55 protein-coding genes and 2 tRNA genes (2 of these 57 running past the window's edge) are annotated in these 56645 nt (G+C 67.3%); 29 read left to right on the top strand and 28 right to left on the bottom strand.

Annotation, left to right across the window (positions count from 1 at the left end; genetic code table 11):
- Together LC452_RS10510 and LC452_RS10505 are read left to right on the top strand one after the other, a co-directional pair.
- On the top strand, positions 1-23 hold the final stretch of the coding sequence (locus LC452_RS10510; RefSeq protein ID WP_223624940.1) for a DEAD/DEAH box helicase. It extends 1720 nt beyond the left edge of the window; 23 of the gene's 1743 nt are visible here — the last part of the coding sequence; its start codon lies off the left edge, out of view; it ends in the stop codon at positions 21-23.
- Positions 24-181: 158 nt separating this feature from the next.
- Complete coding sequence (locus LC452_RS10505) at positions 182-1276, top strand: VIT1/CCC1 family protein (RefSeq protein ID WP_223624938.1); 1095 nt, start codon at positions 182-184, stop codon at positions 1274-1276.
- Positions 1277-1348: 72 nt separating this feature from the next.
- Here the strand turns inward: LC452_RS10505 and LC452_RS10500 are convergent.
- Positions 1349-1431: transfer RNA gene (locus tag LC452_RS10500), tRNA-Leu, on the bottom strand.
- Between the two features lie 111 nt (positions 1432-1542).
- Between LC452_RS10500 and LC452_RS10495 the strand changes: the two genes are divergently transcribed.
- Positions 1543-2838, top strand: coding sequence for a M20/M25/M40 family metallo-hydrolase (locus tag LC452_RS10495; RefSeq protein ID WP_223624937.1), 1296 nt, complete (start codon positions 1543-1545; stop codon positions 2836-2838).
- Positions 2839-2885: 47 nt separating this feature from the next.
- Positions 2886-3710 carry an undecaprenyl-diphosphate phosphatase gene (locus LC452_RS10490; protein ID WP_223624935.1) on the top strand — a complete coding sequence of 275 codons (825 nt, stop codon included), beginning with the start codon at positions 2886-2888 and terminating at the stop codon, positions 3708-3710.
- A gap of 6 nt (positions 3711-3716) precedes the next feature.
- On the opposite strand, the gene LC452_RS10485 is transcribed toward LC452_RS10490, so the two are convergent.
- Positions 3717-4565 carry a PAC2 family protein gene (locus LC452_RS10485; RefSeq protein WP_223627625.1) on the bottom strand — a complete coding sequence of 283 codons (849 nt, stop codon included), beginning with the start codon at positions 4563-4565 and terminating at the stop codon, positions 3717-3719.
- Between the two features lie 80 nt (positions 4566-4645).
- Here LC452_RS10485 and LC452_RS10480 point away from each other — a divergent pair, with 80 nt between their 5' ends.
- The 11 genes from LC452_RS10480 (at position 4646) to LC452_RS10430 (ending at position 15885) form a co-directional block, all read left to right on the top strand.
- Positions 4646-5338: an HAD family hydrolase gene (locus LC452_RS10480; protein ID WP_374197769.1), complete on the top strand. Its 693-nt coding sequence runs from the start codon at positions 4646-4648 to the stop codon at positions 5336-5338.
- Positions 5335-6354, top strand: coding sequence for a tRNA (adenine-N1)-methyltransferase (locus LC452_RS10475; RefSeq protein ID WP_223624931.1), 1020 nt, complete (start codon positions 5335-5337; stop codon positions 6352-6354). Before LC452_RS10480 ends, LC452_RS10475 begins: the two co-directional genes overlap by 4 nt.
- Positions 6355-6364: 10 nt before the next feature.
- Positions 6365-7297 (top strand): FKBP-type peptidyl-prolyl cis-trans isomerase, encoded by a 933-nt coding sequence (locus tag LC452_RS10470; RefSeq protein ID WP_223624929.1) that lies wholly within the window; start codon positions 6365-6367, stop codon positions 7295-7297.
- Positions 7297-8289, top strand: a complete 993-nt coding sequence (locus tag LC452_RS10465) for a YafY family protein (protein ID WP_223624926.1) — start codon at positions 7297-7299, stop codon at positions 8287-8289. The genes LC452_RS10470 and LC452_RS10465 overlap by 1 nt, the downstream gene beginning before the upstream one ends.
- Positions 8286-9269, top strand: coding sequence for a YafY family protein (locus LC452_RS10460; RefSeq protein ID WP_223624924.1), 984 nt, complete (start codon positions 8286-8288; stop codon positions 9267-9269). Before LC452_RS10465 ends, LC452_RS10460 begins: the two co-directional genes overlap by 4 nt.
- Before the next feature lie 40 nt (positions 9270-9309).
- Positions 9310-9561 (top strand): Sec-independent protein translocase subunit TatA, encoded by a 252-nt coding sequence (tatA, locus tag LC452_RS10455; protein ID WP_223627623.1) that lies wholly within the window; start codon positions 9310-9312, stop codon positions 9559-9561.
- 57 nt (positions 9562-9618) lie between these two features.
- Positions 9619-10377, top strand: coding sequence for a twin-arginine translocase subunit TatC (gene tatC, locus LC452_RS10450; protein WP_223627621.1), 759 nt, complete (start codon positions 9619-9621; stop codon positions 10375-10377).
- Positions 10374-12848 carry an RNA helicase gene (locus LC452_RS10445; RefSeq protein ID WP_223624922.1) on the top strand — a complete coding sequence of 825 codons (2475 nt, stop codon included), beginning with the start codon at positions 10374-10376 and terminating at the stop codon, positions 12846-12848. Before tatC ends, LC452_RS10445 begins: the two co-directional genes overlap by 4 nt.
- A gap of 11 nt (positions 12849-12859) precedes the next feature.
- Positions 12860-14398, top strand: coding sequence for an apolipoprotein N-acyltransferase (lnt, locus tag LC452_RS10440; protein WP_223624920.1), 1539 nt, complete (start codon positions 12860-12862; stop codon positions 14396-14398).
- A gap of 72 nt (positions 14399-14470) precedes the next feature.
- A complete protein-coding gene (locus LC452_RS10435; RefSeq protein WP_223624918.1) occupies positions 14471-15088 on the top strand; it encodes a TetR/AcrR family transcriptional regulator in 618 nt (205 codons plus the stop codon).
- Complete coding sequence (locus LC452_RS10430; RefSeq protein WP_223624916.1) at positions 15085-15885, top strand: NAD(P)H-dependent oxidoreductase; 801 nt, start codon at positions 15085-15087, stop codon at positions 15883-15885. Before LC452_RS10435 ends, LC452_RS10430 begins: the two co-directional genes overlap by 4 nt.
- Before the next feature lie 73 nt (positions 15886-15958).
- On the opposite strand, the gene LC452_RS10425 is transcribed toward LC452_RS10430, so the two are convergent.
- The 4 genes from LC452_RS10425 to LC452_RS10410 form a co-directional block, all read right to left on the bottom strand.
- Positions 15959-16342: an RNA polymerase-binding protein RbpA gene (locus LC452_RS10425; protein WP_223624915.1), complete on the bottom strand. Its 384-nt coding sequence runs from the start codon at positions 16340-16342 to the stop codon at positions 15959-15961.
- A 127-nt stretch (positions 16343-16469) separates the two neighbouring features.
- A complete protein-coding gene (locus LC452_RS10420) occupies positions 16470-17246 on the bottom strand; it encodes a glycerophosphodiester phosphodiesterase family protein (RefSeq protein WP_223624914.1) in 777 nt (258 codons plus the stop codon).
- On the bottom strand, positions 17243-18172 hold the full coding sequence (locus LC452_RS10415; RefSeq protein ID WP_136055813.1) for an SPFH domain-containing protein: 930 nt from the start codon (positions 18170-18172) through the stop codon (positions 17243-17245). Before LC452_RS10415 ends, LC452_RS10420 begins: the two co-directional genes overlap by 4 nt.
- A gap of 25 nt (positions 18173-18197) precedes the next feature.
- Positions 18198-18671 (bottom strand): NfeD family protein, encoded by a 474-nt coding sequence (locus LC452_RS10410; RefSeq protein WP_223624912.1) that lies wholly within the window; start codon positions 18669-18671, stop codon positions 18198-18200.
- Between the two features lie 120 nt (positions 18672-18791).
- Between LC452_RS10410 and LC452_RS10405 the strand changes: the two genes are divergently transcribed.
- Positions 18792-19556 carry an SDR family oxidoreductase gene (locus tag LC452_RS10405; RefSeq protein WP_223624910.1) on the top strand — a complete coding sequence of 255 codons (765 nt, stop codon included), beginning with the start codon at positions 18792-18794 and terminating at the stop codon, positions 19554-19556.
- 76 nt (positions 19557-19632) lie between these two features.
- On the opposite strand, the gene LC452_RS10400 is transcribed toward LC452_RS10405, so the two are convergent.
- Positions 19633-20226 (bottom strand): HdeD family acid-resistance protein, encoded by a 594-nt coding sequence (locus tag LC452_RS10400; protein ID WP_223624907.1) that lies wholly within the window; start codon positions 20224-20226, stop codon positions 19633-19635.
- A gap of 179 nt (positions 20227-20405) precedes the next feature.
- On the opposite strand from LC452_RS10400, the gene LC452_RS10395 reads away from it, so the two are divergent.
- Genes LC452_RS10395 through LC452_RS10385 form a run of 3 tightly spaced genes read left to right on the top strand, consistent with a single transcriptional unit; the run spans position 20406 to position 23607 of the window.
- Positions 20406-20804, top strand: a complete 399-nt coding sequence (locus LC452_RS10395) for a helix-turn-helix transcriptional regulator (protein WP_223627619.1) — start codon at positions 20406-20408, stop codon at positions 20802-20804.
- 5 nt (positions 20805-20809) lie between these two features.
- On the top strand, positions 20810-21220 hold the full coding sequence (locus LC452_RS10390) for a VOC family protein (protein ID WP_223624905.1): 411 nt from the start codon (positions 20810-20812) through the stop codon (positions 21218-21220).
- Between the two features lie 29 nt (positions 21221-21249).
- Positions 21250-23607, top strand: coding sequence for an excinuclease ABC subunit UvrA (locus tag LC452_RS10385; RefSeq protein ID WP_223624903.1), 2358 nt, complete (start codon positions 21250-21252; stop codon positions 23605-23607).
- A gap of 23 nt (positions 23608-23630) precedes the next feature.
- On the opposite strand, the gene LC452_RS10380 is transcribed toward LC452_RS10385, so the two are convergent.
- Entirely contained in the window at positions 23631-24476 is an 846-nt protein-coding gene (locus LC452_RS10380; RefSeq protein WP_223624901.1) for a bifunctional 2-polyprenyl-6-hydroxyphenol methylase/3-demethylubiquinol 3-O-methyltransferase UbiG, read from the bottom strand.
- 85 nt (positions 24477-24561) lie between these two features.
- Here LC452_RS10380 and LC452_RS10375 point away from each other — a divergent pair, with 85 nt between their 5' ends.
- Positions 24562-24780, top strand: a complete 219-nt coding sequence (locus LC452_RS10375; RefSeq protein WP_223624899.1) for a hypothetical protein — start codon at positions 24562-24564, stop codon at positions 24778-24780.
- 50 nt (positions 24781-24830) lie between these two features.
- Here the strand turns inward: LC452_RS10375 and LC452_RS10370 are convergent, their stop codons facing one another.
- Both LC452_RS10370 and LC452_RS10365 read right to left on the bottom strand, forming a co-directional pair.
- Positions 24831-25598 carry a peptidoglycan recognition family protein gene (locus LC452_RS10370; protein WP_223624897.1) on the bottom strand — a complete coding sequence of 256 codons (768 nt, stop codon included), beginning with the start codon at positions 25596-25598 and terminating at the stop codon, positions 24831-24833.
- Positions 25599-25650: 52 nt separating this feature from the next.
- Positions 25651-26268 carry a TetR/AcrR family transcriptional regulator gene (locus tag LC452_RS10365; protein ID WP_223624895.1) on the bottom strand — a complete coding sequence of 206 codons (618 nt, stop codon included), beginning with the start codon at positions 26266-26268 and terminating at the stop codon, positions 25651-25653.
- Between the two features lie 74 nt (positions 26269-26342).
- On the opposite strand from LC452_RS10365, the gene LC452_RS10360 reads away from it, so the two are divergent.
- Positions 26343-26723 (top strand): DUF1761 domain-containing protein, encoded by a 381-nt coding sequence (locus LC452_RS10360; RefSeq protein ID WP_223624893.1) that lies wholly within the window; start codon positions 26343-26345, stop codon positions 26721-26723.
- A gap of 31 nt (positions 26724-26754) precedes the next feature.
- Positions 26755-27039 (top strand): DUF1905 domain-containing protein, encoded by a 285-nt coding sequence (locus LC452_RS10355; protein ID WP_223624891.1) that lies wholly within the window; start codon positions 26755-26757, stop codon positions 27037-27039.
- Between the two features lie 15 nt (positions 27040-27054).
- Here LC452_RS10355 and LC452_RS10350 read toward each other — a convergent pair whose 3' ends face one another.
- The 3 genes from LC452_RS10350 to LC452_RS10340 form a co-directional block, all read right to left on the bottom strand.
- Positions 27055-27600, bottom strand: a complete 546-nt coding sequence (locus LC452_RS10350) for a GNAT family N-acetyltransferase (RefSeq protein WP_223624889.1) — start codon at positions 27598-27600, stop codon at positions 27055-27057.
- Between the two features lie 158 nt (positions 27601-27758).
- On the bottom strand, positions 27759-28355 hold the full coding sequence (locus tag LC452_RS10345) for an AAA family ATPase (RefSeq protein ID WP_223624886.1): 597 nt from the start codon (positions 28353-28355) through the stop codon (positions 27759-27761).
- A 9-nt stretch (positions 28356-28364) separates the two neighbouring features.
- On the bottom strand, positions 28365-28730 hold the full coding sequence (locus tag LC452_RS10340) for a VOC family protein (RefSeq protein ID WP_223624884.1): 366 nt from the start codon (positions 28728-28730) through the stop codon (positions 28365-28367).
- A gap of 54 nt (positions 28731-28784) precedes the next feature.
- Between LC452_RS10340 and LC452_RS10335 the strand changes: the two genes are divergently transcribed.
- From LC452_RS10335 to LC452_RS10325, 3 genes are all read left to right on the top strand, one after another.
- Positions 28785-30110: a nitrate/nitrite transporter gene (locus tag LC452_RS10335; protein WP_223624882.1), complete on the top strand. Its 1326-nt coding sequence runs from the start codon at positions 28785-28787 to the stop codon at positions 30108-30110.
- Between the two features lie 18 nt (positions 30111-30128).
- Positions 30129-30572, top strand: coding sequence for a GNAT family N-acetyltransferase (locus LC452_RS10330; RefSeq protein ID WP_223624880.1), 444 nt, complete (start codon positions 30129-30131; stop codon positions 30570-30572).
- 182 nt (positions 30573-30754) lie between these two features.
- Positions 30755-31831 carry a phosphotransferase enzyme family protein gene (locus LC452_RS10325; protein WP_223624878.1) on the top strand — a complete coding sequence of 359 codons (1077 nt, stop codon included), beginning with the start codon at positions 30755-30757 and terminating at the stop codon, positions 31829-31831.
- 17 nt (positions 31832-31848) lie between these two features.
- Here the strand turns inward: LC452_RS10325 and LC452_RS10320 are convergent, their stop codons facing one another.
- From LC452_RS10320 to polA, 7 genes are all read right to left on the bottom strand, one after another.
- Entirely contained in the window at positions 31849-32595 is a 747-nt protein-coding gene (locus LC452_RS10320) for a formylglycine-generating enzyme family protein (protein ID WP_223624876.1), read from the bottom strand.
- A 4-nt stretch (positions 32596-32599) separates the two neighbouring features.
- Positions 32600-33259 carry a hypothetical protein gene (locus LC452_RS10315; protein WP_308116474.1) on the bottom strand — a complete coding sequence of 220 codons (660 nt, stop codon included), beginning with the start codon at positions 33257-33259 and terminating at the stop codon, positions 32600-32602.
- Positions 33256-34002, bottom strand: coding sequence for an SGNH/GDSL hydrolase family protein (locus tag LC452_RS10310; protein WP_223627615.1), 747 nt, complete (start codon positions 34000-34002; stop codon positions 33256-33258). Before LC452_RS10310 ends, LC452_RS10315 begins: the two co-directional genes overlap by 4 nt.
- Positions 34003-34051: 49 nt before the next feature.
- Positions 34052-35404 carry an MFS transporter gene (locus LC452_RS10305; RefSeq protein WP_223624874.1) on the bottom strand — a complete coding sequence of 451 codons (1353 nt, stop codon included), beginning with the start codon at positions 35402-35404 and terminating at the stop codon, positions 34052-34054.
- 48 nt (positions 35405-35452) lie between these two features.
- Positions 35453-36487: an LLM class flavin-dependent oxidoreductase gene (locus tag LC452_RS10300; protein ID WP_223624872.1), complete on the bottom strand. Its 1035-nt coding sequence runs from the start codon at positions 36485-36487 to the stop codon at positions 35453-35455.
- A 54-nt stretch (positions 36488-36541) separates the two neighbouring features.
- Complete coding sequence (locus tag LC452_RS10295) at positions 36542-38218, bottom strand: DUF885 domain-containing protein (protein ID WP_223624870.1); 1677 nt, start codon at positions 38216-38218, stop codon at positions 36542-36544.
- Between the two features lie 73 nt (positions 38219-38291).
- Positions 38292-40925, bottom strand: a complete 2634-nt coding sequence (gene polA, locus LC452_RS10290; protein WP_223624868.1) for a DNA polymerase I — start codon at positions 40923-40925, stop codon at positions 38292-38294.
- 45 nt (positions 40926-40970) lie between these two features.
- Between polA and LC452_RS10285 the strand changes: the two genes are divergently transcribed.
- The gene (locus tag LC452_RS10285; RefSeq protein WP_223624866.1) at positions 40971-41399 is read left to right on the top strand and encodes a hotdog fold thioesterase; all 429 of its coding nucleotides are present in this window, start codon (positions 40971-40973) and stop codon (positions 41397-41399) included.
- On the opposite strand, the gene LC452_RS10280 is transcribed toward LC452_RS10285, so the two are convergent.
- Entirely contained in the window at positions 41374-41955 is a 582-nt protein-coding gene (locus tag LC452_RS10280; RefSeq protein WP_223624864.1) for a GNAT family N-acetyltransferase, read from the bottom strand. The genes LC452_RS10285 and LC452_RS10280 overlap by 26 nt on opposite strands.
- Before the next feature lie 16 nt (positions 41956-41971).
- Positions 41972-42589: an ANTAR domain-containing response regulator gene (locus LC452_RS10275; RefSeq protein ID WP_136055793.1), complete on the bottom strand. Its 618-nt coding sequence runs from the start codon at positions 42587-42589 to the stop codon at positions 41972-41974.
- 92 nt (positions 42590-42681) lie between these two features.
- Between LC452_RS10275 and LC452_RS10270 the strand changes: the two genes are divergently transcribed.
- A tRNA-Leu gene (locus LC452_RS10270) sits at positions 42682-42764 on the top strand.
- A 109-nt stretch (positions 42765-42873) separates the two neighbouring features.
- Here the strand turns inward: LC452_RS10270 and LC452_RS10265 are convergent.
- Positions 42874-45531, bottom strand: coding sequence for a hypothetical protein (locus LC452_RS10265; RefSeq protein WP_223624863.1), 2658 nt, complete (start codon positions 45529-45531; stop codon positions 42874-42876).
- A gap of 335 nt (positions 45532-45866) precedes the next feature.
- Between LC452_RS10265 and LC452_RS10260 the strand changes: the two genes are divergently transcribed.
- Both LC452_RS10260 and LC452_RS10255 read left to right on the top strand, forming a co-directional pair.
- Positions 45867-47120: an alpha/beta fold hydrolase gene (locus LC452_RS10260; RefSeq protein ID WP_223624861.1), complete on the top strand. Its 1254-nt coding sequence runs from the start codon at positions 45867-45869 to the stop codon at positions 47118-47120.
- 63 nt (positions 47121-47183) lie between these two features.
- Entirely contained in the window at positions 47184-47396 is a 213-nt protein-coding gene (locus tag LC452_RS10255) for a DUF2945 domain-containing protein (protein WP_223624859.1), read from the top strand.
- A 12-nt stretch (positions 47397-47408) separates the two neighbouring features.
- On the opposite strand, the gene LC452_RS10250 is transcribed toward LC452_RS10255, so the two are convergent.
- The 5 genes from LC452_RS10250 to lgt all read right to left on the bottom strand — a co-directional run.
- Positions 47409-48062 (bottom strand): triacylglycerol lipase, encoded by a 654-nt coding sequence (locus LC452_RS10250; RefSeq protein ID WP_223624857.1) that lies wholly within the window; start codon positions 48060-48062, stop codon positions 47409-47411.
- Positions 48063-48195: 133 nt separating this feature from the next.
- A complete protein-coding gene (gene pyk, locus LC452_RS10245) occupies positions 48196-49647 on the bottom strand; it encodes a pyruvate kinase (protein WP_223624855.1) in 1452 nt (483 codons plus the stop codon).
- Positions 49648-49707: 60 nt separating this feature from the next.
- Positions 49708-51174, bottom strand: coding sequence for a glutamate synthase subunit beta (locus LC452_RS10240; RefSeq protein ID WP_223624853.1), 1467 nt, complete (start codon positions 51172-51174; stop codon positions 49708-49710).
- Positions 51167-55747 (bottom strand): glutamate synthase large subunit, encoded by a 4581-nt coding sequence (gene gltB, locus LC452_RS10235; RefSeq protein ID WP_223624850.1) that lies wholly within the window; start codon positions 55745-55747, stop codon positions 51167-51169. Before gltB ends, LC452_RS10240 begins: the two co-directional genes overlap by 8 nt.
- 83 nt (positions 55748-55830) lie before the next feature.
- Positions 55831-56645, bottom strand: the 3' portion of a protein-coding gene (gene lgt, locus LC452_RS10230) for a prolipoprotein diacylglyceryl transferase (protein WP_223624848.1). The gene runs 211 nt beyond the window's last position; the window shows 815 of its 1026 coding nt (coding positions 212-1026); its start codon lies off the right edge, out of view; its stop codon occupies positions 55831-55833.

The raw sequence follows: 56645 nt of genomic DNA, 5'->3' as shown, positions 1-56645 counted from the left end.
TGCGCAAGCGCGTCCGCTCCTGATCACCGGTCCCTGAGCACGTCGAACGGTCCCGTCCCGACCGCGGCGTTCGGATCCCCGAAATGCTGGCAATCGTCGCCTGAGCGCGGTTCTCGTGCGGCTCCGCGGCTAGCGTGGAACGGTTGCCCGCGGACCGGGCTCCGCGACATCTGGAGGATCCATGACAGCGCCTGCCGCCACCGAACCGACACCCGCTGACCGCCGCCGCTGGGCGCGCTATCTCGTGGAGGAGCGCGCCGAGGGGATGGTTTACCAGAAGCTCGCCGCTCGACGTGGGGGAGAAGAGCAGGAGATCCTGTTGCGCCTCGCGGACGCGGAGCGGCGCCACGAGCAGCACTGGCTCGACCTGCTGGGCGGTGAGCCCAAGCGCCTGCCGCGTGCCGGCATCCGCTCCCGCCTGCTCGGCTGGATGGCCGGGCGCTTCGGCTCGATCTTCGTGCTCGCGCTCGCGCAGAGCGCGGAGGCGCGCTCGCCCTACGATTCCGAGCAGTACGCCACTCCCGCGATGCGCGCCGACGAGAAGATCCACTACGAGGTGGTGCGCGGGCTCGCCGCCCGAGGCCGGCGACGACTGTCGGGGTCGTTCCGCGCCGCCGTCTTCGGCGCCAATGACGGCCTGGTGAGCAACCTGGCCCTCGTGCTGGGCATCGGCGCGACCGGAGTGAGCTCCGGGTTCGTGCTGTTCAGCGGCATCGCCGGTCTGCTCGCCGGCGCTCTCTCGATGGGCGCGGGGGAGTTCGTCTCGGTGCGCTCCCAGCGCGAGCTGCTGGCGGCGACCGAGGCGAATGAGGATGCGGCGGATGCGGCAGGCGACCTCGACATCGATGAGAACGAGCTCGCCCTCGTCTACCGCGCGCGTGGCATGGCGCAGGAAGAGGCCCTCACGCGCGCCCACCGCATCGTCGAGGCCGCCAAGGCCGGTGCGCGTCGTGCCGCGACCGGACCCGTGAACGTGCAGGGCGGCGACCACGACATCGTCGGCAGCGACTGGACGGCCGCGATCTCGAGCTTCCTCCTCTTCGCCTCCGGCGCGATCGTGCCGGTTCTCCCGTGGATCTTCGGACTCCAGGGCATCGCCGCCGTGGTGCTCGCTCTCGTGCTGGTCGGCATCGCCCTGCTGAGCACGGGCGCGATGGTCGGCGTGCTCTCCGGTGGCCCGCCGCTCCGCCGCGCACTGCGCCAGCTGGCGATCGGCTTCGGCGCGGCCGCGGTGACATACGTGCTCGGGCTCCTGTTCGGTGTCGGCGTGGCCTGATGCCCTGCGGGCACGCGCTCGAACGACGAAGAAGGCCCCTGATCCGGAGATCAGGGGCCTTCTTGTTTCCTGTGCGCGGAGGGGGACTTGAACCCCCACGCCCTTACGGGCACTACGACCTCAACGTAGCGCGTCTACCATTCCGCCACCCGCGCAGGTGTTGGATGATCGTTGCCGACCGAAGAATGAGATTAGCACGTAATCCAGCGCGCTTCGAACCGAGCGCGACGCCCGGGCGTGGCTCGCCGCTTCGGTAGCCTGGAGGCATGACCGATCCCTCCCTGCCCGAGGTCGTCCGCATCGCGAGCGACCTGATCCGGTTCGACACGTCGAACTTCGGCGGCGGCAACGCCAAGGGCGAGCGGGAGGCTGCGGAGTACGTCGGCGCCTACCTCGAGGGCCTCGGACTCGAGGTCGAGTACTACGAGCCGATCCCACGTCGCACGAACGTGATGGCGCGAGTGCGGGGTCGTGACAGCAGCAAGCCCGCCGTCGTCGTGCACGGCCATCTGGACGTCGTCCCGGCCATGGCGGAGGACTGGAGCGTCGACCCGTTCGCCGGCCTCGTGCAGGACGGCATGCTGTGGGGCCGCGGTGCCGTCGACATGAAGAACATGAACGCGATGATCCTGACGGCCGTCGCCGACATCCTGCGCGCGGGGGAGCAACCCGAGCGCGACCTGGTCCTGGCGTTCTTCGCCGACGAGGAGAACGGTGGCGTGGAGGGTTCCGCGCTGGTCGTGCAGAACCACCCGGAGTGGTTCGAGGGCGCCACGGCCGCCATCAGCGAGGTCGGCGGCTACTCCATCACCGTCGACGACCGGCGCGCGTACCTGCTGCAGGTGGGCGAGAAGGCCCTGATCTGGATCCGCCTGGTGGCGAAGGGGCGCGCGGGTCACGGCAGCCGTCTGCACGACGACAACGCCGTGACGAAGCTCGCCGAGGCGGTCGCCGCCATCGGACGCACGCGTTGGCCGATCCGGCTGACGCCCACCACCGAGGCTCTCCTCGAAGGTCTCAGCAGCCTGACCGGCCGGAGCGCGGACGACCCCGATGCTCTCGCCGCCGCCGCGGGGCCGGCCGAGGCGTTCCTGCGTTCCTCGTTCCGCACCACGACCAACCCGACCGCGCTGGCCGCCGGCTACAAGCACAACGTCATCCCGGAGCGCGCCGAAGCACTGATCGATGTGCGCGTCATCCCGGGCACCGAGGACGACGTGCTCGCCGAACTCCAGCAGATCGTCGGCGACGACATCGCGATCGAGACGGTCGTGCGCGACATCGGCATGGAGACGCCGTTCGAAGGAGAGCTCGTCGAGGCCATGGTCGCGAGCATCGGCCGCCATGACCCGGGCGTCCCTGTCATCCCGTACCTGCTGGGCGCCGGCACCGATAACAAGGCGCTCGCCTTCCTCGGTATCACCGGCTACGGCTTCGCACCTCTGAAGCTGCCTGCCGACCTCGACTTCACAGGCATGTTCCACGGAGTCGACGAGCGCGTGCCCGTAGAATCGCTTGTCTTCGGCCAGCGGGTGCTGGCCGATCTGCTGCGCACCTACTGACCGCAGCCCGCCCGCCTCCGTGCCCTCATCTCACCAGAAGGCCCTCCATGCACCTGCTCGAAGCCCTCATCCTCGGCATCGTCCAGGGACTCACCGAGTTCCTGCCCATCTCCTCGAGCGCACACCTGCGCATCATCGGCACGTTCCTCCCGTCGGGCGAGGATCCGGGAGCGGCCTTCACGGCGATCACGCAGATCGGTACCGAGGCCGCTGTGGTGGTCTTCTTCTGGCGTGACATCGTGCGCATCATCTCGCAGTGGTTCCGGTCGCTCGCCGGCCGTGTGCCGCGCAGCGATCCGGACGCCCGGATGGGCTGGATGATCATCATCGGCAGCGTCCCGATCGTGCTGCTCGGGCTGTTCTTCCAGGACCAGATCGAGACCGTGTTCCGGTCGCTCTGGATCGTCGCGGTGATGCTCATCGTCTTCGGCATCCTGCTCGGCATCGCCGACCACGTGGGTGCGAAGCGCCGCAAGCTCGGCGACCTCACCTACCCGCACGGCATCGCGTTCGGTTTCGCCCAGGCGCTCGCGCTCATCCCCGGCGTGTCCCGCTCCGGCGGCACCATCACGATGGGGCTCTTCCTCGGCTACGAGCGCGCCGCCGCAGCCCGCTACGCCTTCCTGCTGGCCATCCCCGCGGTCTTCGGCAGCGGCTTCTACCAGGTGTTCAAGAGCTGGGGAGAGCCCTCGTTCTTCTCCTTCGGCGACACACTGGCGGCGACGGGCATCGCGTTCGTCGTGGCGCTCGGAGTCATCGCGTTCTTCATGAACTTCATCTCGAAGCGCAGCTTCCTGCCGTTCGTGATCTACCGGATCCTGCTCGGCACGGCGCTGCTGATCCTGCTCGGCACGGGCGTCATCGCCGCCTGAGCCGCGTCAGCGCTTGTGGTCGCCGGGTGCGTCGCCCCGGCGTCGCAGGTAGCGTTCGAACGCCTGCGCGATCGCGTCTCCTGACGCCTCGGGGGAGTCCCACGTGTCGCGGGTGCGCTCGAGCTGGCGGATGTACTCCGCCATGTCCTCGTCTTCGGATGCCGCGGCGTCGATCGACGCCTCCCATGCGGCCGCCTCGGTGCGCAGGTGGCTGCGGTCGACATCCACACCGGTGAGCTCCTCGAGGCGATCGAGGAGAGCGAGCGTGACCTTGGGGGAGGGCGTCGCGGAAGCGACGTAGTGCGGCACGCTCGCCCAGAGACCGGCGGTCGGGATGCCGGCGCTCTCGGCGAAGTGCTCGAACACGCTGAGGATGCCGACCGGCCCCTCGTACAGCGACCGTTCCAGTCCGTGCGCCTCGCGCACCTGCTCGTTCTGACTCGACGCGAAGATCGAGATGGGTCGGGTGTGCGGCACATCGGCCAGCATGGCGCCCATCGTGACGAGCCCGGTGATGTCATCGCGCAGCGCGATGTCGATGAACTCCGAGGCGAACGACTGCCAGGTGCGGGCGGGCTCCACGCCGGTGAGCAGCCAGAACTCCGGGCCGGGACCGGGATCGCGCGGACGCCAGAGGCCTGCCTCCGGCCACTTGAGCTGACGCCGGCCCTCGGCGTCCATCTGCGTCGACGGGCGCGTGTACTGGTAGTCGAAGTACAGCTCGGGATCGACGGAGTGCACGAGGTCGTACTCGGACGATGAACGCAGCGCCTCGACGGCGCCACTGGCTGCTTCGCCTGCGTCGTTCCAGCCGTCGAAGGCGGCGATGACGATGCGTGAACCGAGAACATCCATCATGGGCTCCCTTCGAGATCGAGGACGTGTCCCTCCAGGCTAGTCCGCGGCGGAGGGATGTGGGCGGCACCCCGGCTAGCATGGGTTCAGTGAGCAGAAAGCCCCGCGCAGTCCTCTGGGACATGGATGGAACACTCGTCGACACCGAGCCGTATTGGATGGCGGCCGAGACGTCGCTGGTCGAATCCTTCGGCGGCACCTGGACTCATGAGGATGCGCTGCAGCTGGTCGGGAGCGGTCTGATCGACAGCGCGATCATCCTGCAGAACGCCGGCGTCGCCATGGAGCCGGAGGCGATCGTGTCGCATCTGACCGATGTCGTGCAGGAGGCGCTGCGCACCCAGGGCGTGCCGTTCCGTCCCGGTGCGAGGGAGCTTCTCGCGGCGCTTCGAGAGGCGGAGATCCCCACCGGTCTCGTCACCATGTCGCTGCGCCGGATGGCGCTGAACGTCGTGGATCTCATCGATTTCGAGGCGTTCGACATCGTCGTCGCGGGCGATGACGTCGACAACCCGAAACCCCACCCGGAGCCTTATCTGCAGGCGGCGGCCCTTCTCGACGTCGACATCGCCGACGTCGTGGTGATCGAGGATTCGCCCACCGGCGTGCGGGCCGGTCTCGCATCGGGTGCACTGACCATCGGCGTGCCGCACATCGTCTCTCTGGAGGGACTCGGTGCGCATGAGCTGTGGCCGACGCTCGCCGGGCGTGGAGTCTCCGATCTGGCGGACCTGTTCGACACCGAGGACGCCGTGACGGAGGCGATCCGATGACGGTCGCCGGTGCCCCGCGCCCGAGCGGACCGTTCCGCGTCGGCGATCGCGTGCAGTTGACGGGACCCAAAGGCCGTCTGAGCACCGTGACGCTCCGCGAGGACGGCGAGCTCCACACGCACCAGGGCGTCCTCCGCCATCGCGATCTGATCGGTCTTCCCGACGGCTCGGTGGTCGCCAACAGCTCCGGGCACGAGTACCTGGCGCTGCGCCCGCTGCTGCGGGACTTCGCCATGTCGATGCCGCGCGGTGCGGCGATCGTGTACCCGAAGGATGCGGCGCAGATCGTCATGCAGGCCGACATCTTCCCCGGCGCCACGGTGGTCGAGGCGGGCGTCGGCTCCGGCGCGCTCTCGCTGGCGCTGCTGCGGGCCGTCGGGCACGCCGGGCAGCTGATCTCCTTCGAGCGGCGCGAAGACTTCGCGGACGTGGCACGAGGGAACGTGGAGACCTTCTTCGGAGGACATCCCGACACCTGGCGCGTCGTGGTCGGCGATCTCGTCGAATCCCTCCCCGCGGAGGCGGCAGCGGGCTCTGTGGACCGCGTCGTGCTCGACATGCTCGCGCCCTGGGAGTGCATCGATGCGGTCGCCGAGGCGCTCACGCCGGGCGGCGTGGTGCTCTGCTACGTGGCGACCGCGACCCAGCTCTCGCGCGTGGCGGAGTACATCCGCGGAACCGGGCTCTTCACCGACCCCGACGCGTCGGAGACCATGGTGCGCGGCTGGCACGTCGAGGGTCTCGCCGTGCGTCCCGATCACCGGATGGTCGCGCACACCGGGTTCCTGCTGACCGCGCGGCGGCTCGCTCCCGGTGCGGTGGCACCGTCGGTGAAGCGCCGGGCCTCGAAGAGCAGCTACGGCGATGACGACGTCGAGCAGTGGACTCCGGGTGCCGTCGGCGACCGCGAGATCAACGACAAGAACCTCCGCAAGCGCGCCAGGGAGGCGGGCAAGGCCGCCGAGGGGGCGCGCGCGGCCGCCGCTTCGCGCGAATCGGAGCACTCGACGGAATAGACTGGAGCGCGTGCGTAAAACGTCCGCCGTTCTGGCCTCCCTCAGCCTCGCCGTCCTCGCCCTGACGGGCTGCTCCGTCGCGGGTTCGTCCGACGGCGCCGCCTGCGAACGCCCGGCTGATTCCACCGGCGTCGCAGACGCGGTTACCGTCGACGGCGACCTGGGCAGCAAGCCCGACGTGAGCATCTTCGCTCCCGTGAAGATCACGAAGTCGGCGTCCAGCACGGTGATCGAGGGCGACGGTCGTCCGGTCGAGAACGGACAGCAGCTCGTCGTGCTCGAGCTCACGCTGTTCAACGGGCAGACGGGCGAGGAGGTCGCGTCGACGGCCTATGACCCCGACAAGGGCGCCCTGACGAACCTCGACAACCAGGCCGAGCGTTTTCCCGCGCTGGCATCCGCGATGAAATGCGTCACCGAGGGCTCCCGCGTCGTCGTGGCGGTATCGCCCGAGGACGCCGGGGCCGAGGCGCTGTCCGGCTTCGGTCTGGGCCCGAAAGACACGATGGTCTTCGTCGCCGATGCCCTCGACGTCTACCTCCCTCGTGCTGAGGGAGAACTGCAGTTCAACGACGCGAGCGGCATGCCGACGGTCGTGCGAGCGCCCGATGGAACCCCTGGCGTGATCATCCCGGATTCTGCGGCACCGAAGTCGCAGGTCGTCCAGACGCTGATCAAGGGTGAGGGCGAGAAGCTCGGCGCCGACCAGATCCCGCTCGTGAACTACACGGCCGTCAACTGGGACACCAAGGACTTGGTCGACACCACCTGGGGCAAGTCCGTGTCGCTCGATTTCGCACAGACCGCTCCTGCCGTGGCGGAGACGCTCGTCGGCAAGCCCGTGGGCTCGCAGGTGCTGGTTGTCACCCCCGCGACCGGTGACGTTCCCGCCACGGCGTACGTCGTCGACATCCTGGGCGCAGTGACGGCGCCCACGCAGTGATGGCCGCCCGGATTCCCGCGGAGGAGCGCCTGACGAATCTCGTCGTGGCGCTGATGGCCACGGAGATCGGGCTCACCAAGCAGCAGATCCTCGACAACGTCTCGGGCTATCGTCAGCGAGCGGATGCCGGCACCCGCTCGGATGCGCTGGAGAAGATGTTCGAGCGCGACAAGGAGGAGCTGCGGTCCCTCGGCGTCCCGATCGAGACGATCGGCGACGCGGCCGACCCCAACGACCTCCGCGAGGCGCGCTATCGCATTCCGCAGGCGGAATACGACCTGCCGGCGGACATCGAGTTCACCCCGGCCGAACTCGCGGTGCTGCGTCTCGCCGGAAGCGTCTGGAGCGCGGAATCCGCGTCCGGCGACGCGCAGTCCGGTGTCCGGAAGATCCGCGCCCTGGGCATCGACGGCGACGAGCCGATCATCGGCTTCGCCCCGCGCATCACGGCGAGGGACGCGGCTTTCGCTCCGCTGCAGGATGCGATCGAGAAGAGCAGGGTCGTCGTCTTCGAGTACCTGAAGCCGGGCGAGGCCGTGCCGCGACGGCGCAGCATCCGTCCGCTCGCTCTCGTCGACTACGAGGCGAGGTGGCACGTGTTCGGGGTCGACGTCGACATCGACGAGGACCGGATGTTCCTGCTCAGCCGCATCGTCGGCGATGTGAAGCTCACGACGACGACGTTCGATCCGTCGCTGCGAGACGGCGCGGGGGAGCGTGCACTCGCAGGTCTCGAGCGTGTCGCAGCGGAGAACTCGGCACTGCTGGAGGTCACGCCCGGCACGGAGGCGGCACTGCGTCTCGGCCGCCGCGCCACACCGGCGGCCCAGGGCATCACCGTGCCTTTCGTCGACCTGCACATCCTCGCCGACGAGCTCGCGTCCTACGGTCCGGAGGTGCGCGTCGTGGAGCCTGCCGAGCTCCGCGACGCCGTCATCGCCCGACTGCAGGCCGTCGTGGACGCCCACGCCGAGCGGGAGGAGGCACGATGAGCGCCCAGGCCAAGCCCCTGCTCGCCGCCGAACGCGTGCGGCTGTATCTCACCCTCGTGCCGTATCTGCTCGAGCACGGTCAGGTCTCGCTCGCCGAGGCATCGGCGGAGTTCGGCGTGACGCCGCAGGAGATGCGCGGCATGGTCGAGAAGCTGACCGTGATCGGGCTCCCCGGCGAGTCCGGATACTGGCAGCAGCCGCAGGAGATGTTCGACATCAACTGGGATCTGCTCGATCTCGAGGACGTCATCGAGATCACGAACGACGTCGCCCTGCGCCGCGTTCCCCGTTTCACCGCCCGCGAGGCAGCCGCGCTGCTCGCCGGTCTCCAGATGGTCGCCGCTGTCCCCGCCGTGTCGGACTCGGGCCTCGTCGCAGGGCTGATCTCCAAGCTGTCCCGCGGTGCGGCCGATGCCCCCGCCGACGTCGTCGTCGCGCCCGGCGCGGTCGACGAGGTGCGGGAGGCCGTGGCGCGCGGTCTGCAGGACGGGGTCGCGATCTCGTTCACGTATCAGGCTCCGGATGCCGCGCCGACGACGCGCACCGTCGACCCGGTGCAGATCCTCATCACGAACGCGCAGTGGTACCTCCAGGGATGGTGCCACCTGCGGCAGGCGATGCGCACGTTCCACCTCGACCGGGTGAGCGAGCCGAAGCTGACCGACATCCCGATCACGCACGGCGGGGATCAGGTGCCGGAGCCGTTCGCCGGCCTCGACGACGAGCGCGAGGTCACCGTACGAGTCTCCGAGCGATACGTGCCGCTGCTGACAGGCTTCCTGCCGGCGACCACGCTCGAAGCCGTCGACGGTTCGACGACAGCGCACTTCCATCTGGCCGACCCGCGGGGCATCAAGCGGCTCGCCGCGCGCTTCGGCGGAGCTATGGAAGTCCTCGAACCCGGCGTCGCACGGTCGTCGACCCGTGAATGGGCGGCATCCGGACTCGCGCTCTATCACCACCCCGATCCTCGGGATTGATCTGTAGACTGGGTCGCACGCTTACCGAAGACGGGAATTCATTATGGCTGGACTGCAAGGCTGGCACCTGCTCATCGTGCTCGCCGTCATCCTTCTTCTGTTCGGCGCTGCGAAGCTGCCGGCGCTCGCGAAGAGCGTGGGTCAGTCGGCTCGCGTCTTCAAGGGCGAGATGAAGGCCATGAAGGATGAGGACGAGCCGCGCACCGAGGCTGTCGTCGCAGAGCCCACCACGGTGAAGGACTCCGTCGCCAAGGACTCCGGCGTCAACCCTGAGACTCCGCCTCGTACCTGATCGACCGTGGCAACCATCGAACCGCCCGTGAAGCCGAAGGCGGATCGGGATAGGCGGATGTCGCTCGGCGCGCATCTGGTCGAACTGCGGAAGCGGCTGATGTGGGCAGCGCTCGCGCTGGTCGTCGGCATGGTCATCGCCTTCCTCATCGCCGATCCGGTGATCCACCTGATCACCGAGCCCATCCGGGTCATCATCGAGAAGCGCGGCGACAGCTTCAGCGCACTGAACTTCGGCACCGTGACGGCCGCCTTCGACATGAGGATGCGGATCGCCTTCTCGATCGGGTTGTTCCTCTCGGCGCCCGTCTGGCTCTGGCAGATCTGGGCCTTCATCATGCCCGGCCTGACGCGCAAGGAGATCCGCTACACGATCTCCTTCGTCGCCGCCGCGGTGCCGCTCTTCTTCGCCGGCTGCTACCTCGGCATCCTCGTCATGCCGCACGTCATCGAACTGATGTGGGGCTTCACACCCGAGGGCGGCACGAACTTCTACCAGGCGCAGGAGTACTACGACTTCATCTTCAAGCTGATGATCGTCATCGGCATCTCCTTCGTGCTCCCCGTCTTCCTCGTCGCGCTGAACGTCGCCGGCATTATGTCCGGGCGCGCGATCCTGAAGGGATGGCGTATCGCGATCCTCATCGCGACGGTCTTCGCCGCCCTCGCGACGCCCGCCGCCGATGTCATCAGCATGCTGATGCTCGCCGGCATCCTGATCGTGCTGTTCTTCGCGGCGGCCGGTCTCTCGATGCTGTTCGATCGACGCAAACGCAAACGTGATGCCGCAGCCGGGCTTCTGCCGGACGCGGTATGAGTTCGCCCTCCGAGAGATACGCCGCGGCCCGAGAGGCCGCTGAGCACCCGGCGACGAATGCCTTCGCCGCACGACAGAAGTTCGAGCTCGACCCCTTCCAGGTCGCCGGATGCCACGCACTCGAGTCCGGGCGCAGCGTGCTCGTCGCGGCGCCCACCGGAGCGGGCAAGACGATCGTCGGCGAGTTCGCGATCCACCTCGCGATGCAGACCCCGAGTGACAAGGCGTTCTACACGACGCCGATGAAGGCGCTGTCGAACCAGAAGTTCCGCGAGCTCGTCGAGGTCTACGGACCCGACGAGGTCGGCCTCCTCACCGGTGACACGAACATCAACGGCAACGCCCGCATCGTGGTGATGACCACCGAGGTGCTCCGCAACATGATCTACGCCGACTCCGCGGCGCTCCGCGATCTGCGGTACGTGATCATGGACGAGGTTCACTACCTCGCCGACCGGTTCCGCGGTGCGGTGTGGGAAGAGGTCATCATCCACCTGCCGCAGCACGTGCGGCTCGTGTCGCTGAGCGCCACCGTCTCGAACGCCGAGGAGTTCGGCGACTGGCTCGACACCGTGCGCGGCGACACCGAGGTCATCGTGTCGGAGATCCGCCCCGTTCCGCTCGAGCAGCACGTGCTCGTCCGGGATGACCTGCTCCCGCTCTTCGACGACCGAGCGGGTATCGCCACCGCGCAGGTGAATCAGGAGCTGATGCGGATCCGCTCCTTCACGGGGTCGCACTACGAGAACAACCGGCGGGCCCAGTCGTACAGCAGCGCCCGGCATGCGGGCAGGCAGGCGAAGCGGCCACCGCGCGGCGGACAACGCCCGGTGCGCCCGTCGAATGTCCGTCGTATCGAGCGCATGGACCGGCCTGATGTGATCAAGCTCCTCGAGCGCGCCAACCTGCTGCCGGCGATCTTCTTCATCTTCAGCCGCGTGGGCTGCGATGCCGCGGTGCAGCAGGTGCGTCGCTCCGGGATCAGGCTGACGTCGCCGGAGGAGAAGGCGGAGATCCGCGCGATCGTCGAGGAACGTACCCGCTCGTTGCAGGACGAAGACCTCGGTGTGCTCGGGTACTGGGATTGGCTGGAGAACCTCGAACGCGGTGTCGCCGCCCACCATGCCGGCCTCCTGCCCGCCTTCAAGGAGGTCGTGGAAGAGCTCTACCGCCTCAAGCTGGTCAAGGTCGTGTTCGCCACCGAGACTCTGGCACTCGGCATCAACATGCCTGCCCGCACCGTCGTGCTCGAGAAGATGGAGAAGTTCAACGGCGAGGCCCGTGTGGCCATCACCTCGGGGGAGTACACGCAACTCACCGGGCGAGCCGGCCGCCGCGGCATCGACGTCGAAGGTCATGCGGTCGTGCAGTGGACCGAGGGCATGGATCCGCAGGCCGTCGCCGCGCTCGCGTCCCGCCGCACGTATCCGTTGAACTCGAGCTTCCGCCCCACGTACAACATGGCGGTCAACCTGATCGATCTGTTCGGCAAGCAGCGCGCGCGGCAGATCCTCGAGTCTTCGTTCGCGCAGTTCCAGGCCGACCGTGCGGTCGTCGGGCTCGCACGGCAAGTGCGGGAAGCCGAGGAGTCGCTCGCCGGCTACGAGAAGTCGATGGCCTGCGAGCACGGGGACTTCCCCGAGTACGCGGCCATCAGGCGCGAGCTGAGCGACCTCGAGAAGAAGAACCGACAGGACTCCGCGGCGCCGCGCGCCGCCCGCGACAAGCGGATGAAGCGCATCCAGTCGCTGCGCACCAGCATGCAGCGGCATCCGTGCCATCGCTGCCCCGATCGAGAGGCTCACGCCCGCTGGGCGGAGCGCTACTGGAAGCTCAAGCGGCAGACCGACCGCATCCGCCGCCAGATCGAGACGCGCACCGGCACGGTCGCACGTGTCTTCGACCGCGTCGTCGAGGTGCTCGAGACACTGGACTACCTCTCCCAGGACTCGGGGGAGACCGCGCTGACCGAAGCCGGACGCACGATGCGCCGCATCTACGGGGAACGCGACCTGCTCGTCGCGGAGTCCCTCCGTCAGGGGCTGTGGAACGGACTCGATGCGCCGTCGCTCGCTGCGATGGCCTGCTGCCTCGTGTACGAACCGCGACGCGACGAGGCGAACTCGGGGGAGCGGGGTCTCCCGCGTGGCGCATTCCGCACCGCGTATGAGAAGACGACCACCTTGTGGGCCGAGCTCGACGATCTCGAGAAGGACCACCACCTCCCGGGATCCGAGCCGCTGGCCGCCGGACTCGCCGGAGCGATGCACTCGTGGGCACGGGGAGGCATGCTCGATCGCGTCCTGATCGACGCCGACATGGCGGCCGGAGACTTCGTGCGCTGGGCGAAGCAGACGATCGATCTCCTCGACCAGCTCTCGATCGTCGCCGAGGACGGCGCGCTCGCCCGCACCGCTCGGACGGCTCTCGACGGCGTGCGCCGTGGAATCGTCTCGTACTCTTCGATGTGAGAATGAGAGGGATGTCCGAATCCCGAGCGCGCCAGCGCCCCCTCCTGCCACTCTGGGCGGCCGTGATCGCGGCTGCGCTCTCGGCGTTCCTGATGAACCTCGCTTACCCGGAGTCCGCGATCTGGGTGCTCGCCTTCCCGGCGGTCGCCCTCGTGCTCGTCTCGCTCATCGGTCGTCGCGCCGGTGGTGCTCTGCTGGTCGGACTCGTCTACGGCATCGTCCTGTTCGGGTTCCTCGTGTCGTTCACCGCGCGCTACCTCGGTCCGGTTCCGTGGGCGGCGCTGAGCGTCGTCGAGGGCGGACTCACGGCGGTCGCATTGATCCTGACGGCACTGGCCTATCGCTGGATGCCGCGTGCGTTCCCGGGGACCGCAGGGCGCCTGCTCGCACTCCCGATCGTCGTCGCGGCCCTCTGGGTCGGGCGCGAGGTGTTCGTCGGCTCCTGGCCCTACGGTGGCTTCCCCTGGGCCCGCATCGGGATGAGTCAGGCGCAGAGTCCGCTCGCCCCGCTCACATCGTGGATCGGCGTCGGCGGCCTCGGGTTCCTCATGGTGCTCCTCGTGGCGATGCTGATCGAGATCGTGCGTCTGCGGGCATGGAAGAAGCCGCTGCGGCTGCTCGTTCCCGCCGCGCTGGTGATCGTCCTCTTCTTCACGCCGCTCTTCCCGACGACGGATGCCGGCACGATGCGCATCGCCGCCGTGCAGGGCAACGGACCCACGGGCTACTTCGATCAGCGCGAGCCGTTCTCAGTGATCGACGCGCAGACCGAGGCGACCGCTCCGCTGTACGGCGAGGACGTCGATCTGCTCGTCTGGCCGGAAGGATCGCTGGACACGGATCCGTTCCAGAACGAGACGCTCGCGCGACGGATGACGCTCATCACCACGCGCATCGGCGCACCGCTGCTCGCGAACGCCGCCACCGGGCGCAACGAGCGCTACTTCAACACCTCGATGCTGTGGACGGATGCCGGGGGAGCGACCCAGCTGCATGACAAGCGGCATCCGGTGCCGTTCGGCGAGTACGTGCCCGACCGCGCGTTCTACAACGCTCTGGCCCCTGACCTCATCGGTCTCATCCAGCGCGAGTACACCCCGGGCGAGAACCCGCCCATCGTCGATGTCGACGGCGTCGCCGTCGGCCTCGCGATCTGCTTCGACGTGATCTACGACGACGTGATCACCGAGGGGATCAACGCGGGCGCGCAGGTGCTGGTGTTCCAGACCAACAACGCGGACTTCCGCGGCACCGATGAGAATCTGCAGCAGCTGGCCTTCGCACGGATGCGGGCGATCGAGACAGGGCGCAGCGTCGTGAACATCTCCACGGTCGGCCGGAGCCAGATCATCGCGCCCGACGGCGTCACGGTGACGAGCCTGGACGAGGATGAGGCCGGCGCGATGCTCGAGGACGTCGAGTTGCGCACCGGTGTGACAGCGGGCGTCCTGCTCGGTCCCGGGCTGCAGCAGCTCCTGGTCTGGGGCGGCCTGGCGGCGCTTGTTCTCGCATGGTGGCGAGCACGGAGACGGGGAGCTCTCGAGTCCTGAGGTCCGCGGTAAGTTACACATGGTAAGTTACTAGTAGTAACTTCTTGTCTCACCACCGAAACGAGGACCTCGATGAGTCACGCGCCCGACATTCCGCCGCGTCAGCGGATGCCGAAACCCGTACGCCACACGCAGCTGCTCGACGCTGCCAGGGATCTCATCCGTGCTGCGGGGACCGATGAATTCTCGCTCGCGCGCCTGGCGGAGCACGCCGGCGTGACCAAACCGCTGGTCTACGATCACTTCGGCGATCGTTCGGGAGTGCTCGCCGAGCTCTACCGCGAGTTCGAGCACCGACAGCGGGAGACGCTCGCGACCGCTCTGCAGAATGCGCCGCAGGACCTCGGCGTCGTGTCGGGCGTGGTCGCGGGTGCGTACATCGACTGCTGCCTCGCGGAAGGCCGCGAGCTCGCCGACGTCGTCGCCGCCCTTGCCGGATCGGCCACGCTGACGCGGCTCCGGCAGGAGGCGGAGGAGGCCTACCTCGACATGTGCCGGAGCGCCCTCGAGCCGCTGTCCGGACCGATGGAGCCGGCGGGGCTGCTGGCGATCATCGGCGCAGGTGACGCGCTGGCGCGACGCGCCCTCGACGGCTCGATCACCGCTGCGCAGGCACGCTCAGCTCTGTCCAAGGTCGTGGCGGCGGTCGCTGGTGACGCCCCCGAGCACGACGGAGAGGACCACGCATGACCATCTCGAATCCGCCCACGCCCGGCACGGCCCTCTGGCTGTACGCCCATCCGCGGCACGAGTCGTTCAACCATCGGCTCCACCAGGTAGGCGCGGGCGTGCTCGGAGAGCACTACACGGTGGCTACCTCCGACCTGTACGCGCAGGGGTTCGATCCCGTGCTGGGTGCGCAGGATCTGGGCGATCTCGCCTCGACCCCCGGGAATCTCGCCGAGCAGGCGGGGGAGGCCTACGCGAGCGGCCAGCTGGCTGACGATGTCCGCGCGGAGCAGGAGAAGCTCGCCGCCGCCGAGCTGCTGGTCATCCAGTTCCCGCTGTGGTGGTACGGCATGCCGGCGATCCTCAAGGGATGGTTCGACCGCGTCCTGAGCGCCGGCTTCGCGTACGGCGATCTCGACCCCGAGCTCGGCGTGCCGCGTCGCTACGGTGACGGCGGGCTCACGGGACGACGAGCACTCATCATCGTGACCGCGGGGGAGGACGAGGGGTCGATCGGGCAGCGGGGCATCAGTGGAGACATCGAGGCGCTGCTCTTCCCGCTCACGCACGGCGTGCTCTGGTACGTGGGCATCGACGTGCTCGAGCTGCACGTGGTCCATGACGCCGACGCCCTGGGCGCCGAGGCCGTGCAACGCGAGATCACACGCCTGAGCGACAGACTGCGGAGCATCGATGACGAGCCGGCCGTCCCGTTCCGTCGTCTGCGTGACGGGGACTACCGCGGCACCCGTGCCCTCCGTCCGGAGTTGCTGCCCGGTCGCACCGATCTCGCGATCCACATCGCGGCGGACGAATAGCCTGCGCGATCCGTCCGGACGCAGAAAAGCAGCGAGGCTCGTCGGAGCCTCGCTGCTTTCTCGTATCAGGCGGTCAGGCGCCGATCTTCTCGCGGGTCGGGTCCTCGCCGGCGCCACGACGGGCACGGATGAAGGCGAGGCGCTCCTCGAGCAGCTCTTCGAGCTCGGCGCGGGTGCGACGCTCCATCAGCATGTCCCAGTGGGTGCGAGCGGCCTTCTCGTCGGTGACCTCGAGCGTGACAGCCTGGCCGTCGACGTTCAGGCGGGCCTCAGCACCGCAGGAGCGGCACTCCCAGGTCTGGGGCGGCTCGGCGTCTGCCGCGAACATGAGGTTCGTGACGTGTCCGCATGTGTCACAGGAGTATTGGGTTTCGCGGCGCTCCATGAAAACGACGCCCTCTTCGCTCTGTAGGCTCTGGGCGCCGAGTCGGATGCCGCGCAGGCTGCGATCTGCCATTTTGTGGTCCTCTCGTCGATGTCAGGTATAACGCTCCAGCCTGTGCGCCTGCTCCACGCGAGCGGATTCTCGGCGGGATTCACAGCGTAATCCCAGCGCCAGAGGTTATAGGGCGCGTCGAGCGCTCTCAGCGGGGGTTGAGAGCCGCCAGAGCGACGTCGGCCCGATCGGAGACGATGCCATCGACGCCGAGGTGCGCGAGGCGCAGCATTTCGGCGGGATCGTTGATGGTCCACACATGCACCTCGACGCCGACGCGGTGTGCGGCACGGAGGAGCGCGGGGGTGAGAACGGTGAGGGCGCCGCGGCGTTCGGGGATCTGCAGCGCGTCGATATCCCTGAGCACGCGAGCGGGGGAGAGGCGCAGGGCGGAGAGGCCACGCAATGCCGCAATGGTGCGGATGCCACCCGACGTCGCGGGTCGCAGCGCCGCTCCGGCGCGCAGCACGGCGGCGACGGTGGCTCGGCGGTTGGCATCCGAGAAGCTCGTGATGAGCACGCGATGGGTCTCGTCCACGAGGATCGGGCCGAGGAGCCCGGAGGCGGCATCTGTCTTCACATCGATGTTGAAGCGGATCTGAGGAAAGGATCTGAGCGCCTCGGTGACGGTGAGAAGACCACCGTGGTCGGCGAAGATGGTGCGCAGCTCTCTCGTGTGCACGTCCCTCACCGCCCGCGGATCGCCGACGAGCCGATCGAGCGTCGGGTCGTGGAAGAGCACCACGTCGCCGTCGGCCGTGACCTGGCAGTCGGTCTCGATGTACTCGACACCGGCGGCATGAGCAGCCGCGAACGATGCGGCCGTGTTCTCCCAGACGCCCGAGTCCTCGCCCGCCGCGGTGATCAGACCACGATGGGCGAGGACTCGGGGGTGCCGTGCCTTCGCGAAATACGGGTGAGTCACGCGCCGGGAAGCGTGTTGCTCGGCCCCTGGCCGGGCTTCGGCGTGAACGCGCTGCCGATGCCCTTGAGCGCCTCGGTCAGCTCGCTCGGGATGATCCACAGCTTGTTGGACTGGCCTTCGCTGATCTTCGGCAGCATCTGCAGGTACTGGTACGCGAGGAGCTTGTCGTCGGGCGCACCCTGGTGGATCGCGGTGAAGACGTTCTGGATCGCCTCGGCCTCACCCTGTGCGCGGAGCACCGCCGCCTGCTTGTCGCCTTCGGCGCGGAGGATCTCGGCCTGACGCGCACCTTCTGCTTCGAGGATCGCCGACTGCTTCGTGCCCTCGGCGGTGAGGATGGCCGCGCGCCGGTCCCGCTCTGCGCGCATCTGCTTCTCCATCGAGTCCTGGATGGAGATCGGCGGGTCGATCGCCTTCAGCTCGACGCGGCCGACGCGAATACCCCACTTGCCGGTCGCCTCGTCGAGGACGACGCGGAGCTGGCCGTTGATGTTGTCACGGCTGGTGAGAGCCTCTTCGAGGTTCAGACCACCGACGACGTTACGGAGCGTCGTGGTCGTGAGCTGCTCGACAGCGCCGAGGTAGTTCGCGATCTCGTATGTGGCCGCGCGGGCGTCGGTCACCTGGAAGTAGACGACCGTGTCGATCGAGACGACGAGGTTGTCCTCGGTGATCACGGGCTGCGGCGGGAACGAGACGACCTGCTCGCGCATGTCGATGAGCGGACGGAGCCGGTCGATGAAGGGGACCAGGAGGTTCAGGCCCGGCATGAGCGTCTTGTGGTACCGGCCGAGCCGTTCCACGACGCCCGCTGTCGCCTGGGGGATGATCCGGATAGAGCGTGCGACGGTGACCACCACGAAGATGATGATCGCCACCACCAGGATCCAGAGGATCGCGGTGGGGATGAACGAGGAGTCGTTCACTGATTTCTCCTAGTCGTTTGTGGGGCTAGTCGTTGATGGGTCGGACGACCGCAGTCGCTCCATTGATCGCGGAGATCGCGACCGGCGAGCCCTGCGGGATCGGAACGGATGTGAGGGAGCGTGCGGTCCAGGTGTCGCCGTTGCTGAGCTTGACCTGGCCGGAGATCTGGGTGACGTCGTGCAGGGCGATGCCGCGCAGGTCGATCAGCGCGTCGACGTTCGACTTCGTCGGATCTTCGCCACGCCGGAGCCGCTTCAGCAGTGGCGGCCGCAGGAAGAGGATGAACACCGCGGCTGCGGCGGCGGCGATGATCACCTGCACCCAGACCGGGAGGCCGACGAGGTCCGTGACGAGGCCGATGGCGCTTCCGAAGCTGAGCATGAGGAAGGTGAAGTCGAGCGTGAGCATCTCGATGACGAGGAAGAGTGCGATCAGGACCAGCCAACCGATCCATGCCCAGTTATCGATCAGTTCGATGAAGACGGAGAAGTCATTCATGCGGCCTCCTTTGCGGTCAACCTATCACGCGCCGTCGACGCTCTCGGGAGTCGCGGAGCCGGATTGATAGTGTGTGAGAGCCGTGCGATCACGGCATCTCACGCATCATGAGGAGTCACCGTGACCGACGTTCTTCCCGCAGGATCTCTCGACGGCAAGGTCGCCCTTGTCACCGGCTCATCGCGGGGGATCGGCGCCGACACCGTGCGCTACCTGGCCGAAGCCGGTGCCGACGTCGTCATCAACTTCCGCAACAAGGCGCCGCGCGCCGAGAAGCTCGCCGGTCAGCTGCGCGATCTCGGCCGCCGTGCGCTCGTCGTGGGCGCGGACCTCACGGATCCGGCATCCGTCGCGGAGATGTTCGACGCCATCCGGGCCGAGTACGGCCGCCTCGACGTGCTGGTGCTGAACGCGTCCGGCGGCATGGAGTCGGGAATGGCCGAGGACTACGCACTCGCTCTGAACCGCGACGCCCAGCTCAACGTGCTGAACGCGGCCACGCCCCTGCTCGGCGAGGGCTCGCGGGTCGTGTTCGTCACCAGCCACCAGGCGCATTTCATCCGCACCACGCCGACGATGCCCGAGTACGAGCCGGTCGCGCTCTCGAAGCGGGCGGGTGAGGATGCGCTCCGCGAGCTCATCCCGGGCCTCGCCGAGAAGGGCATCGGATTCACCGTCGTCTCCGGCGACATGATCGAAGGCACCATCACGGCGACACTGCTCGAGCGTGCCAACCCGGGCGCCATCGCGGAACGTCGCGAGTCGGCCGGCAGGCTCTACAACGTGTCGGAGTTCGCGGCCGAGGTGGCACAGGCCGCCATCGATCCTGTGCCCGCCGACAACACGCGGCTCGTCGGCGACGTCAGCGCCTTCGCCGCCGAGTAGCACGCCACCCCTGAACGACGATCGGCCCCGGCCTGCTTCTCGCAGGTCGGGGCCGATCGCTGTCTTCTGCGTGCCGTCAGGCGGCAGCGCTCTCCTGCGCGGCGGTGAACGTCTTCGCGTCCCTCCCGAGCGTGATCGCGCGAACGATCTGCACGATGCCCAGTGCCACGAGCGAGATGCCCAGCAGCAGCCAGAACGCCAGACCCGCGATGATCGGCGAGAACAGCACGATGATTCCGGCGATGATGCTGAGCAGGGCGTAGAGCAGAGTCCAGACGCGGGAGCCGTCGCTGCCGAGCAGCGAGAGGGAGACCACGCCGTCGACGATCCAGCTGATACCGATGAAGATGACGACGACGAACGCCAGCGTCGCCGCGGCGGCGCCGAGGTTCAGGTAGGCGATCACACCGGCGGCGATGTAGACCAGCCCGAGCACGATGTGACCGACGCGCGACCATCCGCCCTTCGCATTGTGGAAGATGGCGAGGCCGATGTAGATGAGGCCGGCGACGATGAGGTAGGTGGCGAAGATCGCGGTCACGATCACCGCGGACTTCACGGGCCAGATGAGCAGCACCAGACCGGCGATCAGAGCGACGACGCCGGAGACGGCCAGCGCGACGCGGACCGACTTGAAGAGCGACTTCGCTGCGGGGAGTGTTTCGGACATGATGTGGACCCTTTCTGAGAGAATCCTGTGGGGATGACCCTCAGGGTAGCGCTCTCGTGATCGTCTGTGGAAGGCGTTTCGCCCGAGCGTCTCAGAACGTCACCCCGTGACGCTCGGTGACGTGGAAGGATCGACTCGTGACCCCCGTGGACGATGCCCGCCTGCGCGAGCTCGTCGTGATGCGCAAGGTGCGAGACCGCATCGATCGTGAGTACGCGCAGCCGCTCGACGTCGAGGCGCTGGCCAGGGGAGTGCACATGTCCGCCGGTCACCTGAGCCGCCAGTTCCGGGAGGCGTACGGCGAGTCGCCGTACTCGTATCTGATGACCCGACGCATCGAACGGGCGATGGCCCTCCTGCGACGCGGCGACCTGAGCGTGACCGAGGTGTGCTTCGAGGTCGGCTGCTCATCGCTCGGCACCTTCAGCACCCGATTCACCGAACTCGTCGGTGTCTCACCCCGGGTGTACCGTGAACGCGCCGCCCACATCGACGGCATACCGCCCTTCCAGGCCAAACAGGTCACCAGACCGATCAGGAATCGAGAAGCGCCGCGCACTGATGCGCATCTAGCGTGAACACCATGAAGATCAGCATCCACTACGCCTTCCTCCCGCACACCGACGCCGACGCCGCCCTCGGTTTCTATCGAGACACGCTCGGCTTCGAGGTGCGCAACGACGTCGGGTACGACGGTCTCCGCTGGCTCACCGTCGGTCCCGCCGGACAGCCCGAGACGTCGATCGTCCTGCATCCGCCGGCGACAGATCCCGGGATCACGGATGCCGAGCGCCAGACCATCCTCGAACTGATCGCCAAGGGCAGCTACGGCGCGCTCACTCTCGCGAGCGACGATCTCGACGAACTGTTCGAGCGTCTCGTCGAGGGCGGCGCCGACGTCGTGCAGGAGCCGATGGATCAGCCGTACGGCGTGCGAGACTGCGCGTTCCGCGACCCGTCCGGCAACCTGCTGCGTATCAACCAGGCCGGCTGACCTTTCAGCCTCGACAAGGAAGGACGCCGATGACCGCCGCCGAGCATCCCGCAGACACCCACGACCTGATCCGCGTGCAGGGTGCGCGTGAGAACAATCTGAAAGACGTCAGCGTCGACATTCCGAAGCGCCGGCTCACGGTGTTCACGGGCGTCTCCGGATCGGGCAAGAGCTCGCTGGTGTTCGACACGATCGCCGCCGAATCACGACGCATGATCGACGAGACGTACAGCGCATTCGTCCAGGGCTTCATGCCTTCCGTTCCGCGCCCCGACGTCGACGTGCTCGAGGGACTGACGACCGCGATCATCGTCGACCAGGAGCGCCTCGGCGCGAACCCTCGGTCGACGGTGGGCACGGTGACCGACGCGAACGCGATGCTCCGCATCCTCTTCAGCAAGCTCGGATCGCCCTACATCGGCGGGCCGACGGCGTTCTCGTTCAACATCCCGACGCAGCGCGCCAGCGGCGTGATGACGGGGCCGGGCGGCGAGAAGAAGATCGTGAAGGACGCGATCTATCTCGGTGGCATGTGCCCGCGCTGCGAGGGCAGGGGAGCGGTGTCCGACCTCGACCTCACGCAGATCGTCGATGAGTCGAAGTCGCTCGACGAGGGTGCGATCATGGTGCCCGGATACACCGTCGACGGCTGGATGGTGAAGGGCTTCTCGCAGTCGGGTTTCTACCCCGGCGACAAGCCGATCGCCGAGTTCTCCGAGAAGCAGCGGCAGCTTTTCCTGTACGGCGAGGTCACGAAGGTCAAGATCTCGGGCATCAACATGACCTACGAAGGCCTGATCCCCAAGATCTCGAAGTCCATGCTGTCGAAGGACCTCGACGCTCTGCAGCCGCACGTCCGCGCGTTCGTGGAGCGGGTCGCGACCTTCGCCGTCTGCCCGGAGTGCGACGGCACGCGGCTGACCGAGGGCGCGCGCTCCTCGAAGATCGAGGGGATCAGCATCGCGGATGCCTGCCGCATGCAGGTGACCGACCTCGCTGCCTGGGTGCGCGACCTGAGACTTCCCGGCGCAGGGCCGCTGCTCGAGGCGCTCAGCGCGAACCTCGATGCGTTCGTGACGCTCGGGTTGGGTTACCTCAGCCTCGAGCGGCCCTCGGGATCGCTGTCCGGGGGAGAGGCGCAGCGCATCAAGATGCTGCGCCACCTCGGCTCGTCGCTCACCGACATCACCTACGTGTTCGATGAGCCGACGATCGGGTTGCACCCGCACGACATCCAGCGCATGAACAGCCTGCTGCTGAAGCTGCGCGATAAGGGCAACACGGTCCTCGTCGTCGAGCACAAACCTGAGACGATCGTCATCGGCGACCACGTGATCGACCTCGGTCCCGGGGCCGGTGCCGCCGGCGGGGAGATCTGCTTCGAGGGCACCGTCGAGGGGCTCAAGTCGAGCGGCACGCGCACCGGCGATCACCTGGACGATCGTGCGCAGCTGAAGGATGCCGTGCGCGCGAGCAACGGCGCCATCGAGGTGCGTGGTGCGACCGCGAACAACCTGCAGAACGTCGACGTCGACATCCCGACCGGGGTGCTCACGGTCGTGACCGGTGTCGCAGGGTCGGGCAAGAGCTCTCTCATCCACGGATCCGTGACGCGACGCGAGGGTGTGGTCGCGATCGATCAGGGGGCGATCAAGGGATCCCGACGGAGCAATCCCGCGACATACACGGGGATGCTCGAACCGATCCGCAAGGCGTTCGCGAAGGTGAACGGCGTGAAGCCCGCGCTGTTCAGCGCGAACTCCGAAGGAGCGTGCCCCACCTGCAAGGGTGCCGGCGTCATCATCACCGAGCTCGGATTCATGGACACGATCGAGACGCCGTGCGAGGACTGCGGCGGAAAGCGGTTCCAGGCGAGCGTGCTCGAGTACAAGCTGGCAGGCAAGGACATCACCGAGGTTCTGGACCTGCCGGTGTCAGAGGCGCGAGTCTTCTTCTCCGACGGCGAGGCGAAGATCCCGGCCGTCACGGCGATCCTGAGCCGTCTCGACGATGTGGGACTCGGGTATCTGTCGCTCGGACAGCCGCTGTCGACGCTGTCGGGGGGAGAGCGGCAGCGCATCAAGCTGGCGATCCAGATGGGGGAGAAGGGCGACATCTACGTTCTCGACGAGCCCACGACCGGCCTCCACCTGGCCGACGTCGACAAGATCCTGGGGCTGCTCGATCGACTCATCGACTCGGGCAAGACCGTGATCGTGATCGAGCATCACCAGGCGGTCATGGCCCACGCGGACTGGATCATCGACATCGGTCCGGGGGCCGGACACGACGGCGGGAAGATCGTCTTCGAAGGCAATCCGGCAGATTTGGTATCCCAGAAGTCGACTCTGACGGGGGAGCACCTCGCGGCGTACGTCGGAGCCTGAGCTTCCGTCTCCGGGCCGCGGTCTCAGGGCCGTCGTGCGACGATCGTGTAGGTGCAGGGTACGAGGTTCCGTTCGGCTTCGGGCCACGCCCACCCTCCGGGGACCTCGACCATACGCGGGCTGAATCGCCAGGGGAGCATGCGCTCCTCATCGAAGTGGAGGATCTGAAGCCCCGCGCGGATCAGCACGCTGAAGATCTCGGAGAGCGGATGGGGCCACTCATACGTGCGCGCGTGGGCGACGGTTCCTCCACCGACGTAGGTCGACGCATCGTCCCAGCGCTGCGCGCGGCCGTCGCCGAAGTAGGGGTAGCGGAGCGTCAGATTCTCGGCCTCCTCATCGAGGGCGTACAGCAGCGGATGTCCGTCGCGGATGAAGAACGTGCCGCCGGGCCTCAGCAGGCTGGCGATCTGCGTCGCCCAGCGCTCCAGATCATCGAGCCAGGTGATCGTACCGATGCTCGTGTAGACGATGTCGAAATCGCCCGTGACAGCGGCCCGGGCGTGCAAGACGTCGGTCTCGACCCATGTGGCCGGCACGCCGGCCGTCGCCGCGAGCCGCGCGGCTGCTGCCAACGCGGCCGGTGAGAAATCGACGCCGGTGACGTTCGCGCCGGCGCGGGCTAGCGACACCGTATCCGTGCCGATGTGGCACTGCAGGTGACACAGATCGAGGCCGGTGAGTGAGCCATCGGGAAGGAACGACGTGAGCACGGGAAGGTCATGGCGCACGACGTCGCTGAGATGGGCAGGATCGTCATAGGCATCGAGTCCGTATGCCTCCTCATGCAATGGGACGCGGTCCTCCCAGTTCTCACGATTGGCCTGCCGCGCCGTCGCTCCATCGATCTCCACGTTGTCTGCGTTCACACGGCGAGCCTACTGAGACAAAGGTGACGGACTCGCATACCTCAGGTTTGGTATCCCAAAATTGGTTTGGGATACCAGAGAATCGATGCTGTCTGCACTGAGCTGCGAGGATCCAGGCGGCCGGATCATCAGCGAGACCTGCACGTGCGACGGAAGGCGCATCGTCGAGATCGTCGATGGCGGTGACGTCGCATCCCTGCGCGGCGTGCTTCCTGCAGTGCCGTGGAGCGTGTCGAACCATTCTTCGGCGGCCATCGCACTCATCCGTGCTGTCATCGCCCGCGGCGGCCACGGACATGACTGACGAAGCCGCCCCGTCGATTCTGCCGATTATGATGTAGCCGATAATGCACATTATGTCAGTTCGTTGAGGAAGATGTCCCTCGCCCGCGCAACGATGTCGTCCAGTCGCGCCTGCAGGTACGGACCAGGACACTCGGTCCCCGACCATGTCTCCTGATGGGTGATGACGTGCTCCCGGTCGATCGTGAACGACACCGGTACGCCGTCCAGGCTCTTGCCGTCGAAGGTCGCGAGCCATGCGATCATCTGTGAGAGTTCCTCCAGCTGCTCCGCCGTCACGGCGTACTCAGGCGCCCCGGTGGCAGCGAGCGTCTCCACCGCAACGGAGCGCCAGTTCCAATCGGCGCCGGTCGAGGAAGGCTTCGCTCCGGGGCGGATCAACTCGATGACGGAACCGTCGTGACGCAGATAGAACGTCGGCGCCGAGGAACGCTTGTTGCAGCGCGAGAGGAAATCCAGCTGATCGTTGGTCGTGCCCGTGTGGTGGATGATGAACCTGTCGATCACCGGCGTGACCACGTGGCCGTCGCTTCCTGCTATGTCACGGCGCGCCCGAGCGGTGGGATTCGCACAGTTCTCGAACCCCAGAGGCGCTTCGAGACCCCTTGCCGCACGGGGGTAAACGGGATCGTAATGCGCCAGTCCCCTCGGGTTGTCCGGGTCCAGGGGCGGCATCGCGCTGTCCGGCGCCTCAGGAGTCGTCGCGAGCCAGATCCCCGCTGCGGTCACGGTGACACCGGCACCTGCAGCGATGAGAAAGCTCCGGCGGGTGGGTCCTGAGTAGCCTGATGCGGAGTCGGGCGTCTGAGGGTCCGGCATCCCCCTATTCAACATGCGCTCACGAAACCGGATGCGATGAACACGGCTCTCCTCACCGCACGCCGTATCCAGCGAGGAACAGGTCGACGGCGGCGGCACGCGACGACTCATCCGCTCGTCCTCCGAGCAGTCGTGCGTTCAGGGGGGCGCCGATCACCAGCCAGGTGAATTGCTCGGCGGCGGCATGGGCGTCTTCGACGCGCAGCTCCCCCGCATCGGCCAGCGCGCTCAGCGCGTCGGCGAGATTCGCGATGTTGGCGTCCCAACTCTCGGTCAGGTATGTCGCCGCGACCTCCGGCTCGTTGTCGGCTTCTGCGGTGACGAGTCGCCGCATCGCCAGCACGGGTTCGCTCAGGATGCCGGCATGCATCGTCTCCGCGAGGTCGATGAGGCCCTGCCTCGTGTCAGCACTCCCCCGCAGATGCTCCAGCGCGGGTCGCATCGCATGTCTCCCGGCGGCTGCCCACTGTCGGACGACCGCAGCGTAGAGCGCACTCTTGGACGGGTGCGCCCGATAAAGCGATGCCTTCGAGATCCTCGCCCGCTTGGCGACTTCGTCCATCGATGCTCCGGCATAGCCGCGCTCGAGGAACACTTCTCGCGCGACGACGATGAGATCCTCCCCCGTGAGTCCGGCGGGGCGTCCCCGAGTCGTCAATTCTGAGGCCATGTCCCCATATTAGTACTTGACAGTTCTTAAACCGCAACCTACCTTGAGTACTACTCGGTACTAAAGGAGTCGACATGTTCGTGTGGGGAATCATCATCGCAACGGTGGTCTCGTTCGTCGCGAGCGCCGTGCTGTACGCGATTCCGCCTGTTTCGGCGGTCGTCACGCGGGCCAGCACTCCCCGACCGGGCATGCCCGTGAGCGTGCAGATGCTGTCGGTCGTCGTGCGCAGCCTCGTCGCATCGTGTCTCGTCGCGGGGTTGATGCTGGCGGCGGACTGGCATGGCGCCCTTCCCGGCATCGGGCTCGGACTGGCCCTGGCGACGCTCCCGCTGATCCTCCTCATGGGTGGTGTCGTCCATGAGAACACCGCACTCCCCGCCGCAGGGATCCACCTTCTGGACTGGATCTTAAAGCTCGTTCTCATCGGCGCGATCGTCGGCTTCTTCGCTTGACGCGGCGCCACCGGCAAGACAGGAGCACATCATGGACACCGTCACTCCCCTCGACATCATCTTCGTCGCCACGCTCGGGAAGGTTCGCGACGGAGACACCTGGACTTGCGTCCAGCTGCCGGATTCGGCGTCCGTCTTCGGGACTCGTGGCCTGGTCAAGGTCGCCGGAACCGTCGACGGAGAAGAGTTCCGCGGCGCGTTCATGGCCCTCGGCGACGGTACGCACAAGCTTCCCATCGCCGCGGCCATCCGCAAGCGGATCGACAAGACGGACGGTGACGAGGTCACCGTGCACCTCACGCAGCGCCTCAACTGATAGGAAGCTCGATGCTCAGCTCGGCCGGATGAGGCCGTAGACGAGCATGTCGCGCCGCGCGCTTCCGATCTTCTGCCACGAGTGCAGAAGGCCTTCACGAGCGAATCCGGCTCGCTCCGCCATCCGCCACGACGCCTCGTTCGAGGGATCGACATGAAGCTGCAGGCGATGCAGCTCGGCGGTCTCCCACGCCCAGACACAGAGAGTCTGCAGCGCATCGAACGCGTGTCCGCGGCGTCGATGGCTCGGACGGATCCAGTAGCCGATCGTCGCACGTCCCTGATCGATGTCCCGCAGCCACAGTCCGATCTGGCCGACGCACTCATCCCCCGCCTGGATGGCGAACGAATAGCCGGTGCCGCTGGCTGCGCGTCGGTGCTGCCGAGCTATCCACTCTTCCGCAAGTCGCGGATCCGCCACCGGAGGAACCGTCGTGACGCTCGTGATCGCGTCGTCTGTCGATGCCTCGAGAACGGCCTCGATGTCACCTTCCTCGAAATCGCGGAGAGTGATCTCGTTTCCCACGATGCGGGGCACGAAGAGACCTCGAGGTTCCGTCATCAGACCAGTATCGTCGCCCCGGGCCAAGGTGCCGGCCGCACTGACCATCGCTCGCGCCGCGTCCGCCGTCCCTGGCATCCGCGATCAGAGCGCACATCTGATGGTCATCGCACACAGGCCGGACTGATCGGGTCTGCCGGAGCATCTGCGATCCGGCTTCAGCCCCGGGAACGGACCGCGAGCGTTCGCCGAACCCATTCCTCCACCACGCCCGCGACCTCCTCCGACGCAAGCCCATCGGTGTCGATGATCTCCGCCGCCCAGCGCGCATCACCGCGCTCCCATTCGGCCCACCGCTCCCAAGCCATCGGCACCCCGCTCTCGACGCGGATCACCTCGGGTGCATGTCGGGGGTCGAGCGTGTGGCCGCGGAACCACTCTCCGAACCGGTTGTGGTGCACGATCGCCGCCGGATCCTCACCGCGCGCTTGCAGACGCTCGGTCCGCACCTCGGGAGAGCAGTGCAGCATGCACACCGCGATGTCGTCGAGGCTGTCCGCGGACGGCGCAGCGAGCAACTCGCCCATCGGCACCTGGCCGCAGAGAAGCATGTGCTCACCCGCGGCCTGTGCCTGAAGCGCCTGCTGCACCCAGTGCTCGACAGCACCATGACGCCATGCCGTGTCCGCGCCGTCGGGCACACCGATCGAATCGAACTCGACGCAGCGCACCGGTTCCGGCCACGTCACCCCGTCGAGATGAGCCAGGACCGTCGACTTGCCCACCCCGCTGGCACCGGTGAGAGAGAACAGCATCCGGTCAGACTACTGCGCGGCCCAGACTCCCAGTTCGTTGCCACTCGGGTCGGCGAAGTGAAGCCGCCGACCGCCCGGGAACTCGTACGGCAGCTGCAGGATCGTCCCTCCCGCCGCCACGATGCCGTCCATCGTCGCGTCGAGATCCGCCGAGTACAGCAGCACGAGCGGTCCACCGACCGGTCGCGGTTCTTCGGCGACCAGGAGTCCGCCGACCTCGCCCTCGCCGTCGGGGGCGGCGATCCCCGCGTAGCCGGGGCCGTAGTCGACGAAGGACCAGCCGAAGGCCTCGGTATAGAACCGGGTGGCAGCGGCGAGATCTGTCACGACGAGTTCGACGTAGTCGAGGGAGTGGTGCTGCGGTGTGGTCATCATGCGAGCAGGCTAGCGGCGGCATCCGACATCACCCCACAGGAGTAGCGTGGAAGCGTGCCGCAGGTCCCCCGCTCCCCCGTGTCGACGCCGGAGTGGCGGGCATGGCTGGTGTGGTCGGTGGGCGTCGCGGCTTACGTTCTCGCGATCACGAACCGCACCTCGCTCGGCGCGGTCGGGGTGGAGGCGGCGGATCGCTTCCAGGCCGACGCGTCGACGCTGGCCCTCTTCGCCGTCGTCCAGCTCGCTGTCTACGGCGGCATGCAGATCCCGATCGGCGTGCTCCTCGACCGCTACGGTTCCCGGCCGATCATGACCGTCGGCATGCTCCTGATGGCCGCGGGCCAGCTGACCATGGCTCTCTCCCCCAGCGTGGGCATCGCCATCGTGGCACGCGTGCTCCTCGGCGCCGGTGACGCGGCGATCTTCCCCGCCGTCCTCCGGCTCGTCGCGACCTGGTTTCCGGCGCAGCGCGGTCCGATCATGGTGCAGTTCACCGGCATCGTCGGGCAGGCCGGCCAACTGATCGCTCTCGTCCCGCTCGCCGCGCTCCTGCACGCGACGACCTGGACGATCACCTTCGGGAGCATCGCCGGCCTCGGCGTGCTGTTCGCGATCCTCGTCTTCCTCATCATCCGCAACCACCCGCCCGAGCGCGACGCCGACGTCACCGTCAACACCGATACCGGCGTGATCCGCGTCGTGACCTCGGCGATCGACACCGGTGTCGGCATCCGCGCGGCCTGGGCGCACCCCGGCACCAGGCTCGCCTTCTGGTCGCACTTCACGACGCCTTTCGCCGGCACCGCATTCGTCCTCCTCTGGGGTATGCCGTTCCTGACTGCCGCTCAAGGACTGGACACCGCTCACGCGGCTGGCATCATCTCGGTCTATGTCGTCGCCGGCATGGTCCTGGGTCCCGTCATCGGCGATCTCTCTCGAAGACTGCCGAACTATCGTTCCCTCGCCCTCGTCCTTCCCGCCGTCGGTGTGCAGATGGTGGCATGGATCGTCGTCCTCGCCCTCCCCGGGCCCGCTCCCCTGTGGCTGCTGTATCTGCTCGCCATCGCGCTGGCCACCGGCGGCCCCGCCTCGATGATCGCCTTCGACCACGCCCGCACCCACAATCCCTCGCACCGCCTGAGCACAGCGACCGGAGTCACCAACGCCGGCGGCTTCATCGCTGCCCTCATCGCGATCTTCCTGATCGGGCTCGCGCTCGACCTGCAGGGTGCGGGAACCCCCGAGACGTACTCGCTCGACGCCTTCCGCATCGCCTTCCTGATGCCCATACCGCTGTGGATCCTGGGGGTCGTCTTCATCCTCATCGAGCGGAAGCGCACGCGGATCCGCATCGGTCTGGATCCCGAGCGACGTCGCTGAGCACTCATAGGATGAAGCATGGTCTCTGGCTTCACCTTCTCCTCTGATTCGTCCCGTATCGACCGCACGCAGGTGCACGCCTGGCTCAGTGAGCAGGCGTACTGGGCCAAGGGACGCGCACGGGAGGTGCAGGATGCCGCGATCGACGGCTCGCGCAACTACAGCGTGTGGAACACGGACGGCGAACAGGTCGCCTATGCCCGTGTCGTGACGGATGCCGTGACGTTCGCCTGGTTGTGCGACGTCTTCGTCGACGAGAGCGCGCGAGGGAACGGCGTCGGCAAGATGCTCGTCGAGGGCGTCATCGCCGACCTGCAGCCGCTGCCGGTGAGTCGTATCCTGCTTGCCACCTCCGACGCGCATGGCCTCTACGCCCAGTATGGATTCGCTCCTGCGGAGGATCCGAACCGCTACATGATCAAGCAGATGAAGGCGGCCGATCAGCCGCAGAACACTCCTTGACCTGGCACCGTTTCTCGGCGAGGATGAGCCCACGGCGCCGACCAGTCGCCGAGCTTCGGAACATCCGCTCCAGCCGGTGTTCGCGTCGCGAAGGGGATCAGCCCCCACGGTCGTGACTGCCGGAAGCCATCTTCTGACACCTGCGTCGCTGGAGGGCGAGAGTGTCGCGAGGAGGCTTTGCCATGACCAAGGACGCCCGTTTCAAGAGAGTCGTTCGCCGCCACGCCGAGGAGACAGGTCAGCGGTACACCGCTGCTCTCGCGGACATCGATGGGCTGAGCTCGCGGATGGATCACGAGCCCGCAGGCGATCGACTGCTCGATCATCTCCGTGACCGCTACGGCATCGACGCGACCACCGCGACGAGACTCAGCGTGCACAAGACCTACGTCTTCCGCATCGACCGGAACGACGGCGCCCCGTGGGTCGCCCGTGCCTTTCCGCCGGCCCGCTCTCGTGCTCGCGTCGAGGGTGACGCCGCGATCCTGCGTTTCCTGGAACAGCACGGCTACCCGGCCGAGCGCGCCGCCGCCGACGACGCGGTCACGGACCTCGACGGAAGCTCCGTCCTGGTCACCCGGTTCATCGATGGCACTCCCCTGCCGGAGGGTCCCGCGAAGTTCGCGATCATGGGGGAACTTCTCGGCCGCCTGCACGCGCTGCCGGCCGGTGCCGCGGCGAGTCGTCCTGGCGGAGCGAGCGGCGAGGATCCGCGCCATGAGGGAGCGCCCCGTCAGGATCTGCTGGCGGCTCTGGCCTTCCTCGACGCGGTCGACAGCAAGGTGCCCCCGGTGGAGCGCGAACGGTTCGAGCAGCTCAGGTCGAAGGTCCGCTCGACCGACGACGGCGCCGGGCTGCCGGAAGCACTGCTGCACGGCAACCTGCTGCACTCCCCCGATCACGCACTGGTCAGCGCCGAGGGGCCGATGGCCTTCAACTGGAAGGCTTCGGGTCGTGGCCCGCGGCTCGCCGATCTCGCGTACCTCCTCTGGGGCACCGGGGCGTGGAATCCGCGTCGCCCGGATCAGGAGTGCATCGACGCCGCGGTGTCCGCGTACCGTCGGCATGTCGAGCCGACAGCGGAAGAGCTCGATCGGCTCGCCGACATCATGTTCGTCCGCACGCTCTACCTCGTCTGCTTCGGCTACCGCCGAGCTGTCGAGAGCGGGGTGCCGTTCGACGAGTGGTTCTTCATCGAACCGGCGGACTACTACACGGCGACGGCCGAAGCGACCCGGGCCGCCTTCCGCCGCGTCTGAGCGCAGCTCGACCGGATTCAGCGCCGGAGGGGCGTCCATCCGGGTGGCAGCGGTCCGTCGAAGGCCGCTCTCTCCCGGTCGGCCTCCGCCGACCATCCCTGCGCCTCGCCGTCGGTGTCGAACGCGCCGCGCGCGAGCCGGACGCCGACGTCGTCGTGATGCATGCGCGGCGCTCCCCCGCGGCGGACAGATGCCCGCACGCTCCAGGCATCGTCCGCGAACCCGCCGCCGCGGAACACGCGATAGTCGTCGTACCGCGCCGGATCCAGGAGGTCCCAACACCATTCCCACACGTTGCCGAGCGTGTCGAAAAGGCCGTTGAGGTTCGGGATCCTGCCGCCCACGTTCTGCGGCGCGCTGACGCCGTCGGCGCTGGTCCATGCCGCATCCGCCAGCGGCGCGTAGTGCGGACCGACGGACCCGGCGCGGCACGCGTACTCCCACTCCGCCTCCGTCGGCAGCCGATACCCGTCTGCCGTGACATCCCAGCTCACGTCCTCGCCGTCGAACAGGTAGACGGGATCGAACCCCTCCCATTCGGACGCCGCGTTGCAGAAGTGCACGGCGCGCAGCCAGCTGACATCGACGGCAGGGCGGGACGGATGCCGCTGCGCGATGCCGAGCACGTCTGCCAGTTGCTCCTCGGTGACCGGATAGACGCCGATCTCGAACGGCTCCAGCTCCACCGTGCGCTGGAGCTTCCGGCGCGCATCGTGCAGGGTGACGGATCCCGCACGAATGCGGGCCATCTCGAGGTCGGACACGCCCTCAGCCCGCGATCCGGATCTCGCCGGTGGTCGTCGCCTCCGTGCCGGGCTTCGCCTCGTCGGGGAGGCGGATCGCGAACAGGCGCAGGAAGTACTGGCACAACGGCCCGACGAGCAGCGCGAACGCCACGGTGCCGACGCCGACGTTCCCGCCGAGCGCCCAGCCGACCGCGACGACCATCACTTCGAGGCCGGTGCGCACGACCCAGATGGGCCAGCCGGTGCGCCGATGAAGTCCGGTCATGAGGCCGTCGCGCGGTCCGGGGCCGAATGACGCACCGATGTACAGGCCGGTGGCGCCGGCGAGCACCAGCAGACCGATGACGAAGAAGATGATCCGCACCCAGAGGGCGTCGGTCTCGGGGATCAGGAGGAAGCCCACGTCGGCCGACGGCCCCACGAGGAGTGCGTTCAGCACGGTGCCGATGCCCGGCCTCTGCCGGATCGGAATCCAGAGGAGCAGGACGACGATGCTGACGAGGATGGTGATGACACCGAACGTCAGCGGGATGTGGCGCGCGATTCCCTGCGTGAGGACGTCCCAGGGTGCCGCCCCGATCATCCCGCGCACGATGAAGGCGATGCCGATGCCGTAGAGGAACAGACCGACGAGCAACTGGGTGATGCGGCGCGGCATCCGGCGGCCGCGCAGTCGGTTCACGACGGGGTCCGCTCGACCCACATCGGGTACTTCGCCATGCGGCCGTCTCCGGAGGAGGTGCGCGTCACGCGACGGCGGACCCACGGACCGACGTGCTCCCGGTAGTACGCCAGTCCGGAAGGTCGCGCTCCACCTCGTTCGCTCGGCGCCCACCAGGTCTCCGGCGGCTCGAAACCGAGGGCGTGGACGACGCGCGCGGCGACGCGGTGGTGACCCGCGGCGTTCATGTGCAGCCGATCCTCTGACCAGTACGCGGGATCGGAGAGCTCGCGGTCGGGCCAGTTCAGCGCACGGACCACGTCGGGGCGGTTCTCGATACGACGGAGCACCGCCTCGGAGAGGAGATCGCCGCGGCGCTGCACCAGTGATCCCATCGGCAGCTGGCCGCTGGGGTTCGCGCCGGAGAGAAGGATCAGGGTCACGCCCTCCTGGTCGCAGCGGCGGAGCACGCGGCTGAAGGCGTCGGCGATGTGCTCGAGGTCGGTGCGCGGCCGCAGCATGTCGTTCCCTCCCCCGTTGAACGAGAGGTGCGTGGGGCGGAGCGCCAGCGCCGGCTCCAGCTGCTCTTCGACGATCGGCCAAGCCAATTTGCCGCGGATCGCAAGGTTCGCGTACTGGATGGAGTGCCCTGCGGCGTCCGCCCAGCCCTGCGCGGCGAGATCCGCCCAGCCGCGTTCCCTGCCGTCGGGAAGGATGTCGCCGACCCCTTCCGTGAAGGAGTCACCGATAGCCACGAAACGCACATCTGCCACCGCACAAGCCTATTCCCGCGCGGGGACGGCGCGGCGCAGCTCAGCGATCGTCGAGTGCGGCGCCACCACGGTCGGCGAGTCCCCAAGCGGCGACCGCCGCCACCACGAAACACGCGCCGAAGACGATGAAAAGCAGCGGCGTGCCGCCGGCGACGAGCAGCAGCGGCACCGACAGCGGTGCGGCGATGGAGGCGACGCGCCCGACGCCGGCCGCCCATCCTGCACCGGTTCCACGGAGCGACGTCGGATACGTCTCGGGCGTGATCGCGTACAGAGCACCCCAGGCGCCGAGGTTGAAGAACGACAGGGCCATGCCCGAGGCGATGATGGCGGTCTCGGTGGTGGCGGTGCCGAAGAACACGGCAGAGACCGCGGAGCCGACGAGGAAGACCGACAGGGTCGCGCGCCGCCCCCAGACCTCGATGAGCCAGGCGGCGACGGCATACCCGGGCAGCTGCGCCAGCGTGATGATGAGCGTGAACCCGAACGACCGCACCAGGTCGAATCCCGCATCGAGCAGGATGCTGGGGATCCAGATGAACGCGCCGTAGTAAGCGAAGTTGACGCACAGCCACACGAGCCAGAGGCAGAGAGTGCGCACGCGGAACTCCTGGTTCCACAGGGTCTTCAGGCGCGCGCGGGTCGTGACGGCGATCGCGCGCGATGCCGGCTCCTTGCGGATCGCCGGTGCCGCGACGACGCGAGCCTCGGCCTCGAAGGCCGAGACGATCCGATCCGCCTCGGCGATCCGTCCGCGGGAGGCGAGCCATCGTGGGGACTCCGGCAGCCCCCAGCGGACGATCAGCGCGTAGATCGCCGGAATGGCTCCAAGGGCGAAGGCCCACCGCCATCCGGCATCGGATGCCGGGATCACGAAGTACCCGATGAGAGCGGACGCGGTCCAGCCCACCGCCCAGAACGCCTCGAGGATTACGATGAGGCGGCCGCGTATGCGGGCGGGAGCGAATTCGCTCACGTACGTCGACGCGACCGGCAGCTCGGCGCCCAGTCCGAGACCGACGAAGAACCGCAGCACGAGCAGCGCCGCGATTCCGCCGACCAGCGCACTCGCGCCCGTCGCGATGCCGTAGATGAGCAGCGTGAGGGCGAACACCTGACGACGTCCGATCCTGTCGGCCAGAAGGCCACCCAGGGTCGCGCCGATCGCCATGCCGAGGAACCCGATCGAGGCGATCCAGCCCGCGTCCGTCTTCGTCAGACCCCACTGCTGAGTGAGCGCGGCGAGGATGAACGAGATGAGTCCGACGTCCATCGCGTCGAGCGCCCAGCCGGCTCCCGAGCCGGTGAGCACGCGGAGATGGCGCCGCGTGAACGGCAGATCGTCGAGGCGCTCGGCGAGCGACGCACGGCTCGGCAGGGCGGTGTTGGCCATGTCCTCATCGTAGGGCGGCGCGCACCCGCGCCGCCCTACGATGACGGCTCAGTCGCGCGCGGCCAGGATCTTGCGCACCCGCGGGATCACCTCGGTGCCGTAGAGCTCGATGCTGCGCATCATGGACTCGTGCGAGAGCGTGCCGGTCGCGTACTTGAGATCGAACCGTCCGAGTCCGAGCGTCGTGACGGTGTCGGCGATCTTGGCCGCGACACGGTCGGGGGAACCCGCATAGATGGCGCCCTCGGGACCGACGTCGTTCTGGAAACGCGCGCGGCTGTACGCAGGCCAGCCGCGCTCGCGTCCGATGGTGTTGTTCATCGCCTCGAAGCCGGAGTACGCGGCGTCCCAGGCTTCGGCATCCGTCTCGGCGATGTGGCCGGGCGAGTGCACCGATATCGGGTGCGAGGTCGTTCCGAAGGACGCGACCGAGCGGTGGTACAGCTCGACGAACGGCTTGAACCGCACGGCGGGGCCGCCGATGATCGCGAGCATCAGTCCGAGACCGTGCCGGGCGACGCGAACGACGGATTCGGGGCTGCCACCCACGCCGACCCACGTGCGAAGGCCGTTCTCGGTCTTGGGGAACACGTTCGCGTTCTCCAGCGAGGCGCGCATCGTGCCCGACCAGGTGACCGGCTCCTCCTTCAGCAGCTCCGTGAACAGTTCGAGCTTCTGCTCGAAGAGCGCCTCGTAGTCGCGGAGGTCGTAGCCGAACAGCGGGAAGGATTCGATGAAGGATCCCCGGCCGAGCACGACCTCGGCGCGGCCACCGGAGAGTGCGTCGAGCGTCGAGAAGCGTTCGAAGACGCGGACGGGGTCGTCGGATGACAGCACGGTGACGGCCGTGCCGAGGCGGATGCGCTCGGTGCGCGCGGCGATCGCCGCCAGCACCATCTCCGGCGCGGAGACAGCGAACTCGGAGCGGTGGTGCTCCCCCACGCCGAAGAAGTCCACGCCGACGCTGTCGGCCAGTTCCGCCTGCGCCACGACGTTGCGGATCGTCTGCGCCGCCGTGAGAAGCTCGCCATCCGCATCTCGCGTGATGTCGCCGAACGTGTCCAGCCCGAATTCGATGCTCATGTCATCCCTTTCCATTCAGGTGAATGAACACGGTGCGACCGCGCGGCATTCCCGTCAGCGCGGCAGGAGCGAGTTGCGCAGGGTGTCGAGGCCCACGCCGCCCATGTCGAGCGCGCGCTTGTGGAAGTCCTTGAACGAGAACGACTCCCCCTCGGCCGCGCGGACGGCATCGCGGATCTGCTCCCAGATACGCTGTCCGACCTTGTAGGAGGGAGCCTGCCCCGGCCAGCCGAGGTAGCGGTTCACCTCGAACTGCACGAACTGGTCCGACATGTTGACGTTCCCGCGCATGAAGTCGAGGGCATAGGCGGCGTCCCAGGTGCCCGTGCCGTCGAGGCGGGGCTTGCCGAGGTGCACGCCGATGTCGAGCACGACGCGGGCGGCGCGCATGCGCTGCCCGTCGAGCATGCCGAGACGGTCGGCGGGGTCATCCAGGTAGCCGAGCTGCTCCATGAGGCGCTCGGCGTAGAGGGCCCAGCCCTCGGCATGTCCGGAGGTGCCCGCCAGCAGACGTCGCCAGGAGTTCAGCTCTGCGCGGTTGTAGACCGCCTGGGCGATCTGCAGGTGGTGGCCCGGCACACCCTCGTGGAAGACCGTGGTCAGCTCACGCCAGGTATCGAACTCGGTGACGCCCTCGGGCACCGACCACCACATGCGGCCGGGACGGGAGAAGTCGTCGGTGGGACCCGTGTAGTAGATCCCGCCCTCCTGGGTCGGGGCGATCATGCACTCGATCGTGCGGATCGCCTCCGGGATGTCGAAGTGCGAGGCGCCGAGCTCGGCGACGGCACGGTCGCTGGTCTCCTGCATCCACTTCTGGAGCGCATCCGTGCCGACGAGCTTGCGGGCGGGGTCGGACTCCAGGTGCGCGACGGCCTCCTCGACCGAGGCGCCGGGAAGGATCTCGTTCGCGATGGCGGTCTGCTCGGCGACCATGCGGGCGAGTTCTTCACGACCCCACTCGTAGGTCTCGTCCAGGTCGATCGTGGCACCGAGGAAGCGACGCGAGTTCAGTGCGTAGAGCTCGCGGCCGACAGCGTCGACGTCTCCCGCCGCGGGGGCGAGCTCTTCCGCGAGGAAGCGACGGAGCTCACCGTAGGCGACCCGCGCTGCTGCGGAGTTGTCGGCGAGCGTGCGCGCGAGCGAAGCCGGGAGCTGTCCCTCTTCCGGGGCCGCATCGGCGACGAAAGCGGCGAAGAAGCCGTCGTCTGCGGTGTAGCGGTCGATCTGGGTGGCGACCTCGACGACCTGGCGACGTGCCGGGGTGACACCTTCGGCGATGCCCTGTCGCAGGGTCTCGGTGTAGCCGCGCAGTGCGTCGGGCACGGCGGCGAGACGCGTCGCGACGACGCTCCAGTCGTCGGCCGTGGCCGTCGGCATCAGATCGAATGCCGCGCGCACGTCCTGCGCGTTCGAGGCGATCACGTTGAGATCGCGCAGGTGCCACTTCGCCTCGTGGAACTCGAGGTCGAGGCGCAGCTCCGCGCTCAGGTCGGTCTGGGTGACCTCGTCGATCGCGTCGACGGGCTCGAGGGCGGACAGCTTGTCGAGCGTCGCGCGAGTCGCCGCAGCGATCTCTTCGTGCCCCTGCGGGCTCAGGTCGCCGAAGCGGTCGTTCACCTCGTCGCGGCCGATGTAGGTGCCGAGGGTGGGTGCGAGGACAGCGATCGTATCGACCCACTCATCGGCGACCTTGTCGATGGCGGACGGAGTGCGGGGAGCTGAAGTCATCCCTTCAGCCTAATCCCCGGCACCTCTTCGATATATCGGTTCTGTCCGTCGCCGGACTCCCGTGTGGGGCTGCTCAGTGCGCAGCCTCGTTCCAGTCGGCACCGCGGCCGACCTGCACGTCGAGCGGAACCTGGAGGTCGGCTGCATCGCCCATCCGCGTGCGGACGACCCGCTCCACCGCGTCCCACTCGCCGGGAGCGACCTCGACCACGAGCTCGTCGTGGATCTGCAGCAGTGCGCGCGACGAGAGCTTCTCGGACCGCAGGTCGTCGTGGATGTGCAGCAGCGCGATCTTCATGATGTCGGCCGCACTCCCCTGGATCGGAGCGTTCAGCGCGGCGCGCTCGGCATTCTCGCGCAGGACGCGGTTCGGGCTTGCGAGATCGGGGAACGGGCGGCGGCGTCCGAAGATCGTCTCGGTGTAACCGACCTCTTTCGCCTTCATCACCGACGCACGGAGGTAGTCGCGCACCGCTCCGAAGCGCGCGAAGTACTCGACCATCAGCTGTTTCGCCTCGGACTGCTCGATGCGCAGCTGCTTCGAGAGGCCGAAAGCCGAGAGCCCGTAGACGAGGCCGTACGACATCGCCTTGACCTTCGTGCGCATCGCCGCCGTCACATCGCTCGGGTCGACACCGAACACGCGAGCGCCGACGAACCGGTGCAGGTCTTCCCCGCTGTTGAACGCCTCGATGAGCCCCTCGTCGCCGGAGAGGTGCGCCATGATGCGCATCTCGATCTGCGAGTAGTCCGCGGTGAGGAGTGCCTCGTACCCCTCGCCGACCTGGAAGGCGCTGCGGATGCGGCGCGACTCCTCGGTGCGGACCGGGATGTTCTGCAGGTTGGGGTCGGTGCTCGACAGTCGTCCGGTCTGGCTTCCGGTCTGCACGTAGGTCGTGTGCACCCGGTGGTCGTCTCCGATCGCGGTGTCGAGCGACTCGATGATCTGACGGAGCTTCGTCGCCTCACGGTGCTGCAGGAGCAGACTCAGGAAGGGATGCGGGTGCGTCTCCTGCAGATCGGCCAGCGCGGCGGCATCGGTCGAGTATCCCGACTTCGTCTTGCGGGTCTTCGGAAGCTGCAGGTCTTCGAACAGCACCTCCTGCAGCTGCTTGGGCGACCCCAGGTTGAACTCGCGTCCGATGCTGGTGAACGCCTCCTGTGCGAGCCCCTCGGCGCGCGTGGCGAGCTCGCCCGAGAAGGTCGAGAGCACGTCGTGCGACACGGAGACGCCGGCGACCTCCATGTCGGCGAGCGTGAGCAAGGTCGGCAGTTCGATGTCGACGAGGACCTTGTTCACGGAGTCGGGGATGTCTTCCCGCAGGGCGTCGGCAACGCGGAGCGCGAACCAGGCCTCCTGCGACGGCGTCGCCCCTTCGGTCTCGGGGACCAGTTGCGACGGATCGGCCTCGGGCAGCTTCTCGCCGAGGTAGCGCTCGACGAGGTCGGCAAGCGTCTTGTCGGGGAAGCTCGGCCGCAGCAGCCAGCCGGCGAGACTCGTGTCGTACCCCAGCCCATCGAGGCGGATGCCCTGGCGCAGCAGCGCCTTCACCTGCGGCTTCGCATCGTGCAGAACCTTCGGGCTCGGCGACTCGATCCAGTCGCGCAGCGCCTCCGGCGCGGCATCGGTCCAGTCCGACTCGCGCAGGTCGCTGGTCGTGGCCACCCCGATGCGGACGGGCTTGCCGTTCTGGGTGATGATCCGCACAGCGACGTCGCCGTCTTGCGCGGCAGCCCACGCGGCGAGATCCGCGGGGGCGACCTCGACGGGGACGGGAAGCACGACGGCCGACGCCGGGTCGTCGGCCACTTCACCTGCGCCGACGGCCTCGAATACACGCGGGAGCAGCGTGCGGAACTCCAGCCGCGCGAAGATGTCGCGCACTGCCTGCGCATCGATCGGCGTCACCGCGAGGTCGTCGGGTGCGACGGGAAGCTCGACGTCGGTGAGGAGTCGGTTCAGCTTGCGGTTGCGCCGCACGTCGTCGATGTGGTCGCGCAGATTGCCGCCCACCACGCCCTTGATCTCGTCGGCGCGATCGAGCAGCTCGTCGAGCGTGCCGAACTGCGTGAGCCACTTCACGGCGGTCTTCTCGCCGACCTTGGGCACGCCCGGCAGGTTGTCGCTGGTCTCGCCGACGAGCGCGGCGATGTCGGGATACTGCTCCGGCCGCACTCCGTAGCGCTCCTGCACCGTCGCGGGGTCGTAGCGCTTCAGCTGCGAGACGCCCTGCACGTTCGGGTACAGCAGCGTGACCTCGTCGTTGACGAGCTGGATGCTGTCACGGTCTCCCGAGACGATCAGTACGTCGTAGCCCTGCTCGACGCCCTGCGTCGAGAGCGTGGCGAGGATGTCGTCGGCCTCGATGCCCTCTTTCGTGAGGACGGGGATCGACATCGCCGCGAGGCAGTCCTGGAGCAGCGGGATCTGGCCCCGGAACTCCTGCGGGGTCTCTGACCGCGTCGCCTTGTACTCGGGGTACTCATCGGTGCGGAACGAATGCCGCGAGGTGTCGAAGGCGATCGCCAGATGGGTCGGCTGCTCGGCCTTGATGAGGTTCACCAGCATCGACAGGAAGCCGTAGATGGCGTTCGTGTGCTGGTTGTCCTTGGTCGTGAAGTTCTCGACCGGAAGGGCGAAGAAGGCACGATAGGCGAGCGAATGGCCGTCGATGACCATGAGGGTAGGCTTTGCGGAGTCCGTCACCCTGTCAGCCTAACGAGGACGACAGACACCCGCTGAGGAGGATTCATGAGCGACGTCTCGACGAGCGAGGGACTCGACTGGGCGACAGCCCGAGGGATGGGCGCACTCGCTCAGAAGATGGGCATGGAGTTCCTCGAGTTCACCCTCGAACGCTGCGTCGCCACACTGCCCGTGGAGGGCAACACGCAGCCCGTCGGCCTCATGCACGGCGGCGCCTATGTCGTCCTCGGAGAATCGCTCGGTTCGATGGCCGCGAACCTGCACGCCGGTCCCGGCCGCCTCGCGGTCGGCGTCGACATCAACGCGACGCACACGCGCTCCGCCACGTCGGGCGTCGTCACCGGAGTCTGCACCCCGGTGCACCTCGGCCGGAGCATCACGGTGCACGAGATCGTCGTGACCGACGATCAGGGGCGGCGCTGTTCCACGATCCGGATCACGAACATGATCAAGGACGTTCCCGCCGCGGGCTGAGCGGCTCCTCCAGCAGCAGCTGGAACAGCAGGTGGTCCTGCCACTCCCCCGCGATCCGCAGGTACTTCGGGGCCGACCCGATGCGCTCGAAGCCGGCACCGGTGAGCACCCGCTGCGACCCCGTGTTGTGCAGCAGGGTCGCCGCCTGGAGACGATGCAGCCGCAGCTCTTCCCGCGCGTGCTCGGCGACCCGGTCGACCGCGCGGGAGGCCAGACCCCTGCGCAGCCGGGACACGTCGATCCAGTACCCGAGATCCGCGCTCCAGAACGCGCCGCGCACGATGTTGTTCAGGTTCATCCGCCCGCGGATCTCGCCGTCGTCCGACTCGATCACGAAGCGGATGCTGCGGCCCGACGCGGCATCCGTCACGCACTGCTGCGCCTGCTCCTCTTGAACGGCCTCGGTGAAGAACGCCTCGGAGCGGGTGGGTTCCCAGGGAGCGAGGTGCTCGCGGTTCGCGAGATAGGCGCGTGCCAGTGCTGCGCCGTCGCCGAGGCGGATCGGGCGCAGGATGTGCTCGGCGTCGAGCCGGAAGTGAGATCTCGGCAGGCTCAATCCGAGCCCTCCGGGCTCACTTCTTCGGCGCGAGCTGCTCGATGATCGCCTTGGCGACGTCCTGCATCGTCAGACGGCGATCCATCGACGCCTTCTGGATCCAGCGGAACGCCTCGGGCTCGCTCAGGCCCATCTTCTCGTTGAGAAGACCCTTGGCGCGGTCGACCAGCTTGCGGGTCTCGAAGCGCTCGACCATGTCGGCGACCTCGGCCTCGAGCGTGATGATCTGCTCGTGACGGGCGAGAGCGATCTCGATCGCCGGGAGCAGGTCGTTCGGGGTGAAGGGCTTCACGACGTACGCCAGGGCGCCCGCCTCGCTCGCCCGCTCGACGAGCTCCTTCTGGCTGAAAGCCGTCAGGAGCACGACCGGGGCGATGTTGCCCTTGTGCAGCTTCTCGGCCGCGCTGATGCCGTCCAGCTGGGGCATCTTCACATCCATGATGACCAGGTCGGGGCGGAGCTCGGTCGCGAGCGCGACAGCGGTCTCGCCGTCTCCGGCCTCGCCGACGACATCGAAGCCGTTGTCGCGAAGGATCTCGACGATGTCGAGACGGATCAACGACTCATCTTCGGCGACGACGACGCGTCGGGGTGCGGATGCCGTGGGCTCTACAGCCTGTTCTTCCTCTGTCACAGATCCATCCTAGTGGAGAGGCCCTGTGCACCGGCGGTCGCGCGGCGCGCCCTCGGGATCCGCTGCGCTAAAGTCGAAGGCGCGACACACGAGCCGGCGTGGCGGAATGGCAGACGCGGAGCACTCAAAATGCTTTGTCCGAAAGGGCGTGTGGGTTCGAGTCCCACCGCCGGCACCCAAACAGGCGACGCCTGACGATACTCGCCCAGAAGGCCCGGAGAGTAGACGGTCGTGATCCACGGGCAAGCTCATACCAATCTGTTGCTGGGCGCTGGCGGTTGATGCTATTCCGCTTGGTTGACCTCCGACTCGCCTCCGAAGAGAGTCACGCTTGGTGCATCGCCAGCCCAGACCACAAAGTACTCTCCGGTCTCAATGCGCACACGAGGCTCAGCACTGTCATCGTCATCCTCAAAAACTCCAAGCGAGATTGAGGTGTCTGCGACGGGAGCGAGACCATCCTTTTCCTCGGGCTTGCGAAGCGACCGCAGTGTGGACCGAGAATCGAATAGGATCGCTTCTCCGTCAAGCATCGAAGTTTCGATGTGCCGCACCAACGTCAACGCCTCTCGGAACTCCGGGGAGTGCCAGCCCTGCACGTCTATCAGACCCCCAAAGGGGGTCACCAGCACGTGATACTTTGCTTGATCGCCGAGCGTCATGATCGTTCCTGCAATCGCCGAGGATGACGGAGCCTTCAAAAGAGGGTCCAATGTTCGAAGCTCTGCAAGAATCTTCGCGTTCTCGCCCTCGATGAACCCCCGCGCGATCACCCGCCCGAGCTCCCCCGGATCTGCATAAGTCTGGTTGAAGATTTTGTCGACAAGATAGTGCCGAGACACACGGAAGTTCATTCCGAGGATCGGGCGCGATGCATCTGCGCGACCTCCCTCCTCAGTGTCGACGGCCAAGAGGGGCAGATCATCGTCAACCGGCAGAGTATCCGCAAGGCGGGAGTGATCCATCAACGTCTCGCGGAGAGCGAGTCGGAGTTTCTCGATCCGCGACACGGCCAGCGGTTCATCTGCAAGTCGGGCGTCTTCGTTCTCGTTCCACTTGGCGACCGCCGAGCTGAGTTGATCCAGCAAGGCTCTTTCTTGGACACTCAAGTTCTTCTTGTCGGAAAGCAACGCAATAAGCCGTTCGTATTCGGCAGCGATGTCCTGGCTACTTGCATCTGGAAGGGGTCCGTATGAACTCGCCATGGCCGCCAGCTGAGCATGATCGATGAAGTTCGAGAGTTCAAGCACCTGAGCGCGTCCCGAGTTGCCAGACTTCATTTCCCACGAATCCCACCGACTGAAGGGAACCTGCTCGCTGTCGACTACGTGGCGCGCCGTGATGATCTCGCTCCAGCTGCCGCGCGGAGTCAGCAGCTTATGCAGGGCAGGATCCGATGGGTCGCGCTCATCCCTCTTCTCCGCAAGGTAGTCCAACCATGCTGATAGGACGAGCTGACCTGCGCGTACGTGAGTGCGCCCTGCACCTTCGCGAACAAACTCAAATAGACCTTCAAGCTCTTCTCCTGCTGCGCGAGCAGCGTCGGGCCGCTTTGCATCCAAAGCCAGCTTCACTAATTCGACCATTGCCCACACACCTCTCGCCTGGAGGTCCCCCCCATCCTGGTCAGACGCAAACGTGAACATCGCCAAGTTCTGGATGTCAAGAATGATCCGCGCCCGGGCCACATCGAAGTTGTCGCTGCCGTGCCGGAGAATCTCGAACCACATCCTGGTGAAGCTCCGCAGGCATTCATCGACGTAGCTAGTCGAGTCTGCTCGAGGAGCCTCCACCGCGCGCTTCATCGCGGCGGACACGAACATGCCGGCCGCACGAGACGATAGGAGGGCGTCCTGTTCGACATCGCCGATGCTGCCGAAGAGCCATCGCCGCCGCGCGCGCGAAGCTTGCCACGATGTTTCCGCAGGCAACTCCGCCATCCATACTTCTCGGATGACATTGCCAAGGAGATCCAGCGCTCGCTCCGCCGTCGCAAACGCTCCCGCCCGGAGATTGGTGCTCGTTGCGTCCTTCAGGCTGGAGATCTCTCTATCTGATTCCTCGTATGCGGTTACCGCTTCCCGCGGCTCAAACGAAATGCTGGATTGGAGAAGGCGCGTAACACGAGCCGCCGTTTGATCGTCGAGCGGACGCGAAGTAATCACTCTAAATGCGGTCTGTCCGAACCGGGTTCGCTCGCCGATATCTGCTGCGAGGGTCACACGCGGCGGCGCGTACTCAAGGACCTCTTCGTCCTCGACTGGCTCGTACTCGGTGGCCCGCAGAGCCAGCGATTCAATGGCTTGGCGAACAGCCTTCGGCCTTAGGGCTCTGATCACCCTCCCACCCTCGTGGATGGGAACGCTGAGTGTAATCGAGGATCGGTCCGCCGCACCGAGCGATCCGTCCCACTCAAGCAGAGCATCAGCGTCGTTCTTCGCTGATGCGTACTTCCCTGAAGCATCAGTAAGGCGTGTGAGAATCGTCTCTACGAGAGACGCGCGAACGACCTCGTCCAGCAGAGATGGACGCCCGAAAAGACGAACAAGCCGCACTACCGATCGGACGAGGAGTGCGACCGTCGGTGCAAACCAAGCGAGCGCAACGATCACGATTCCGAACTCACTCGGCAACCAGATCGACTCGATGGCTATGAGGGCGTTGGCAACCAGTCCGACCCCTACGAACTGGCCGGCCCCCATGTAGTCAAGAACTCTCCCGCGGGATGCGCCAACCGCAAGCGGAGTTTCGGCGAAGAGTTGCGCGGCGATGGCTAGTCCGGCGAACCCCACTGAAAGAAAGGTCGTTTGAATCTGCCAGAGAACGGCACCACTGCCGACTGTCGCGGGCAAGTGCTGCACAATCCATGCTGCATCATCACCATAGTGTGACGCGATGAGCACTGCCAGACTAACGGCGAAGACACATGCGAGAAACAGCATGCTTCGCCATTTCATGTTTGCCTCACGAGAGGCGACTCAGCAGACAGGGCATTTACGAGACACTACGCGATCCGTCATATAAGAGATAGGACTGCGGGACAGGTAGACAAACTGCGCGTGAAGTGGATACATCGGGCGGCCGGGGACGCCTGTGTTCGAGGATTTCATTGCGGTCTCACATCACCTCATGCAGTGAAGTTGACGCGCCAACGGCTCTGTCCAGGCTGAAGTCATAGCCTGGACGAGCCCGTCACCACACCTTTGCAGGAGCAGCAGTCAGATGACCGTGGGCGGAGTTCTTCCGCCCACGGCCGCAGTGCGATAGAAAAGTCCCTATGAACTCCGGCGCGCCTGCGGCGCACACTCGCCGACCACGACGGATGCGGCGAACCCTCCTGATCATCGCGGCGATTCTCGTCGTCGTACTCGGACTCGCGGCCGCGGAATTCGCCCGACGCTACTTCGAAGGTCAGGCCGACCTCAAGACCGATCCGGCGTTCTACACGCTGCCCTCCCCCGCACCGACGGGAGATCCGGGCGAGATCATCCGCATCGAGCCGATCGCGAGCGCACCGGCGGGTTCGACCGCCTGGCGCGTGATCTACCACTCGACTGATCTCGCGGGCGACGACGTGCCGGTCTCCGGTGTCGTGATCGTGCCGGACGGCCCTGCTCCCGACGGCGGTCGGACCGTGATCTCCTGGGCGCACCCCACGACGGGGGCTGCGGCGAAATGCGCACCGTCACTCGGCCTCGATCCCTTCCAGTACATCGAGGGACTTCACGAGCTGCTGGCCGAGGGGTACGCCATCGCCGCGACCGACTACCCCGGCCTCGGCGTCGATGGGCAGTCGTCGTATCTTCTCGGCGTGCCCGAGTCGAACAGCGTGCTGGACATCGTGCGTGCGGCGCGCACGATCGACGGCGCGGACATCAGCGATCGCGTCGTCCTCTGGGGGCACTCGCAGGGAGGTCAGGCGGCGCTCTTCGCGGCGGAGCGGGCATCGTCGTACGCCCCTGAGCTGAAGCTGCAGGGTGTCGCGGTCGCAGCGCCGGCGGCGAATCTGAACGCGCTGATGACCGATGACATCATCGACCTCTCCGGAGTGACGATCGCTTCGCTCGCCATCCCCGCCTACACGGTCGCCTACGCCGACCGGTACACCGCGGACGAGATCACGGCGATACTCACTCCCGCCGGGGTGAAGGCCACCCCCGAGATGGCCGAGCTCTGCCTGCTCACGCAGACGAAGGAACTCCATGCGATCGCCGACCCGCTCGTCGGCGGCTACGTGACCAGCGACCCGGCCACCACCGAGCCGTGGAAGACCCTGCTGGAGGAGAACAGCGCGGGCGGGCAGCCCGTGACCGTGCCCGTCTTCGTCGGTCAGGGCGAGGCCGACCAACTGGTGCGCCCGAGCGCGACCGAGGGCTATGTGAAGCTGCTCTGCTCCCAGAAGGCGGATGTCACGTTCCACACCTACCCGGACATCGATCACGGACTGGCCGCCTACGCCGCGCTCCCGGATCTGCTGCTCTGGCTACCGACTCTGGGCGATGGGCGCACACCCGCGGGGAACTGCGGCTGACCTCTCTCCCGTGGCGGCGTCAACCCCATGTCTCTCTGCACCGACGCTCTCTAGCCTGAGCAGATGAAGGACTTCGTCGTCGGAGATCGCGTCAGTTGGAACACGTCGCAGGGCCGCACTCGCGGGACCGTCGTCGAACGGAGAACGCGCGACTTCACTTTCGCAGAACAGAAGTTCACGGCATCCGCTGACGAGCCCTCGTTCATCGTCGAGTCCGAGAAGTCAGGAGATCGTGCGGCGCACCGCGGTGCGGCGCTGCGCAAGCTCACGTCCTGAGTCGAGGAACGCCTACTCCGCCAGCACCGCGAGCTCGGCGAGGACCCGCGGATGGGCGAGGATGCGGAAGTGCCCTCCGGTGTCGAGTCGGACGTTCTTCGCTCCCGCCAACTCGCTCCCCTCCGGGATGTGCGGGTCGAAATCGGCGTAGATCGAGACGATCCGCGCGTTGACCTCGAGCTGCCGGGCGAGACCCACGATCGACGGGTCCTCCGGTGAGAACGCGCGCAGCGTGCGCAGCGGGATCCTCCGTGCGTACCGGGAACCCCCGAACGGCGTCGCGATCGCGAGCATCGAGCGCACGCGCCCGGCAGCGGGACCCGTCATGACGAGCTTGCCGGCGAGGCCGCCCTTGCTGTGCGCGACGAGGATGACATCGCGCAGGTCGTTCGCCTGGAGGAAGTCGGCGACCTGCTCGGCCATCTCGGCCACCGGTCGCTGATTCCGCCGGAGCACATCGACCACGTGCACGGGATGGCCGCGCGCATGCAGCGCCGTGATGAGCGGCTGCATGAACCGCCACGTCTCGTACACCCCGGGAAGCACGACGATGTGCGCCGCATCGCCCGAAGAGAACGACGCCGCGTCGGAGCGCCCGAGGGAAGCCCTGAGCTGCCAGTACCCGGCATACACGTAGTCGGCGATCCACCAGCCGAGAGCCTTCAACGGGTTGATGTCATCACCAGGGGCATCACGGGATCGGGTCGTCGGCTCGATTGTCCCATGGCGGTAAAGCTACCCGATACCGACGACAGAGGGGCGGGACCGAAGTCCCGCCCCTCGGCGATCGTCACCGCGATCAGACGGTGGCTTCCTTGTAGATCGGTGCGGCGCCGTTCACGGCATCGCCCACCTTGTGGACGCGGATGTCATTCGTGGAGCCCACGATTCCGGGAGGGGAACCGGAGATCACGACGACCTTGTCCCCTTCCTGGGCCAGGCCGTTCCCCAGCAGATAGTCATCGACCTGCAGGTACATGAGGTCGGTGTGCTGCACCATGTCGACCAGCGTGGAGCGGATGCCCCAGGTCAGCGCCATGCGGCGGCGGATGTCGGGCTCCGGCGTGAACGCCAGCATCGGGATGCGCGAGCGCAGACGCGAGAGACGACGGGCGGAGTCACCCGACTGCGTGAACACGCAGAGGAACTTCGCGTCGACGAACTCGGCGACCTCGAGGGCGGCGAGGGTGATCGCTCCACCCTGCGTGCGCGGCTTGGTCGTGAGCTTCGCGATGCGCTCCAGGCCGTGCTCCTCGGTGGACTCGATGATGCGGGCCATCGTCTCGACGACCACGACCGGGTAGTCGCCCACGCTGGTCTCGCCGGAGAGCATGACCGCGTCAGCACCGTCGAGCACGGCGTTCGCGACATCGGACGTCTCGGCGCGGGTCGGCACCGGGCTGTTGATCATCGACTCGAGCATCTGCGTCGCGACGATGACCGGCTTGGCCATGCGGCGGGCGATCTCGACGGCGCGCTTCTGCACGATCGGCACGGCCTCGAGCGGGAGCTCGACGCCGAGGTCGCCTCGGGCGACCATGATGGAGTCGAACGCGTCGACGATCTCCTCGAGCGCGTCGACGGCCTGCGGCTTCTCGACCTTGGCGATGACGGGGACTCTGACGCCCTCCTCTGCCATGATCTCGTGCACGCGGGTCACATCGGACGCGTTGCGCACGAACGACAGCGCGATGAGGTCGGCGCCGATGCGCAGACCCCAGCGGAGGTCGTCCTCGTCCTTCTCGCTCAGGGCGGGGACGTTGACGGCGACACCGGGCAGGTTGATGCCCTTGTTGTTGGAGACGGCACCGGCGACGATGACCTTCGTGGTGACGGTCACGCCGTCGGTCTCGACCACCTCGACACGGACCTTGCCGTCGTCGATGAGCAGGAAGTCGCCCGGCTTGACGTCCTGGGGCAGACCCTTGAAGGTCGTGCCGCAGATGTCCTTGTTGCCGATGATGTCTTCGGTGGTGATCTTGAAGATGTCGCCGACGGCCAGCTCGTAGGGTCCGTTCTCGAACTTGCCGAGGCGGATCTTCGGTCCCTGCAGGTCGACGAGGATGGCGACGGCGCGACCGGCGTCGTCCGCGGCGCGACGCACGTTGGCGTAGTTGTTCTCGTGCACGGAGTAGTCGCCGTGGCTGAGGTTCAGGCGTGCGACATCCACCCCCGCATCGATCAGTGCGCGCACCGTCTCATAGGTGGAGGTGGCGGGGCCCAGGGTGGCGACGATTTTCGCGCGTCTCAACAGAATTCTCCTGAATGGAAGTGGGGGAAGGTGAATCAGGCGACGGTGCCGCCGCTCAGCCTACGCGGGCTGGAGTCCGATCGCGACATCATGCGGACGCACGGGCTCGGGAAGCACGGTGGTGCCCATGAGGAAGCGATCGACGTTCGCGGCCGCGGCGCGCCCTTCGGCGATCGCCCAGACGATGAGCGACTGTCCACGACCGGCGTCTCCGGCGACGAACACGCCGGGAACCGTCGACTCGTAGCCGGAGTCGCGGCGGAACGAACCGCGGTCGGTGACCTGAGGGAGGGTGTCCTCGGTGTAGCCGTCCTGCTCGGGCCCGGTGAAGCCCATCGCGATCAGCACGAGGTCGGCGGGGATCTCCCGCTCGGTCCCGCTCTTGGGGACGCGGCGTCCGTCGACGAACTCGGTCTCGGCGACGCGGAGTGCGGTCACCTCGCCCACGTCGTTCGAGAGGAACTCGACGGTGGAGGCGAGGAACATCCGCTCGCCGCCCTCCTCGTGTGCGGAGGCCATCTCGAACAGGGTCGGCATCATCGGCCACGGCTGGTGGTCGGGACGCTCGGACGCGGGCTGCTTGCCGATCGCGAGGTTCGTCACGCTCAGCGCGCCCTGACGGTGCGCGGTTCCGATGCAGTCGGCGCCGGTGTCGCCGCCGCCGATCACGATGACGTGCTTGCCCTCCGCGGTGATCTGGTCGGTGACCTTGTCGCCGGCGACCGCGTGGTTGGACTCCACGAGGTACTCCATGGCGAAGTGCACGCCGTCGAGGTCGCGGCCCGGGATCGGGAGGTCGCGGGGCACGGTGGCACCGGTCGCGATCACGACCGCGTCGTAACGCGCCCGCAGGTCGGCCCAGGAGATGTCCTTGCCGATCTCGACACCGGCGCGGAAGCGGGTGCCCTCCTCCTGCATCTGGCGAAGGCGCGACTCGAGCTGCCCCTTCTCCATCTTGAAGTCCGGGATGCCGTAGCGCAGGAGTCCGCCGATGCGGTCATCGCGCTCGAACACCGCGACGGTGTGACCGGCGCGCGTGAGCTGCTGGGCGGCGGCGAGGCCGGCGGGGCCGGAACCGACGACCGCGACGGTCTTGCCGGTGAGGCGCTCGGGCGGCTCGGGCTCGACCCAGCCCTTCGCGAAGGCCTCGTCGATGATCGAGACCTCGATCTGCTTGATCGTGACGGCCGGCTGGTTGATGCCGAGCACGCACGAGCTCTCGCACGGTGCGGGGCAGAGCCGGCCGGTGAACTCCGGGAAGTTGTTCGTGGCGTGCAGGCGCTCGATGGCGGCACGGCCCTCACCGCGCCACGTCAGGTCGTTCCACTCCGGGATCAGGTTGCCCAGCGGGCAGCCCGAGTGGCAGAACGGCACGCCGCAGTCCATGCAGCGGCCGGCCTGGCGTCGGAGCACGGCCTTGTCGCCGGGCTCGTAGACCTCTTTCCAGTCCATGATGCGCACCGGCACCGGACGTCGTGCGGGAAGTTCCCGCTCGGTCACCTTCATGAAGCCTTTGGGATCAGCCACCGGTCACCTCCAGGATGCGGTTCCACACGATGTCGCCGTCGGGGTCGATCCCCTCGGCCAGCGCTTCCTCGCGCATGCTCCGCACGGCGGCGAAGTCACGGGGAAGCACCTTCACGAACTCGGTCGCGGTCTCCTCGAAGCGCTCGAGGAGTTCGGCTGCACGCGGCGACGCGGTGCGCTCGACGTGTGCCGTGAGCAGGCTCCGCAGCACCTCGAGGTCGGCGCGGTCCAGCTGCTCGAGCAGAAGCTCTCCGCTGCCCAGGGATTGCGCGTTCACCTTGGCGGTGTCCAGCGCGTGCACATAGGCGACGCCACCGGACATGCCGGCGCCGAAGTTGCGCCCCGTCGAACCGAGGATCACGGCGAGACCGCCGGTCATGTACTCGAGCGCATGGTCTCCCACACCCTCGACGACCGCGGTCGCTCCCGAGTTGCGCACGAGGAACCTCTCCCCCACGACACCCGAGAGGAACATAGTTCCCGACGTCGCACCGTAGCCGATGACGTTGCCGGCGATCACGTTCTCGTGCGGCGCGATGGACGAACCCCGGGGTGGACGGATCGTGATGTCTCCGCCGGACAGACCCTTGCCGACGTAGTCGTTGGCATCGCCTTCCAGGCGGAGCACGATCCCCGGCGGCAGGAAGGCGCCGAGCGACTGCCCGGCCGTTCCGTGCAGGGTGACGTCGATCGTCTCCTTGGGAAGGCCGGCAGCACCGTGCCGCGACGTCACCTGGTGACCGAGCATCGTGCCGACGGCCCGTTCGGTGTTCGCGATCGGGAGCTCGACCACGACGGGCTCGCCGTTCAGCAGTGCACCCTTCGCGATGTCGATCAGCTGGACGTCGAAGTGCTTCTCGAGCTCATGGTCCTGCGTGCGGCCGCTGCGACGCGGTTCCCCTGCCGGGAACACCGGACCGTCGAGGATCGGGCTCAGGTCGAGTCCGTCCGTCTTCCAGTGGTCGACCGCGGCGTTCGTCTCGAGGAGGTCCGCCCGGCCCACGATCTCGTCGATCGACCGGTATCCGAGCTCAGCGAGCAGCTCGCGCACCTCTTCGGCGATGAACTCCATGAAGTTCACGACGAACTCCGGCTTGCCGGTGAACCGCTCGCGGAGCGCGGGATTCTGCGTCGCGACGCCCACCGGGCAGGTGTCGAGGTGGCAGACGCGCATCATGATGCAGCCGCTCACCACGAGCGGAGCCGTGGCGAAGCCGAACTCCTCCGCACCGAGCAGCGCGCCGATGATGACGTCGCGGCCGGTCTTGAGCTGTCCGTCGACCTGCACCACCACACGGTCGCGCATGCCGTTCAGCATCAGGGTCTGCTGCGTCTCGGCCAGGCCGAGCTCCCACGGCGTTCCCGCGTGCTTCAACGAGTTCAGCGGGCTCGCGCCCGTGCCGCCGTCGTGTCCGGAGACGAGGATGACGTCGCTGAGGGCCTTCGCGACACCGGCCGAGACCGCACCGATGCCGGACTGGCTCACCAGCTTCGTGTGGACGCGCGCCTCGGGGTTGGCCCTCTTGAGGTCGAAGATGAGCTGCTTGAGATCTTCGATCGAGTAGATGTCGTGGTGCGGCGGCGGGGAGATGAGCCCCACGCCGGCGGTCGCGTGGCGCGTGCGCGCCACCCACGGGTACACCTTGGTCGGCGGCAGCTGCCCGCCCTCGCCGGGCTTGGCACCCTGTGCGAGCTTGATCTGGATGTCGTCCGATTCGGTGAGGTAGAGGCTCGTGACGCCGAAGCGACCGGAGGCGACCTGCTTGATCGCACTGCGACGCTCCGGATCGACCAGGCGGTCGGTGTCTTCGCCGCCCTCACCGGTGTTCGACTTGCCGCCGATGCTGTTCATCGCGATCGCGAGCGTCTCGTGCGCCTCGCGGGAGATCGAGCCGTAGCTCATCGCTCCCGTCGAGAAGCGCTTCACGATCGAGGACACCGGTTCGACCTCGTCCAGCGGAACGGGCTTGCGGGTGCCGGTGCGCAGGTTGAACAGTCCGCGCAGCGTCTTGAGCTCGGCGGCCTGGTCGTCGACGAGCTTGGTGTACTCGCGGAAGATGTCGTACCGGCGGGTGCGCGTCGAGTGCTGCAGCTTGAAGACGGTCTCCGGGTTGAAGAGGTGCGGAGAGCCGTCGCGACGCCACTGGTACTCGCCACCCGTCCAGAGGCGCTCGTGCGCGCGGGCTGCGGCGTCCTCCGGATAGGCGTAGTCGTGGCGTGCCTGGTTCTCGGCGAAGATCTCTTCGATGCCGATCCCGCCGAGCTTCGACTCGGTGCGGGTGAAGTAGGCGTCGATGAACTCCTGGCCGAGTCCGACGGCCTCGAACACCTGCGCTCCGGCGTAGGACGAGACCGTGGAGATGCCCATCTTCGACATGATCTTGAGCACGCCCTTGCCGAGCGCGTAGATCAGGTTCTTGACGGCCTTCTCCGGCGTGATGCCGGTGATGTAGCCGGTGCGGACGAGATGCTCGACCGTCTCCATGGCCAGGTACGGGTTGACCGCCGAGGCGCCGTAGCCGATCAGGGTCGCGACGTGGTGCACCTCGCGCACGTCACCCGCCTCGACGATGAGACCGACCTTCATGCGGTTCTCGCGGCGGATGAGGTGGTGGTGGATCGCCGAGACCATGAGCAGCGACGGGATCGGCGTCAGGTCCTTGTTCGAGTCGCGGTCGGACAGGATGATGAACTCCGCGCCGTTCTCGATCGCCTCGTCGACCTCGGCACACATCTCGTCGAGCCGGTTGCGCAGCGTCTCGGGACCGGCGTCGAAGTGGTACAGGCCGCGGATCGTGACGCTCGACCGATCGGGAAGGGCCTTGTCGATGTGCCGGATCTTCGCGAGCTCGTCGTTGTCGATCACCGGGAAGTCCAGCGAGACGGTGCGCGTGTGCTCGGGACCCCACGAGAGCAGGTTGCTCTCCGGGCCGAGGCCGAGCTTGAGACTCGTGACGACCTCTTCGCGGATGGAGTCCAGCGGCGGGTTCGTCACCTGCGCGAACTGCTGCGTGAAGTAGTCGAACAGCAGGCGCGGACGCTTGCTGAGCACGGCGATCGGGGTGTCTGAGCCCATCGCCCCGAGAGGCTCCACGCCCGTCTGCCCCATCGGGGTCAGCAGGATGCGGACTTCCTCCTCGGTGTAGCCGAACGTGCGCTGGCGGCGGGTGATCGATGCCGGCGGGTGCACGATGTGCTCGCGCTCCGGGAGGTCGGCGAGACGCACGGCACCGGCATCCAGCCATTCCTGCCATGGGTGCATCGTGGAGAGGTCGCGCTTGATCTCCTGATCCTCGACGATGCGGCGCTGCGCCGTGTCGACGAGGAACATCTTGCCGGGCTGCAGGCGGCCGCGGCGCTTGATGCGCTCCGGCTCGAACGTGAGCACGCCGGTCTCCGAGCCGATGACGACGAGGCCGTCGGTGGTCTCCGTCCAGCGACCCGGGCGCAGGCCGTTGCGGTCGAGCGTGGCGCCGACGAGCGTGCCGTCGGTGAAGATGAGGGCGGCCGGGCCGTCCCACGGCTCCATCTGGTTCGAGTGGTACTCGTAGAAGGAGCGCAGCTCCGGCGTGATGTCGGCCTGCTTCTCGTACGCCTCGGGCACCATCATCATGATGGCGTGCGGCAGGCTCCGGCCGGTGAGGGTCAGGAGCTCGAGCACCTCGTCGAACGACGCCGAGTCGCTCGCGCCGTCGGTGCAGATGGGCAGGAGCGGGGTGACATCGCCGAGCAGCTCGGATTCGAGCTGCGACTGACGCGCGCGCATCCAGTTGCGGTTTCCGCCGACCGTGTTGATCTCGCCGTTGTGCGCGAGCATCCGCAGCGGCTGCGCGAGCGGCCACGAGGGGAAGGTGTTCGTCGAGTACCGGGAGTGCACCACGGCGAGCTCCGAGGCGAAGCGCTCGTCCTGGAGGTCGGGATAGAACGGCTCGAGCTGCAGGGTCGTGACCATGCCCTTGTAGCCGAGGGTACGGCTGGAGAGCGAGACGAAGTAGGCGCCGAGCTCGTGGCCAGCGCGCTTGCGCAGACGGTAGGCGACACGGTCGAGCGCGATGCCGGTCAGCGGGGCCTGCGCATGGGTCGCGCCGCCGGCGCTCACGAACAGCTGCTCGAAGGCGGGGCGCGCCTCATCGGCGAGCTTGCCGAGGTTGTCGTTGGCCGTGGGAACCTCGCGCCAGCCGAGGACACGGAGACCTTCGGCGCGGGCGATCTTCTCGATGCCGGCCTTCTGTTCACGCCGGACGCTCGAGTCGCGCGGCAGGAACGCCAGTCCCGCGGCATACTCCCCCACCGGAGGCAGCTCGAATCCGGTGACGGCGCGCAGGAACTCGTCGGGCATCTGCGTGAGGATGCCCGCACCGTCTCCGGTACCGGCATCCGACCCGATCGCACCGCGGTGCTCGAGGTTGCGCAGCGCCTGCAGCGCCAGCGCGATGATGTCGTGCCCTGCCGTGCCGCGCAGCGTCGCCACCATGGCGAGGCCACAGGCGTCCTTCTCGAACGCCGGGTTGTACATGCCCTGCTTGGCCGGGAAGTTCAACCCGACGGGTGCGCGGAGGTCGCTCGATGCCATGCGGTACCGTCCTCAGATCTTCAAGATGACCCGGGGACGTCATTGGCCGGGTGGATGCGTGGGGTTCCTCACGGAACTGGAGGCTATCGAGAGCCTTCCGCGTCCGTGGGAGCGACGCTTGTGGCGCTGGCTCCTGCGGTGACTTCTTCTGCCGGAGGCTCGCTCAGGTCCACGAAGTCAGAGGGATTGTCCTGCGATTCTACATCAGCGTCTTGGTCGGTCCGTCCGCGGCCCGGCTTGTACGGCGACGGCTCGAGACCCGGATGACGGCGGGTCTGCACGATGAGGATCGCGATACCGACGACGATGCCGAGGATCGCCGCCCAGACGTTGCTGCGGAGCCCGAGGATGATCTCGCTCGGGTCGATGCGGATCGACTCCCACACGACACGCCCTGCGCCGTACCAGATGAGGTAGATCGCGAAGAGGCGACCCCACTGGAAGAACAGCTTGCGGCCGAGCCACAGCAGCACGAGCACGCCGAGCCCGTTCCAGAGCACCTCGTAGAGGAATGTGGGGTGGAAGAGCGTCCCCTCCGGCAGGCCGGGAGGGAAGGCCGAGTTGTCGGACGGGATCTCGAGGCCCCACGGCAGGTCGGTGGGCAGTCCGAAGAGCTCGTTGTTGAACCAGTTGCCGAAGCGGCCCATGGCCTGCGCGAGTAGGAGACCCGGCGCCAGCGCATCGGCGAACGTCCAGAAGCGGATGCCGGTCCACTTGCAGCCCAGGTAGGCGCCGAGCGCGCCGCCGATGAGCGAGCCGAAGATGGCGATGCCACCCTCCCAGATTGCCCAGACGGATCCCGGTTCGAACGGATTCCAGGTGTTCCTGCCCTCGCCGAAGTAGAAGTTCGGGTGGGTGAGAACGTGGAAGATGCGCGCACCGATGATCGCGATCGGCA

Source organism: Microbacterium sp. EST19A, assembly GCF_019969685.1.
Lineage (GTDB): Bacteria > Actinomycetota > Actinomycetes > Actinomycetales > Microbacteriaceae > Microbacterium.
This window is presented reverse-complemented; position numbering and strand designations above follow the sequence as displayed.

Bases quoted from the DNA above. Each gene is read 5' to 3' on its own strand.
- LC452_RS10505 (WP_223624938.1), top strand. From the start codon at position 182: ATGACAGCGCCTGCCGCCACCGAACCGACACCCGCTGACCGCCGCCGC.
- LC452_RS10495 (WP_223624937.1), top strand. From the start codon at position 1,543: ATGACCGATCCCTCCCTGCCCGAGGTCGTCCGCATCGCGAGCGACCTG.
- LC452_RS10490 (WP_223624935.1), top strand. From the start codon at position 2,886: ATGCACCTGCTCGAAGCCCTCATCCTCGGCATCGTCCAGGGACTCACC.
- LC452_RS10485 (WP_223627625.1), bottom strand. From the start codon at position 4,565: ATGGATGTTCTCGGTTCACGCATCGTCATCGCCGCCTTCGACGGCTGG.
- LC452_RS10480 (WP_374197769.1), top strand. From the start codon at position 4,646: ATGGGTTCAGTGAGCAGAAAGCCCCGCGCAGTCCTCTGGGACATGGAT.
- LC452_RS10475 (WP_223624931.1), top strand. From the start codon at position 5,335: ATGACGGTCGCCGGTGCCCCGCGCCCGAGCGGACCGTTCCGCGTCGGC.
- LC452_RS10465 (WP_223624926.1), top strand. From the start codon at position 7,297: ATGGCCGCCCGGATTCCCGCGGAGGAGCGCCTGACGAATCTCGTCGTG.
- LC452_RS10460 (WP_223624924.1), top strand. From the start codon at position 8,286: ATGAGCGCCCAGGCCAAGCCCCTGCTCGCCGCCGAACGCGTGCGGCTG.
- tatC (WP_223627621.1), top strand. From the start codon at position 9,619: ATGTCGCTCGGCGCGCATCTGGTCGAACTGCGGAAGCGGCTGATGTGG.
- LC452_RS10445 (WP_223624922.1), top strand. From the start codon at position 10,374: ATGAGTTCGCCCTCCGAGAGATACGCCGCGGCCCGAGAGGCCGCTGAG.
- lnt (WP_223624920.1), top strand. From the start codon at position 12,860: ATGTCCGAATCCCGAGCGCGCCAGCGCCCCCTCCTGCCACTCTGGGCG.
- LC452_RS10435 (WP_223624918.1), top strand. From the start codon at position 14,471: ATGAGTCACGCGCCCGACATTCCGCCGCGTCAGCGGATGCCGAAACCC.
- LC452_RS10430 (WP_223624916.1), top strand. From the start codon at position 15,085: ATGACCATCTCGAATCCGCCCACGCCCGGCACGGCCCTCTGGCTGTAC.
- LC452_RS10425 (WP_223624915.1), bottom strand. From the start codon at position 16,342: ATGGCAGATCGCAGCCTGCGCGGCATCCGACTCGGCGCCCAGAGCCTA.
- LC452_RS10410 (WP_223624912.1), bottom strand. From the start codon at position 18,671: ATGAATGACTTCTCCGTCTTCATCGAACTGATCGATAACTGGGCATGG.
- LC452_RS10400 (WP_223624907.1), bottom strand. From the start codon at position 20,226: ATGTCCGAAACACTCCCCGCAGCGAAGTCGCTCTTCAAGTCGGTCCGC.
- LC452_RS10395 (WP_223627619.1), top strand. From the start codon at position 20,406: ATGCGCAAGGTGCGAGACCGCATCGATCGTGAGTACGCGCAGCCGCTC.
- LC452_RS10390 (WP_223624905.1), top strand. From the start codon at position 20,810: ATGAAGATCAGCATCCACTACGCCTTCCTCCCGCACACCGACGCCGAC.
- LC452_RS10385 (WP_223624903.1), top strand. From the start codon at position 21,250: ATGACCGCCGCCGAGCATCCCGCAGACACCCACGACCTGATCCGCGTG.
- LC452_RS10375 (WP_223624899.1), top strand. From the start codon at position 24,562: ATGCTGTCTGCACTGAGCTGCGAGGATCCAGGCGGCCGGATCATCAGC.
- LC452_RS10370 (WP_223624897.1), bottom strand. From the start codon at position 25,598: ATGCCGGACCCTCAGACGCCCGACTCCGCATCAGGCTACTCAGGACCC.
- LC452_RS10365 (WP_223624895.1), bottom strand. From the start codon at position 26,268: ATGGCCTCAGAATTGACGACTCGGGGACGCCCCGCCGGACTCACGGGG.
- LC452_RS10360 (WP_223624893.1), top strand. From the start codon at position 26,343: ATGTTCGTGTGGGGAATCATCATCGCAACGGTGGTCTCGTTCGTCGCG.
- LC452_RS10355 (WP_223624891.1), top strand. From the start codon at position 26,755: ATGGACACCGTCACTCCCCTCGACATCATCTTCGTCGCCACGCTCGGG.
- LC452_RS10350 (WP_223624889.1), bottom strand. From the start codon at position 27,600: ATGACGGAACCTCGAGGTCTCTTCGTGCCCCGCATCGTGGGAAACGAG.
- LC452_RS10345 (WP_223624886.1), bottom strand. From the start codon at position 28,355: ATGCTGTTCTCTCTCACCGGTGCCAGCGGGGTGGGCAAGTCGACGGTC.
- LC452_RS10340 (WP_223624884.1), bottom strand. From the start codon at position 28,730: ATGATGACCACACCGCAGCACCACTCCCTCGACTACGTCGAACTCGTC.
- LC452_RS10330 (WP_223624880.1), top strand. From the start codon at position 30,129: ATGGTCTCTGGCTTCACCTTCTCCTCTGATTCGTCCCGTATCGACCGC.
- LC452_RS10325 (WP_223624878.1), top strand. From the start codon at position 30,755: ATGACCAAGGACGCCCGTTTCAAGAGAGTCGTTCGCCGCCACGCCGAG.
- LC452_RS10305 (WP_223624874.1), bottom strand. From the start codon at position 35,404: ATGGCCAACACCGCCCTGCCGAGCCGTGCGTCGCTCGCCGAGCGCCTC.
- LC452_RS10300 (WP_223624872.1), bottom strand. From the start codon at position 36,487: ATGAGCATCGAATTCGGGCTGGACACGTTCGGCGACATCACGCGAGAT.
- LC452_RS10295 (WP_223624870.1), bottom strand. From the start codon at position 38,218: ATGACTTCAGCTCCCCGCACTCCGTCCGCCATCGACAAGGTCGCCGAT.
- LC452_RS10285 (WP_223624866.1), top strand. From the start codon at position 40,971: ATGAGCGACGTCTCGACGAGCGAGGGACTCGACTGGGCGACAGCCCGA.
- LC452_RS10265 (WP_223624863.1), bottom strand. From the start codon at position 45,531: ATGCTGTTTCTCGCATGTGTCTTCGCCGTTAGTCTGGCAGTGCTCATC.
- LC452_RS10260 (WP_223624861.1), top strand. From the start codon at position 45,867: ATGAACTCCGGCGCGCCTGCGGCGCACACTCGCCGACCACGACGGATG.
- LC452_RS10255 (WP_223624859.1), top strand. From the start codon at position 47,184: ATGAAGGACTTCGTCGTCGGAGATCGCGTCAGTTGGAACACGTCGCAG.
- gltB (WP_223624850.1), bottom strand. From the start codon at position 55,747: ATGGCATCGAGCGACCTCCGCGCACCCGTCGGGTTGAACTTCCCGGCC.